Source organism: Succinatimonas hippei YIT 12066, from assembly GCF_000188195.1.
GTDB classification, from domain to species: Bacteria; Pseudomonadota; Gammaproteobacteria; order Enterobacterales; family Succinivibrionaceae; genus Succinatimonas; species Succinatimonas hippei.
Window position 1 is genome coordinate 1 of sequence record NZ_GL830963.1, and the last position, 47,348, is coordinate 47,348.

At 38.9% G+C, this 47,348-nt stretch carries 42 protein-coding genes, 1 tRNA gene and 2 pseudogenes; 17 read left to right on the forward strand and 28 right to left on the reverse strand.

What is annotated here, in order from left to right; translation table 11 throughout:
• Nucleotides 1-509 (reverse strand): annotated as a pseudogene (locus HMPREF9444_RS02380) (IS21 family transposase); the annotation flags it as partial.
• 405 nt (nucleotides 510-914) lie between these two features.
• On the opposite strand from HMPREF9444_RS02380, the gene HMPREF9444_RS02385 reads away from it, so the two are divergent.
• Both HMPREF9444_RS02385 and HMPREF9444_RS02390 read left to right on the forward strand, forming a co-directional pair.
• Entirely contained in the window at nucleotides 915-1,292 is a 378-nt protein-coding gene (locus tag HMPREF9444_RS02385; protein ID WP_009142737.1) for a hypothetical protein, read from the forward strand.
• A gap of 400 nt (nucleotides 1,293-1,692) precedes the next feature.
• Nucleotides 1,693-4,503 carry an autotransporter outer membrane beta-barrel domain-containing protein gene (locus HMPREF9444_RS02390; RefSeq protein WP_009142738.1) on the forward strand — a complete coding sequence of 937 codons (2,811 nt, stop codon included), beginning with the start codon at nucleotides 1,693-1,695 and terminating at the stop codon, nucleotides 4,501-4,503.
• A 499-nt stretch (nucleotides 4,504-5,002) separates the two neighbouring features.
• On the opposite strand, the gene HMPREF9444_RS02395 is transcribed toward HMPREF9444_RS02390, so the two are convergent.
• Complete coding sequence (locus tag HMPREF9444_RS02395; RefSeq protein ID WP_040909115.1) at nucleotides 5,003-5,299, reverse strand: hypothetical protein; 297 nt, start codon at nucleotides 5,297-5,299, stop codon at nucleotides 5,003-5,005.
• 386 nt (nucleotides 5,300-5,685) lie between these two features.
• Here HMPREF9444_RS02395 and HMPREF9444_RS02400 point away from each other — a divergent pair, with 386 nt between their 5' ends.
• Both HMPREF9444_RS02400 and HMPREF9444_RS02405 read left to right on the forward strand, forming a co-directional pair.
• Nucleotides 5,686-7,476 (forward strand): DUF6788 family protein, encoded by a 1,791-nt coding sequence (locus tag HMPREF9444_RS02400; RefSeq protein WP_040909120.1) that lies wholly within the window; start codon nucleotides 5,686-5,688, stop codon nucleotides 7,474-7,476.
• Between the two features lie 97 nt (nucleotides 7,477-7,573).
• Entirely contained in the window at nucleotides 7,574-8,965 is a 1,392-nt protein-coding gene (locus HMPREF9444_RS02405) for a Fic family protein (protein ID WP_009142741.1), read from the forward strand.
• A gap of 36 nt (nucleotides 8,966-9,001) precedes the next feature.
• Here HMPREF9444_RS02405 and HMPREF9444_RS02410 read toward each other — a convergent pair whose 3' ends face one another.
• The 5 genes from HMPREF9444_RS02410 to HMPREF9444_RS02430 all read right to left on the reverse strand — a co-directional run bounded on the left by HMPREF9444_RS02410 (nucleotide 9,002) and on the right by HMPREF9444_RS02430 (nucleotide 13,990).
• The gene (locus HMPREF9444_RS02410; RefSeq protein WP_009142742.1) at nucleotides 9,002-10,510 is read right to left on the reverse strand and encodes a xylulokinase; all 1,509 of its coding nucleotides are present in this window, start codon (nucleotides 10,508-10,510) and stop codon (nucleotides 9,002-9,004) included.
• 20 nt (nucleotides 10,511-10,530) lie between these two features.
• The gene (locus HMPREF9444_RS02415) at nucleotides 10,531-11,139 is read right to left on the reverse strand and encodes a class II aldolase/adducin family protein (RefSeq protein WP_009142743.1); all 609 of its coding nucleotides are present in this window, start codon (nucleotides 11,137-11,139) and stop codon (nucleotides 10,531-10,533) included.
• Nucleotides 11,139-12,422: a TRAP transporter large permease gene (locus HMPREF9444_RS02420; RefSeq protein WP_009142744.1), complete on the reverse strand. Its 1,284-nt coding sequence runs from the start codon at nucleotides 12,420-12,422 to the stop codon at nucleotides 11,139-11,141. The genes HMPREF9444_RS02415 and HMPREF9444_RS02420 overlap by 1 nt, the downstream gene beginning before the upstream one ends.
• Nucleotide 12,423: 1 nt before the next feature.
• A complete protein-coding gene (locus tag HMPREF9444_RS02425; protein WP_040909116.1) occupies nucleotides 12,424-12,846 on the reverse strand; it encodes a TRAP transporter small permease in 423 nt (140 codons plus the stop codon).
• Nucleotides 12,847-12,946: 100 nt separating this feature from the next.
• Complete coding sequence (locus tag HMPREF9444_RS02430; protein WP_187363638.1) at nucleotides 12,947-13,990, reverse strand: TRAP transporter substrate-binding protein; 1,044 nt, start codon at nucleotides 13,988-13,990, stop codon at nucleotides 12,947-12,949.
• 188 nt (nucleotides 13,991-14,178) lie between these two features.
• On the opposite strand from HMPREF9444_RS02430, the gene HMPREF9444_RS02435 reads away from it, so the two are divergent.
• Entirely contained in the window at nucleotides 14,179-14,949 is a 771-nt protein-coding gene (locus tag HMPREF9444_RS02435; RefSeq protein ID WP_040909117.1) for an IclR family transcriptional regulator, read from the forward strand.
• Between the two features lie 93 nt (nucleotides 14,950-15,042).
• On the opposite strand, the gene HMPREF9444_RS02440 is transcribed toward HMPREF9444_RS02435, so the two are convergent.
• From HMPREF9444_RS02440 to HMPREF9444_RS10740, 7 genes and pseudogenes are all read right to left on the reverse strand, one after another.
• Entirely contained in the window at nucleotides 15,043-16,356 is a 1,314-nt protein-coding gene (locus tag HMPREF9444_RS02440) for a TRAP transporter large permease (protein WP_009142748.1), read from the reverse strand.
• A gap of 2 nt (nucleotides 16,357-16,358) precedes the next feature.
• Nucleotides 16,359-16,868: a TRAP transporter small permease gene (locus HMPREF9444_RS02445; protein ID WP_009142749.1), complete on the reverse strand. Its 510-nt coding sequence runs from the start codon at nucleotides 16,866-16,868 to the stop codon at nucleotides 16,359-16,361.
• 66 nt (nucleotides 16,869-16,934) lie between these two features.
• Complete coding sequence (locus HMPREF9444_RS02450) at nucleotides 16,935-17,912, reverse strand: TRAP transporter substrate-binding protein (RefSeq protein WP_009142750.1); 978 nt, start codon at nucleotides 17,910-17,912, stop codon at nucleotides 16,935-16,937.
• A gap of 21 nt (nucleotides 17,913-17,933) precedes the next feature.
• Nucleotides 17,934-18,470, reverse strand: a pseudogene (locus HMPREF9444_RS10450) (sugar phosphate isomerase/epimerase family protein); the annotation flags it as partial.
• Nucleotides 18,471-18,520: 50 nt separating this feature from the next.
• Nucleotides 18,521-18,781, reverse strand: coding sequence for a hypothetical protein (locus HMPREF9444_RS10455; RefSeq protein WP_009142752.1), 261 nt, complete (start codon nucleotides 18,779-18,781; stop codon nucleotides 18,521-18,523).
• Between the two features lie 155 nt (nucleotides 18,782-18,936).
• Nucleotides 18,937-19,332, reverse strand: coding sequence for a hypothetical protein (locus HMPREF9444_RS10460; protein ID WP_009142753.1), 396 nt, complete (start codon nucleotides 19,330-19,332; stop codon nucleotides 18,937-18,939).
• Nucleotides 19,333-19,437: 105 nt separating this feature from the next.
• A complete protein-coding gene (locus HMPREF9444_RS10740) occupies nucleotides 19,438-19,569 on the reverse strand; it encodes a TetR family transcriptional regulator (RefSeq protein WP_009142754.1) in 132 nt (43 codons plus the stop codon).
• 157 nt (nucleotides 19,570-19,726) lie between these two features.
• On the opposite strand from HMPREF9444_RS10740, the gene HMPREF9444_RS02465 reads away from it, so the two are divergent.
• The 3 genes from HMPREF9444_RS02465 to HMPREF9444_RS02470 are packed head-to-tail and all read left to right on the forward strand — an operon-like array spanning nucleotide 19,727 to nucleotide 22,576.
• Complete coding sequence (locus HMPREF9444_RS02465; protein ID WP_009142755.1) at nucleotides 19,727-20,296, forward strand: SDR family NAD(P)-dependent oxidoreductase; 570 nt, start codon at nucleotides 19,727-19,729, stop codon at nucleotides 20,294-20,296.
• Nucleotides 20,297-20,330: 34 nt separating this feature from the next.
• Nucleotides 20,331-20,507, forward strand: coding sequence for an SDR family oxidoreductase (locus tag HMPREF9444_RS11310; RefSeq protein ID WP_187363639.1), 177 nt, complete (start codon nucleotides 20,331-20,333; stop codon nucleotides 20,505-20,507).
• Between the two features lie 20 nt (nucleotides 20,508-20,527).
• Nucleotides 20,528-22,576, forward strand: a complete 2,049-nt coding sequence (locus tag HMPREF9444_RS02470) for an FAD-dependent oxidoreductase (RefSeq protein ID WP_009142757.1) — start codon at nucleotides 20,528-20,530, stop codon at nucleotides 22,574-22,576.
• 66 nt (nucleotides 22,577-22,642) lie between these two features.
• Here the strand turns inward: HMPREF9444_RS02470 and HMPREF9444_RS02475 are convergent, their stop codons facing one another.
• The 6 genes from HMPREF9444_RS02475 to HMPREF9444_RS02500 form a co-directional block, all read right to left on the reverse strand.
• Nucleotides 22,643-23,398 (reverse strand): FadR/GntR family transcriptional regulator, encoded by a 756-nt coding sequence (locus HMPREF9444_RS02475; protein ID WP_009142758.1) that lies wholly within the window; start codon nucleotides 23,396-23,398, stop codon nucleotides 22,643-22,645.
• A gap of 16 nt (nucleotides 23,399-23,414) precedes the next feature.
• On the reverse strand, nucleotides 23,415-24,308 hold the full coding sequence (locus tag HMPREF9444_RS02480) for a sugar phosphate isomerase/epimerase family protein (RefSeq protein ID WP_040909118.1): 894 nt from the start codon (nucleotides 24,306-24,308) through the stop codon (nucleotides 23,415-23,417).
• A 42-nt stretch (nucleotides 24,309-24,350) separates the two neighbouring features.
• Nucleotides 24,351-25,445 carry a Gfo/Idh/MocA family protein gene (locus tag HMPREF9444_RS02485; RefSeq protein WP_009142760.1) on the reverse strand — a complete coding sequence of 365 codons (1,095 nt, stop codon included), beginning with the start codon at nucleotides 25,443-25,445 and terminating at the stop codon, nucleotides 24,351-24,353.
• A gap of 64 nt (nucleotides 25,446-25,509) precedes the next feature.
• On the reverse strand, nucleotides 25,510-26,511 hold the full coding sequence (locus HMPREF9444_RS02490) for a TRAP transporter substrate-binding protein (protein WP_009142761.1): 1,002 nt from the start codon (nucleotides 26,509-26,511) through the stop codon (nucleotides 25,510-25,512).
• 54 nt (nucleotides 26,512-26,565) lie between these two features.
• Nucleotides 26,566-27,843 (reverse strand): TRAP transporter large permease, encoded by a 1,278-nt coding sequence (locus HMPREF9444_RS02495; RefSeq protein WP_040909119.1) that lies wholly within the window; start codon nucleotides 27,841-27,843, stop codon nucleotides 26,566-26,568.
• 11 nt (nucleotides 27,844-27,854) lie between these two features.
• Entirely contained in the window at nucleotides 27,855-28,367 is a 513-nt protein-coding gene (locus HMPREF9444_RS02500) for a TRAP transporter small permease (protein WP_009142764.1), read from the reverse strand.
• Between the two features lie 319 nt (nucleotides 28,368-28,686).
• Between HMPREF9444_RS02500 and HMPREF9444_RS11195 the strand changes: the two genes are divergently transcribed.
• Nucleotides 28,687-28,842 (forward strand): PD-(D/E)XK nuclease domain-containing protein, encoded by a 156-nt coding sequence (locus HMPREF9444_RS11195; protein ID WP_009142765.1) that lies wholly within the window; start codon nucleotides 28,687-28,689, stop codon nucleotides 28,840-28,842.
• A gap of 160 nt (nucleotides 28,843-29,002) precedes the next feature.
• On the opposite strand, the gene HMPREF9444_RS10470 is transcribed toward HMPREF9444_RS11195, so the two are convergent.
• The 5 genes from HMPREF9444_RS10470 to tpiA all read right to left on the reverse strand — a co-directional run bounded on the left by HMPREF9444_RS10470 (nucleotide 29,003) and on the right by tpiA (nucleotide 36,707).
• The gene (locus tag HMPREF9444_RS10470) at nucleotides 29,003-29,818 is read right to left on the reverse strand and encodes a hypothetical protein (RefSeq protein WP_009142766.1); all 816 of its coding nucleotides are present in this window, start codon (nucleotides 29,816-29,818) and stop codon (nucleotides 29,003-29,005) included.
• 21 nt (nucleotides 29,819-29,839) lie between these two features.
• On the reverse strand, nucleotides 29,840-33,277 hold the full coding sequence (locus HMPREF9444_RS02505) for an acyl-CoA dehydratase activase-related protein (RefSeq protein ID WP_009142767.1): 3,438 nt from the start codon (nucleotides 33,275-33,277) through the stop codon (nucleotides 29,840-29,842).
• 528 nt (nucleotides 33,278-33,805) lie between these two features.
• Nucleotides 33,806-34,831, reverse strand: a complete 1,026-nt coding sequence (locus HMPREF9444_RS02510) for a galactose-1-epimerase (protein ID WP_050778977.1) — start codon at nucleotides 34,829-34,831, stop codon at nucleotides 33,806-33,808.
• A gap of 101 nt (nucleotides 34,832-34,932) precedes the next feature.
• Entirely contained in the window at nucleotides 34,933-35,898 is a 966-nt protein-coding gene (pfkA, locus tag HMPREF9444_RS02515; protein WP_009142770.1) for a 6-phosphofructokinase, read from the reverse strand.
• Nucleotides 35,899-35,942: 44 nt separating this feature from the next.
• Nucleotides 35,943-36,707, reverse strand: coding sequence for a triose-phosphate isomerase (tpiA, locus tag HMPREF9444_RS02520; RefSeq protein WP_009142771.1), 765 nt, complete (start codon nucleotides 36,705-36,707; stop codon nucleotides 35,943-35,945).
• 428 nt (nucleotides 36,708-37,135) lie between these two features.
• On the opposite strand from tpiA, the gene thrA reads away from it, so the two are divergent.
• From thrA to pgsA, 4 genes are all read left to right on the forward strand, one after another.
• Nucleotides 37,136-39,598 carry a bifunctional aspartate kinase/homoserine dehydrogenase I gene (gene thrA / locus HMPREF9444_RS02525; protein WP_009142772.1) on the forward strand — a complete coding sequence of 821 codons (2,463 nt, stop codon included), beginning with the start codon at nucleotides 37,136-37,138 and terminating at the stop codon, nucleotides 39,596-39,598.
• A 3-nt stretch (nucleotides 39,599-39,601) separates the two neighbouring features.
• Nucleotides 39,602-40,570 (forward strand): homoserine kinase, encoded by a 969-nt coding sequence (thrB, locus tag HMPREF9444_RS02530; RefSeq protein WP_009142773.1) that lies wholly within the window; start codon nucleotides 39,602-39,604, stop codon nucleotides 40,568-40,570.
• Nucleotides 40,570-41,850, forward strand: coding sequence for a threonine synthase (gene thrC / locus HMPREF9444_RS02535; protein WP_009142774.1), 1,281 nt, complete (start codon nucleotides 40,570-40,572; stop codon nucleotides 41,848-41,850). Before thrB ends, thrC begins: the two co-directional genes overlap by 1 nt.
• 128 nt (nucleotides 41,851-41,978) lie before the next feature.
• Entirely contained in the window at nucleotides 41,979-42,596 is a 618-nt protein-coding gene (pgsA, locus tag HMPREF9444_RS02540; RefSeq protein ID WP_009142775.1) for a CDP-diacylglycerol--glycerol-3-phosphate 3-phosphatidyltransferase, read from the forward strand.
• A gap of 50 nt (nucleotides 42,597-42,646) precedes the next feature.
• On the opposite strand, the gene HMPREF9444_RS02545 is transcribed toward pgsA, so the two are convergent.
• Nucleotides 42,647-42,979, reverse strand: coding sequence for a TusE/DsrC/DsvC family sulfur relay protein (locus HMPREF9444_RS02545; RefSeq protein WP_009142776.1), 333 nt, complete (start codon nucleotides 42,977-42,979; stop codon nucleotides 42,647-42,649).
• Nucleotides 42,980-43,003: 24 nt separating this feature from the next.
• Between HMPREF9444_RS02545 and HMPREF9444_RS02550 the strand changes: the two genes are divergently transcribed.
• Nucleotides 43,004-43,093, forward strand: a tRNA-Ser gene (locus tag HMPREF9444_RS02550).
• Nucleotides 43,094-43,350: 257 nt separating this feature from the next.
• Here the strand turns inward: HMPREF9444_RS02550 and ribA are convergent.
• Entirely contained in the window at nucleotides 43,351-43,950 is a 600-nt protein-coding gene (ribA, locus tag HMPREF9444_RS02555; protein WP_009142778.1) for a GTP cyclohydrolase II, read from the reverse strand.
• Between the two features lie 146 nt (nucleotides 43,951-44,096).
• Nucleotides 44,097-44,483: a hypothetical protein gene (locus HMPREF9444_RS10475; protein ID WP_050778978.1), complete on the reverse strand. Its 387-nt coding sequence runs from the start codon at nucleotides 44,481-44,483 to the stop codon at nucleotides 44,097-44,099.
• A 230-nt stretch (nucleotides 44,484-44,713) separates the two neighbouring features.
• On the opposite strand from HMPREF9444_RS10475, the gene cmk reads away from it, so the two are divergent.
• From cmk to HMPREF9444_RS11200, 3 genes are all read left to right on the forward strand, one after another.
• A complete protein-coding gene (gene cmk / locus HMPREF9444_RS02565; RefSeq protein WP_009142780.1) occupies nucleotides 44,714-45,391 on the forward strand; it encodes a (d)CMP kinase in 678 nt (225 codons plus the stop codon).
• 120 nt (nucleotides 45,392-45,511) lie between these two features.
• Complete coding sequence (gene rpsA, locus HMPREF9444_RS02570) at nucleotides 45,512-47,185, forward strand: 30S ribosomal protein S1 (protein WP_009142781.1); 1,674 nt, start codon at nucleotides 45,512-45,514, stop codon at nucleotides 47,183-47,185.
• On the forward strand, nucleotides 47,160-47,348 hold a 189-nt coding region (locus HMPREF9444_RS11200), incomplete at its 3' end, for a hypothetical protein (RefSeq protein WP_222859199.1). The genes rpsA and HMPREF9444_RS11200, both read left to right, overlap by 26 nt.

The following is a 47,348-nucleotide window of genomic DNA, read 5'->3' on the forward strand; positions in this document are numbered from 1 at the left end:
ACTCCGACGAACAAATAAACCTTATGCTCTTTACTGTGGTCGTAAAGACTCAAGGTTTTGCCCGCCCAATCGACTTCACAGCTTACTCCCGGCTTGCGAATAATATGACTTGTAAATTCATGCTCTTCAACATACTTACTGTAATCATCACAGAATTTAGAATATTTGACCGGAACCTTATCTTCCGTACGGGCTTTAGCAGTATATTCCTGCCATAACAGCTTCAGCGTAACTCCGACCCGGCGCAGCTCCGCATGGATTTCTCTGTAGTCAGGTTTGGCATAAAAGTCTTCATTGAGATATCCGTATTTATGCGGATAAATGAGCTTATACACTTCATCTTCGCTTTTAGCGATAACATCCCGATAAGCAATCCCCAAACTTTGGGCTATTTTGCATACCTCATTAACCGACCGTCGTGAAATATGTCGTGAATTAGCTATTTCGGTTCGAGATAAGCCTTTATCTCTAAGCTCGAGAATTAATTTGACATTTACTTTGCGGATCATAATCGTCTCCTGAATAAAAAACACAAGGCGGTATTACCCTGCTTTCAGGAGCGTAAAAGATCCTTTGTCATGAACGACCTGATCCCGGTCACGGATTGACGGTCTGAAAATTAAAAGATCCCGAGAAAATATCAACGGATCCTTTGTTGCGAATTGCCGGATCCTTTTCTACGTAAGATCCAGTTTTCTTTTGTTTTTATCGGTGCTAAGCGGTTTAGAAATGCGTTTGTTTGTGTGATTGGTGGTGAAGTAAAAAAATTTAGAGTTTGTGATAAATATTGGAATTAAAGTAAATGTTAAATATTAATTTATTGATTTTATTTATCATGTTCTCATTTTAAACATACAATATACTGTACTCTGATTTGAGATCTATTCATCTTTGCAAAATATGAAGGCAAAAAAATGAACAATCAATATATTCAAAAAGCCCTTCCGCCGCCGCGCTTCGGATTGGTAGAAAAGTGTGCTCAAACCTTTTCAAAGTTGTTTTTGTCTATCAAAACTATCTTTTTGATATATAAATCATTTTTTGTATTGATTGCATATTCTTCTATTTCTGTTTTTGTTAAAAAGCATACTAAAGTCTGCAAATATCGCGTTGATGTCGGATTTTGTAATTTAAGTAAGGTTAATGCAGATTGTTCTTTTGGGGAGCCAAACCGCAAATTTGTAGGCAGCCTGGTAGAAGTTTTCAATAAAAGTTTAGAGGTTAATTTTAGTAAGGAACATTGTTTAATGTTACCTCCTTACAATTGGAATAAAGCTACTGAATACAGCTAATACGGTCTGATTAGTTATAAGTACTGTCTTTGTATGGACAGTGTTAATGTCAGTGGCACGGATGGCGTTTTTGAATTGAATGCAGCGGATATTGAAAGCTAAAGCGGGATCTATTCGTTAAACATCTCATAGATTGACGACACCCAAGGCGTTGAATTTATTTCAGAAAACTAAGTTACAGCAAAAAAATATGGGTAAAACCGAATGACTGTTTATAACTTGCTTTTTTGAACTGAAAGTCGTTCCGTAAGCGGGACGTATAACGGCAAGAATCGCCTTAATTCTTTGTTTTTTTTATGAGTTTTAGGCGGTGTTTTTATTTGTTGAGGATACTGTACTTACAGCTTGGTGTGTTGATAGTGCCGTATGCCTTGTTTTTCATCTTGGATAAGGAAAGTCTATGAAAAACGCTTTGACGCAGATGACTCCGCTTGCTGCAGCAACCTCATCGGCGATACTTTATATATCGTTATCGGCAGCTGCTGAGGACACTATTGTGACTTCGCAAAATTATGCAGAAGACACAACGGTAAATGTACCAGATCGCAATACGGTAAATGTTCCAGTCGGTCAGAATATTACGATTAGTGTCGCCGGTGATAAAACTTTAACTTTAATTAACTCAATTTCCTCCGACGACCCTCGCGGATCTTTTGCGGTTGCTCAGTCGTACGTTATTGATGCAACTTCAGGTAAATCCTTAACCTTTTCCGGAGGTAAGGTGGTGCTGCAAAAGCAGGATGCTTTTGCTGATGTAGGCGCTGATTATAATGAGCAGGCTTTTATCAGATCAACGGATGCAAAAATTCATAATCCCGGTAAAGTCATTTTTGCCAACGATACAACTGTTCTTGAAGGCTCACTTCCATATGGATTTATGCTTAGGGCAGGAAATGTCGAAGTTAATAATGATTTTACTATGAATCTCGATCGGCGCTCAGTAACCGCTTCGACGGCAAAAAATGTAATAGGCACCTTGCTTCAGGAAGATGCGATGTTGTCATTACACGGAAAAAATCAAATAAACATTATCGGCAGTGCTTATGATTCTACAGTTCAGGGTATTCAATTCGGCCCTGGAGGAAATGCTTTAATTGACGGTGACTTATTATTATCAGTAGATGGAAATAATGCAGCGAAAACGTTGTACGGCTTTTATTTTTCTTCCTCAAGACTGTATGCCGAGTATGAGCAGGATATAAATATAGACGGTAATCTTGATTTTACTTTACAAAATTCTCCTGAAGGAACGGCATATGCTTTGCCTTTAGTTTCCGATAGAGATTATTCTTTTAATCAAAAAGTATCTTTTTTTGAAACAAATGTAAAGAATGCTTACGGAATATATACAGATAAGAAAGTTGCAGCAAAGACTGTTAACGTTATACAAAACAATATATTAAATCAGGCAATAGGTTTATATTTAAAAGCAGAGGCTAATGTAACGATAGAGCAGCTGCAGACAGATATTGATAAGGTACCGAAGGCATGGGCTATATATGCTGACAATAACGCTGAATTAACTGCTGATAGTGCTGTATTAAGCGTTAACGGTGCTGATGGCTATGCTATACGAACTAATAGCAATGCACATGTTGTTATAAATAACGATTTAAACGTTACTGCCGTAAATGCGATAAGTGCCGGATCTGAAAGTATTGTTGATATTAAGAAAAATTTCAGCAACAACGGTCTTTCCGTTATAGCTATGGATAACGGTAGTGTAAACATTAATAGCAGTGGTGAGGGCACGGTAAAATTTTCAGGTATAACAACGGTTTTAGGCTCCGGAAGCTTAAATATGGAGTTAGGATCGGCCGGCAAGGCAACGGATTCTTATTGGAATGTGGCAGGTTTGTCGGATTTGACCGTTTTTAATGTCGGTAAAAATGCCTCCTTGAATTTTTTCTTAACAGAAGATCTGCAAGGAATAGTTAATTCCGATGGTGCTGTTATTAAAGTTAATGGTGAAATGCCGGTTGTATTTCATACCGGAGATGATAAGTCAAAAGTTGCTATCGTTGCACAGGGACTGAAAGCTGATGTCGGTGATGAAATAAGTTTGGTGTCAAGTAAGTCAGGTTTTGCGCTTAATTCTGCTGCAAATTTGATTTATGCAGGAGCATCGCTTAATGAGCTAAAAACCGATTTGGATTTACGCACTGTTGAAAGTGTTTTGCGAGTCAGAGAAAGTGAAATTAAGGCTTCACAGTATGACTTGTTTTTAAAAACCGATGATTTGCTTATTGCTCAAATAAAGTCAGAAGATCCGATTGAGCCGCGTGAAAGCGTAAATCCGGAATCGAATGCATTGATGGAATCTTCGGCGTCAGTATATGCAACTATGTTTGCAGCAGATGATTTAATTGTCGATACGGCATTAAAATCACGTAACGGAAAACATGAAGGTCTGTTTGTAGCGGCAAAGGGCGGAGAGCTTAGGTATAACGATACGATTAATGCAGATATCTTCACAGGAATCGTCGGATATTCGGTTTCTTTCGGATCTGTTGATTTAGGCCCGTTCTTTGAGACCGGACATACAAAATACCGTACTAAAATTAAGACGGAAGAAGGTAAGAGTCGGCATGATTCCGGCAGTCACACTTTTGCAGGAGTCGGTATGTATGCCACTTGGCAGACTCCGTATTTGGTAAATATTTCTTCCTATGTAAAAGGCGGTATATTAAAAAACGAGTTTCAAACGTCTTTAAGTAAAGTTAATGCTGATTTAAGTGAAAGCTCTGCTTATTGGGGTGCGCATCTTGGTGCTTCTCTTGATGCTAAATTATCTTCCCGTTTAAGTGCGCGTCCGTATTTATCTTATTTTTATGACGGACGATCCGGGGAGGAGCATTTTGTTGCCGGAAACGCTGAAGTAGGCGGAGCCGATTTCAAATATGATGATTTGAATGCTCATCGTATTCGGATAGGCTCGGTATTGAATATTAATTTTGATGCTAATTGGCATCCGTATGTGGGCATGGCCTATGAGAGAATCATTAAAGCTAAAGCTTCCGGTACGGCAAAAGATGCTGATGGCATACTTCATCTAAACGGCACAAATATAGATGGAGGTAGCGGGATATATTCTTTGGGTATATCGTATACAAATGATGCCAAGGATATTGAATTTAGTGTCGGAGGTAACGGTTATAGCGGAGAAAGGGAAGGACTTTCCGGTCAAGTTTACATTAACTGGCACTTTTAAGTTTATATCCGTCCTGATAAAGTAAAGGGCGGATCGCTATTTGGACCGCGAATTTTCTATGTTTCATGAAATTTGCCTCACGCGGTCCTATTTGTATTATTCGTTTTCTTAATAAATATTTATTGATACTCGATTATCGTTTGCCGTTATTTTTTCTTGTTTTTTAGATATCAGATTTGTTTGTTCAGCTTGGGCTGATGTTAATTAGTAGTAAAAAGAATAAAAGAAGATTAATTGCTGGTAAATAACGCTTCAAAGAGTGTAGTGTTTTAGATTTATTTTAACTGACGGTTTTAAAGTGAGTATATAAATTATTTGTACTTTTGCTACCAATACAGTACTTTCTTGTTATATATCTTTTTCTATTATTTTTTTTATTTGTTACATTAAGTTTTGTTATTAAACCTAAAAGTAGGATCTTGTTTACCTGTTAAAATTAGTAAGCATTCCCAGATATTTTAGGAACAGACGGTCACGGGCCGTGGTCTCGGTGGTGATTTTAATTTTTTTTAGCCGGAAAGCTGTCGGGTTTTACTATTGAGATACATTCAATACAGTCAAACCAATCTAAAATCTCATGCAATGATTTATTCTGCAGCCAACGTTTAAGACTTTGATGAGTTTCTTTAGCCGCAGCGTCAAGATGCTGTTTGTTTAAGACTTCATCAACAGTGATTTTCATTTGTCTTATTTTTTCATAAAGAAATTCGTAATAGCATAAGGAAAGAAACTGCACGAACATTCTGCCGCGTAAACAATCACAGGTATGAACGCGGGGCTTGTTGCCGTCATTCATATTTTTGTCTTTATTGAAAAACGCTTCGATGCAATTGCGCTTACGGTACGGCTCTAAGGCCTCAAAGGTGTAAATATTAAATATTACGAAACAAATCCTTATGTTTCGCTGTGGATGCAAATTGAAAAGATTTTAAAAGATGTTGGAATTATTAACTCTACTTTCCGAGATAAAAATTAAGATGAAGACTTTGCCGGAAAGATTTTGAATTAAATTTCTATCACGTAAATTCAAGTGTCAACAACAATTAAAATATTCCCTTTATTGATTTTAAGACGGTAAAGAGATTTTTTTAGAAAAAAGATTATATCGGTTTTTATACTCTTTATACCCATAAAATTGACAAAAGGGTATAATATAAAAAAGTTTTATGTATGGGGGCTGATATGACTTTTAATGAAACAAACAATCGTATAGCAGAGTTTCAAGAAAAGATTGCTTCGCTGCCAATCGGCTCCATTACCAAGAAAACAGTTAACGGCAAGACATATTTTTATCATCGTTTTACAGAGAATAAAAAACGCAGAGAAAAATTTATTCCGGCACAAGATTTGGATGACTTAAAAGCAAAGATAGATTTACGTAAGAAACTTGAAAAAGAAATAAAAGATTTAAAAAAGCAATTGGATGTAGAGGATCTATCTTCTTTACAAGAATCTGGATTTATTACCAATATTCTTATGGGAGAAGATCTGCGCTTGTTTGCACGTTCTGTAAGAACATATAAAAAACGTGAGTGCTTTAATCAACTTTATGATTATATTTACGGTGATTTTAAAGATAAGGTTTTAATTCTTTACGGTTTGCGCCGCACCGGCAAGACTACAATGATAAGGCAGATTTTTGCCGATATGCAGAAAAGTGATTTAGCATGTTCAGCTTTTATTCAAATAACGGCAAAAAATACACTTGCTGAGGTTAATCACGATTTAAAAATTTTGCAAAAACAAGGAATTAAATTTGTATTTTTGGATGAAGTTACCTTAATGGAGGATTTTATTGAAGGAGCAGCTCTTTTTTCAGATATTTTTGCATCATGCGGAATGAAAGTAGTTTTGTCCGGTACCGATTCTTTAGGATTCATTTTTACCGAAGACGAACAGCTTTATGATCGCGGTATTTTGCTTCATACAACCTTTATTTCCTATCGTGAATTTGAAATGGTTCTGGGTATTCACGGTATTGATGAATATATCCGCTACGGTGGAACTATGAGCATGAGCGGTATTAACTATAATGAAAATTCTCCTTTTGCCGATAAGAAAAAAGCTGATGAATATGTAGATACGGCAATAGCCCGCAACATTCAGCATTCGCTTAGGTGTTATCAATACGAAAATCATTTTAGGAATTTAAAAGATTTATATGAAAAGGATGAATTGACAAGTGTAGTAAATCGCGTCGTAGAGGATATTAACCATCGTTTTACCATTGATGTTTTAACCAAGAATTTTAAATCCCATGATTTGGGTATTTCAGCCAATAATTTACGTAAAGATAGAGAAAATCCGAATGATATTTTGGATCGCATAAATACATCTAAGGTTACTGATAGTATTAAAAAGCTTCTGAATATTTTAAATAAAGAAGAACAAAAGATTGATATAAAGCATATTCATGCATTAGAAGTTAAAGAGTATTTAGATTTACTTGATTTGACATGTGATATTGATGTTTTGTTTTTACCCGATGTCAGTACAAAAACAACACGTACACTAATCTCGCAGCCGGGACTGCGTTATGCGCAGTCTGGTGCCTTAATTAACAGTTTGCTTATTGATAAAGAATTTAGTTCATTGTCTTTTGCAGAGCGAAAGACAGTGCAAGAGCGCATTTTAAGTGAAATTCGCGGAAGGATGCTTGAAGATATTGTTTTGCTTGAAACCAAAATATCAAATCCTAAGCAACAGGTTTTTGTTTTGCAATTTCCTGTTGGTGAGTTTGATATGGTGATATTTGATCCTGACGCGGGAAACTGCAAAATTTTTGAGATAAAACATAGTGATAAAGTAGTATCCACCCAATATCGGCATTTGGTTGATATAAAAAAATGTGCTGATACTGAGCATAGATTCGGAACTATTTTAGGAAAATATGTTTTATATCGAGGTGAAAATAAGATAATAGACGGTATTCAATACTTGAATGTTGAAGAATATTTGCGCAATTTAGCATAAATAAGTTTGTGAATATTTAGAATGCAATAGATGCGTCTTTATTAAAATTGTTAGAAGGTAATTTTAGCTGAATTGATTAAAAATACAGGGAAAAATTATGACGGAGTTAGAACAATTATTTAGTCAGTGGCAGGATTTGCAGCCTATTAATGAAGTTTATGGTAAAAGGCTGAAGAGAAAATTCATGCTTGAATTTAACTATAATTCAAATCATATTGAAGGAAATACATTAACTTATGGGCAGACAGAGTTTTTACTTTTATTCGGTAGGGTTATAAATGAAGCAAACATGCAGGATTTAGAGGAGATGAAAGCGCATAATGTCTGTCTTAAAATGATTGAAGAACAGGCAAAAAGTAATAATCCCGAAGAGCAAAAACTTACCGAATCATTTATACGGCTTCTTCATCATACGCTGCTGCGCGAAGATTATGAGGTGTATAGACAATTACCGGGTGGTCCAATATCATTATATACAGTACATGCAGGTAAATATAAAACAAGGCCTAATTCAGTTTTAACTGCAACTGGAGAAACTTTTGAATACGCCCTTCCTGAGGAAATACCTGCTTTAATGAAAGATCTTGTTTGTTGGTATAACGATGAAGAAGAAAAACAAAAACTGTCGCCAGTTGAGCTTGCTTCAATATTTCATTATCGCTACATACGAATACATCCGTTTGAAGACGGTAATGGCAGAATAGCAAGATTGCTTGTAAATTATATTCTGGCAAGACACGGATATCCGATGATAGTGATAAAAAGTGATGATAAAGATGCTTATTTAGATGCCCTTTATGAGTGTGATTTAGCAGTAGGTGCTTTACCCTCGGATGGCGCTCATGCCGTAAAAGAAAAATTATTGCCATTTATTCAATATATGACGTCTTGTCTTATTCGTGCCTTAAAGTTATGCATTAAGGCGGCTAAAGGTGAGAATATAGAAGAAGATGATGATTTTGCAAAAGAACTTGCAATTATTAAAAGAAACTATAAAAAAGTAATTTCAGCAAAACAAAGATCAGCAAGTCTTAAAGACAAAATTGAAATATATAATTCATTGTTAATACCTTTGGCTCAAAAAATATTAGACGGTACTAAATCAGCTGTAGAATTGTTTCACAAACAAGAAATTGTAATCACAATTTACGGTAAAAAAGATTTATTAAATATTGGAAATAAAGAATTACTAGTGTTTAGAAATCTTGACGGCCTGAATTTAAATGAATTAACTGAACAGGATAAGTTAATTATAGAAAAAGCAAATAATTATTCTTTTTTGTATATGCTTTCAAATATTAATCGAAATTATAGTATGCGGGATATAAGAATACATATTAGCGAAAATATATCTTTTGAAGATATGTTTTATGTATTTAATAAAAAGGAGTATTTTTACAGGAATTTTCCTTTGCAATCTGATATAAACAGTAGAATTCAAGAAATAAAACAAGATGTTTTGCATAAAATTAAAAATGCGATGGTATAGAAATTATAGGGGCTAAATTTTACAGCCCCTATAAATTTAAAATAAGTGCTTAATTGATAAATATAATTCTTTATATTTATTGAACATATCGTTATATTTATCGGTAAGCTGGTGATTAGGTTTTTTAATTTTTCCTTTTAAAGCTAAAATTTTTCCAAAATCAGACTTTATTTCATCAATTTTTAAAGCTTGTGCAGCGATGATGATATCACCTAAAGTTTCGGTTTCCTCCGTTGCAAGTTGAACAATAGGACGGTTTAAGATATCAGCAAAAATTTGGCACCAGATGTCGCTTTTAGCAATGCCTCCGCCAATCGGAATAGGGGAGTCATTTTCATTTGTATTAATCATTTCCATACAGTGCCGTATCGAAAACGCAACTCCTTCCATTACTGCTCGAATAAAATCACTATATGTAGTATCAAGGTTAATATTAAAAAAAGTTCCTCTGGCATTAGGATCCCATATCGGGCTTTTTTCTCCTGAAAGGTAAGGAAGATATATAAGTCCTTTTGCCCCGGGTTGCGATTGTACGCATAAACGATTCATTTGATCGTAAACACTGATGCCTGCTGATAGGGCATCCGGTAAAACCATTTTACCGAAGGTGTCTCTGAACCATTTAAGTGAAATTCCGGCATTGTCAGTTGTTTGAACTGCAGTAAACAGATTGGGAAAAGCACTTGCGGTTGACAGAATATGCGGCTTAAATACCGGATCTTTACTGATTTGACATATTCTCCCGCTGCTTCCGATGGTAATGGCACAGTCACCGGGATTTACCGCTCCTGCTCCGATAGTAGCTGAAATTGTATCAATGGCTCCGGCAGCAACAGGCGTTCCTGCTTTAAGACCGGTAGATTGTGCTGCTTGTTTTGTTACATGTCCTACAATTTCACATGAATTAAAAATTGGAGGTAATATCTTTTCCGGAATTTGAGCCTTTTTTACTATTTCAGAAGACCAGGTCCCTGTTTTAAGATTGTTTAATAAAGTTAAGCCGCTGCGCGGTTTATCGATGGAATATTTATCGGTCAGTTTTTTAATAATAAAACCGTTGGGAATTAGAAATTTCTCTGTTTCATCAATAAGATCGGGGCGGTTGTCTATAAACCAGCGCAAAGTCGGTAAAGCAAAAGATCCTTTAACTATATTATTGCCTGTTATATTAAAGACAGTTTCTTCTCCGACGTTCTCTTTTAGCCAAGCAACTTGGGGATCCGCTCTTTGATCGTGTAAGCCGATGCCGTTATAAATGATTTTGTTGTTTTTACCAAGAAGCATAACAGCATTGGTGCTGCTGACACCGATACCGACAACGCATGCGGTGTCAATATCATCACTATCAATGCAAAGCTGAATATTTTCTTTTACCGCTTGCCACCACTTGTTAGGATCTTGCTCTGTCCAGTTTTCTTGCGGATGAATCATGCGGTATTCTTGATATCCGGAGGAAACCGGGGTGCCATGTAAATCGTAAAAAGTACATTTTGCTCCGGTTGTCCCGATATCTATGCCGAGTAAAAGATCTTGTTTTTTATTCATTTTTAAATTTTCTTATCATGTTACAGATTATCCGGATCCAATGCCTTATTACCGTTAATGCCGATCTGCAAGGCAATAAGACTGTTTTCTTCGATTTCCTCAAGCCTGTAGTATGCTTTGGTTAAAGTATCGGAGATTGTAATAAGTCCGTGATGAGCTAAAAGAACGGCATTATGATCTTTAAGTTTTTCTACGGCTTTTACAGCAAGCTCATGAGAGCCTGCTTTATAGTAGCCTATCATCGGTAGTTCTTTGGTAAAAAGCGCAAATGCAAGCGTATAAGCCGGTGTAATGTTATCAGGATTGGTGTCAGGCAAGCAGCCTACAGCCACACTATTGGGGCTGTGGGCGTGAACTATACCGCTGATATCAGAGCGCTCTCTGTAGGCAAAGAGATGCATTGCATATTCTTTTGACGGATTGCCGTCAGAAATAACTTTGCCGCTTTTAATATCCATGGTTACGAGATCTTCAGGTTGTACTGTCTCCAGATCACAACCTGTCGGAGTTATCAGCATTTTTTCGTCGAAACGGGCACTAATATTGCCATGTGTAGCATTGACAAGATTCTTTTTCCTAAGCTGTCTGCAGACGAAAATTATTTCATCGCGTATTTGTGCTTCATTCATTATTTCAAGACCTCAACAAGATACATGGAAAGATCCGGGAAGATGAAAGTTACGGCTGCTACTATAGTAATGATTCCGATAATGTACAAAACATCAGGGAAAGTATCTTCTACTTTGCAGTTTAATATACGGCAAGCGGTAAATAATCCTACTGATAGGGGCGGTGTGATACCTCCTACGGCAAGGTTTGCCATCATTGCAACGCCGAAATGGATCGGATCCATGCCCATTGATACAACTATAGGGAATAGAATCGGGGTAACTAAAATAATGATACAGATGGTTTCCATGAAGCATCCTAGTACCCACAATAGGCAGAAGAATACAAGTAGGATCATGTAGGGATTCGTTGTAAGACTTAAAAGCGCTTGGGTGAACATCTGCGGAACATTTTGGGTGGCCATTAACCAACCGAACGGAGTGGCTGAGGAAATGATAAATAGAATAATGGCAGAGGTAATGACGCTTTCAGATGTTGCATCTAAAAAGTCTTTAAAGGTCATTTCTTTATAGACAAAAACTGCAAGAAGCAAGGCATAGGCAGCCGCAATAACAGAGGCTTCTGTAGGAGTTAATATTCCGCTTAAAACTCCTCCAATAATAATTACCGGCATAAAAAGAGGCAGTAATGCGTCTGCTACAATTTTGATTTTTTCAGCTGTAGTATAGACAGCAACTTCACCACTGCCGATTCCGCGTCTTTTTGCTATAACACAGTTCATTAAAATTAAAAGTAAAATGATGAAGATGCCCGGTCCTACTCCGGCAATAAACATATCGCCTACTGATACGCCTGTGCATCCTGCATAAATAACCATGACAAGAGAAGGCGGAATCAAAGTTGCCATTACGCCTCCTCCTGCTAAAATGCCGGCAGTGATTCCCATGCTGTATTTTTGTTTAAGCATTTCCTTGCCGACGATGCCGCCGATCGCGGCAGTCGATGCAACTCCGGAACCGGATACAGCACCAAAAAATCCGCAAGTTACGAGAGTTGCGGCACCAAGTCCTCCCGGAACCCTGCTTACGAGCATGTTTGCCAGTTTCATAAGACGAGGTGTACTGCCGTATGCCATTAAGGCACCAGCAAAAATGAACATCGGCAGTGCCATCATGGTATAAGATTTGGCTCCGTCAACCATTCTTTGCACCATTACCATCGGTGACGGATAGCCTTGATATAAAAGGAATGAAATAGCGCTAAGACCGATACAGAAAGCAACCGGAATGCCGAGAATAAGACATAGAGCTAGAACGACAAAAATAATAACTACGGGATCCATATTATTTGTTCTCCTTATCAACAGCCATCATTTCGGCAAAATCAGCTTTGGCGCGTATTAAATAAAAGATGCAGATTAAAATTGTGGCAATGCAGAAAACTATATAGTTGAACGATAATGAGATTTTCATGGCTGGAGACATCGTATGAATATTGGCTACTATAAGTGGATAGCTATAGCAGCTTAAAGCCAAGGAAAATCCGGCGCAGACGATGTCGCCTAAGGCATAAACCAATTTAGACAAGCGCTTTGGCAACAAATTGACAAAAAGCTCGATTCTAGTGTGTGCATTTAATGTTGTAGCCAGTGCTGCTCCTAAGAAGGTTATCCAAATCATGCACATTCCCGAGAGCTCCTCAACCCATTTAAAGGAACTGCCGAAAATATTGCGGTTGATAACTTGCAGCAGAACAATAGTACTCATTAATGCTATTGCAAATGAGCAAATAAACCTAACTAAGGTTTGTATTTTTTTCATTAAGTCCATAGCGCTTGTCTACCTATATTTATTTTTATTACTTGATTTATTCCTGAGATTTCAAAGCAAGTTCGATCCATTCAGGACCGTGTTCTTTGTTGAAGTGATCCCAAATAGGCTGGACACGTTTAATAAATGCATCTTTATCAACTTCATTAACCTGCATGCCTTTGGCTTTAAGCTCTTCGATCTGCTTATTTTCATCGTTTAAGTCCAATTCAAGAAGTCTTGCTGAGGCGGCTTCTTCTTTCATGATGGTTTGGATGTCCTGCGGCAGAGCGTCAAACCATTTTTTGTTGACTCCGAAAACACAGTTGTCATACATGTGGCCGGTAAGTGACATATATTGTTGAACTTCGTAAAGTGAAGAAGCCAGAATGTTGGCGGCGGGATTTTCCTGTCCCGAAACTGTTCCTTGCTGTAAGGCAGTGAAGAGTTCGCCAAAAGGCAGCATAATGACGCTGGCGTCCATAGCTTTGAACATCTGTACCTTCATATCATTTTCATTAGTACGGAATTTGATGCCTTTCATATCTTCCGGTTTAACAATAGGATGTTCGTTGCAAGTTAAATGGCGGTAGCCTGATTCCCAGTAAGAAAGAACGTAGGCTCCGTTCGGCTCAATGATGTCTTTAGCAAATTTTGCACCGAATTCACCGTTCCACGCTTTTCTGGCACCTTCTAATGATTTAAAAAGGAAAGGAATTAAAGCAACATTGGCCGCAGTGTCATATCTTTCCCAAATGGATCCTGTCATAATTACTGATGATTCAAGGGTTCCCAAGTTCATCTGTTCCATCATTTCAAGTTCGCCGCCTAACGAGCCGCTATCATAAACATTTACGGCAACTTTACCTTGTGTACGCTCTTCTACTTTTTGTTTGAATTGTTTTAAAGCGATATTGACAGGGTGTTCTCCGCCGCCTACGTGTCCGATATTCATTACATATTCTGCATTGGCGTTATTTGTAACTTGAGGCTTGGCTTGAATGGTAGGAGCCTGTAGCGCAAATGCATTTGATGTGCAGAATAATGCTGCTGCAGCTATTGATGAGACAACAGTTGCTTTAAAAGGTTTTACAAGATTCATATTAACTCCCGAGAATAGCATCGTTCCATTGAGTGGAACACTAATAGAATAAGTCAAATAATGGTAAATATACATTTTTATTGTGATTTGCGTGATCGCGATCAATTATATTTTGATATCTGTTTTATAGGTTGGAACATAATATAAAAATATATAAAGATGTTAAAATAACCTCTGCGAGGATAAAAATGGCAGATGTTTCGAATATTAACTTAATAAACAAAACGCTTGACGTTGTTGAGCTTTTAGCCTCCGAACCTAGAGAAATGGGGGTAAGTGAAATAAGCCGGCGTCTTAAGATGGTTAAAAGCGGTACATATCGTATTTTGAATTCTTTAAAAGAGAGAGAATACGTATATCAGAACCCTATTAATAAGCTTTATGGTTTAGGATTAAAATTTTATTTTATCGGTTCATCAGTGCAGGTAAGATTGCCTTTAGGCAGAGCAGGTAAAGAAGTTTTAGATCCTTTAAGCACGGAGTATAACGAGTGCTTCCAATTGGCGATACCTTATTATGTGGCAGGAAAAGAACCTACTCATATTTTGGTGTACGTAAGCGCAGCAACGGAAAGAGTTTTATCAATAAGTTTATCTGCAGGGTTAATCGCGCCTTCTCATACTTCTGCTGTCGGTCTGTGTATTTTGTCTCAAATGTCTGACTCTGAACTTGAAACTCATAAAGAATCTAAATTAAGTCGCTTTACGGATAAAACTATTATTTCATGGAGTGCATTAGAAGAGGAGTTAAATAAAATAAGAGATCTTGGGTATGCTGTTTGTGATGGCGCTTACGAGTTAGGATTAATGGATATTGCGGTTCCGGTTTTTGATTCGATGCATTGTTCTATAGGTGCAATTGCGGTATGCGGACCGACAGAACGTTTAAGTAAGATTGAGTTAAAGGGATTAGTCAGAAAAATGAAGAGGGCTAGTGCGAAGATAGCAGCAAAACTTTAATTAATTTTGTGGTGTTTAAATTGATTTTGCCTCTTAAATAATAAAGGTACCGTAAAATTAGTTCGGTACCTTTATGTAGTTTATTTTATTCGGCTACTGCAAAAGTCCTGTTAACCTCGGCAAATAAAGACTTAATTCAGGAACATAAGTTACAACCATTAAGATTGCGATTTCAGCAAAGATAAGCGGTAATAGTGGCTTGATTACTTGTTCAATCTTTAGGTTGCTTACACTGCATCCTACAAACAAGGCTGTTCCTACAGGAGGAGTTACGATTCCTATGCAGAGGTTGAAGGTAATTATGATACCGAAATGCACAGGATCTATGCCTAATGCTGTAGTAACCGGCAGGAAGATCGGAGTAAAGATTAATATTGCAGGAGTCATGTCCATGAACATGCCTACAATCAATAAGGTTAAATTGATAATCAGTAAAATTACAATTTTGTTATCAGAAATACTAAGTAAAGCTTCACTGATCATTTGAGGCAAATGGGCGTAGGCCATAATGTAAGACATTACGGTTGAAGCTCCGATCAAAAACAGTACCATTGCACTGATGTGAATTGTGTCTTTACTGATAGATTTCAAAGTTTCAAGATTAATTGCCTTGTATATCCAAGAAAAAAGCAAAGAATAGAGGACGGCCATACATGCTGCTTCCGTAGCAGTACAAATACCCCCGATAATGCTTCCTATGACTACGATAATGAGACCGAGACTCGGTAAAGCCTGCCAAGTTATTTTTAGTTTTTCGGACAGTGTATAAGAGACTCTGGTTTGATTTCCTGCAAGTTCAGGTTTTAGCTTAAAGTAGATAAATCCTACGATCATGCATCCAAGTCCCATTAAAATGCCGGGAACATATCCAGCTAAGAATAAAGCACCGATAGATGTACCTCCGCTTACAACGGAGTAAACGATTAAGCCGTTAGAGGGAGGGATCAGCATGCCTGTAGGGCAGGATGCAATATTAATTGCGGATGCAACAGGCAAATTAAGCCCGGTACTTTTAATTTGCGGAAGCAGTGTTTTTCCAACGGCAGCAGCTGCTGCAACGGCAGAACCGGATACTGAACCAAACATCATGTTGGATAAAACATTTACATGAGATAAAGAACCGGGTATTTTTCCGACAAAAAGGAAGGCAAAATTAACAAGTCGTTTTGCAATTCCTCCTTGGTTCATGATATTTCCAGCAAGAACGAAGAAAGGAACCGCAAGTAAGCTGAAACTGTCCATTCCTGTTGCAAGTTTTTGTCCGGCTGTAATTGCAACTACTTTCATCGGCATTACGGAAAGCATTATGCATATGGAAGAACATGCAATAGCTATGGCAATAGGGAAACCGCAGGCGATTAATATGCCGAATATTACTAATAGATAAATTCCGATTGTTGCGTCCATTTCTATTCTCCTGCTTTATCTTCTTGAGGAGTGATGCTTCTACCTTTTAAAATATCTACAATATTTAAAAATATGTAGATAAGAATAATAAAACCTCCTATTGGAATGATTGAGTATACGTATCCCATTGGGATGTTTATTGCCGGAGAAGGTTGCAGCATAGTACGGATGCAAAGGTTATATCCGCCGTAAATCATGGCAAATATTGCAAATATGGCAATTACAATGTAAATAATAATGTTCAAAGTTTTTTGGCTGGCTTGATTTAGCTTATCCGTCACGAAAGTAACGGCAAGATGTCCGTTTCTGCCAAAAAGCAGGGCGCCACCTAATACTCCAAGCCACACCATTAAAAATCTGGCACCTTCATCAGTAAATGAAGCCGGATTGTTAAGTATATATCTTGAGGTTACCTGCCATGTTACATCAAGCACCATTAATATTAGAATTACGCTGCAGATTCGATAAATAAGCAGATCAAGAAATTTTCTTGTCTTAAGGAACGGATCCATCTTTATGCCCTCTATGAGAATTCAGGAGATAAAAAAATATCTCCTGAATTTATTGTCTAAATGAGTTTAGAGTTTTTGAATTGCTTCAATAATTTCTTTATATCCTTCCTTTTGCATTTCCTCATCTAAGATAAATTTAGTCTTATCACGGAAAGGCTGTTTGTCAGGATAGGATAAATGGATTCCCATGTCTTTTGCTTTTTGCAGGTTCTTTGCATCATTTTCATCCCAAGCTGTTATACTGGTTTGAGTGCCGACTTTGGCGGCTTTTTTAATGATGTCTTGTTCTTCAGGACTTAAAGTTTCCCAAGTTAAATCTGAAATTAATACTACATCAGGTGTCATGGTATGTTCGTCAAAAGAGTAGTATTTGTTGACTTCGCAATGCCTTTGCTCAACGAATGAAGAAATTGAGTTTTCTGCACCATCAACAATTTTTTGCTGGAGGGCGGAATAAATTTCAGACCAAGGAACAGGTGTCGGCTGACCTCCCATTGCTCTTACCATACGCATGGACATATCAGATTCCGGAACGCGCATTTTAAGGCCTGATAAATCTTCAGGCTTGTCAATTGCTTTGTTGGCATAGAAACTTCTTGAACCTGCTGCAATCAACATTAAACCGATTACGCCACGATCTTTTGACGAGTGGAAGAAATATTTTTCAGGAAGATCGCTTAACATGAAAGCTTTTGCCTGTTCATAATCACGGAACATAAATGGGATACTCATAATTCCGTATTTTGGCTCAAATGTTTCAGCAAGAGATCCGTTAATTTTGCACATGTCAAGAGCTCCTGTAACAGTTTGCTCTGCAGTTTCTCTTTCCCCTCCCAATTGTCCGTTAGGATAAATGGTAACAGTTAATTCTCCGTTAGAAAGTTTGGCAACCTCGTCAGCAAAGGCCTGAAGACCGATATGTTGTGCATTATCAACTGTCATGCCGTGCGCCAGACGCAGTTCTCTGGCTTGTGCTGTTGTCAGACTCATGGCAAGAATTGCCGATCCGATGGTTAAACCTAAAAGTGTTTTTTGCAATTTCATAAGTGATATCTCCTTATGTTGTTAACAACTTGATGAAACTTTTTGTAATAAAAAAGGTAAATAGTTTTTTATTTCCCTTGGGGAAACTATTTTCTTATTTAATACTTCAAGTTCTATATAACCTTGAAAACCGGTATCTTCTACTGCAGCTCTGATTTTCGGAATATCAATAACACCGTCGCCGGGGAGCACTCTTCCGTAAACTGTATCAACAGTATTAAAGTCCCAATCGGAAACATGAAAACCAAGAATTCTGTTTTTTGCTCTTGTTATTTGAGAGAAAAGTTCCGGATCCCACCAAGTGTGATAAACATCTACAATAATTCCGAAGCCGTATTCTAAATTAGGATCAAGCTCCTCACACCAATCTATAGATTCCTTGATGGAACAAAGGACTGATCTGTTGGCACATGTCATTGGGTGTAATGCTTCTAGGCCTAAAGAAACGTTAAGTTCTTTTGCCTTTTGTAAAAGAGTACTGATGTTTTCTTTAATGATACTTTTTGTATAGTTAAGATCTTTGTTAGGTAAGCATAAACCACCAACTACAAGACCAAAACACGGAGCTCCTAGTTTTGCAGCAAGATCGAGATATCTAAAATTATTTTCTAGATTTTTTTTTTACTTTCATTACCTTCTGCTGACATATAACCGCTGCGACTTAGGCAGGAAATTTTTAATCCGGTATTATTTAACGCTTTTACAGTATCTCTAATTGATTTTTCATCTGGAAACTCATGAACCCAAGGCCCGATAGCACCTATATGAAATTTACTGCATTCTTCAATTAGGCATGATGGTTTGACGCAGTGGTTTATTGTTGCACTGTTAATACTGATTAATTGTGGGGAGGAAATTAAGTCTCTCATGCCGTATCTCCATTTATTTTTAATTTATTCCAAAACTTAATGCAGGTATGTGAAGAACATCTCATAATTAACCAGATAGTTAAAAATGTGCAAATTATTCTTTTCCTTGTTTTTGTTTTGTTATGGCAAAAAGCTCTTTTATATTAAATGGTTATTTATAGATTTTCGTTTGTTATCCATGAGCCGATAGTATCCATTATGGATTGAAGTCTATTTGTTTTTTCTTCTTCAGATGTAAGATCTGTCTGGTAAAGTAATGAAAGTGTTGAACTGTTTGTAATGTAGAAAATTACCAGTGCGGCAATAGATATGTTTATTTGCATTGGATCTAAATCTTCACGAATAGTTTTGTCTTTCTTGCCTTTTTCAATGATTTCTTTGGTTAGGACTTCCCAATTTTTATTTATGTCTAAAAAAGTTGTTAAATGATCTTTGACATGACGGGCACGCATTAGATTTTCGCTTGACAATAAAAAAATTAACTCGGGATGCTTAATGTAATAATTCCAATTTACAGATACTAAGTTAAGCATTGCGTCATAAGCAGTCATATTATCAATATTAATTTTTTCTTCTTCAGTGCGTAATTGACGATAAGACTCTTTTAGAACTTCTGTAAATAATAAATCTTTACTTTTAAAATAGTAATAAATAAGCTACTTGTTAACTTTGGCTTTGTCCGCAATGCGATCCATGCGAGCTCCGTCAAATCCGTATTTGACGAACTCTTTTTTGGCAGCTAAGAGAATTTTGTGTTGCGATAATATCGGGTCTTTTTTTCGTTTCATTTCTTATATTTTTAAAGTTATTTCTTGTATTTAATATAAAAGGAAATTTATTTTTTCTATAAAAATTTTGTAATTAATTGTGATATCGATCAATCAAGTGTTGTTATTTTTATTATTTAATTAACTATATAGTTAATTTGCTTTTTATGAGGTGAGCATGCGCAAGCCCGTAGCTTTAATAACAGGTTCTTCAAGAGGTATTGGTTTTGCATGTGCTTGTCAGCTGGCAAAATCAGGGTTTGATATTGTGATTAATAGTAGAAATTCGCAATCGGATAATCATGATTTATTGCTTGCAAAAGAGGAAATTCATAAGCTAGGTGCAAAATGTGTAATTGCACAAGGGGATATTTCGGTAATTGCCGAGCATGAAAATATTATACAAACTGTCTTAAAAAATTTCGAAACAATTGACTGTTTGATAAATAATGCCGGAACAGGGGCAAAAAGGCGCGGTGATTTATTGCATCTTACAGAGGACTCTTGGGATCATTGTCTAAATTTAAATGCTAAGGGACTTTTCTTTTTATCACAAAAAGTTGCATCACTAATGCTTGATGATGATTTAAGTACTGGTATAAATAAAACTATTATAAATATAACATCTTGTTCTGCAAAGATTTTATCTCCAGATAGAGCAGAGTATTGTGTTTCCAAAGTTGCTGCCTCTATGGCAACACAATTGCTTGCTTTGCGCCTTGCAGATACAAAAGTTAAAGTTATTTGAAATAAGACCAGGAATTATCAAGACGGATATGACTTTGCCTGTTAAAGATAAATATGACGCTTTTATTGCCGATGGTTTAGTTCCTGAGGGACGTTGGGGCGAACCTGATGATGTTGCTCAAGTTGCTTCAATGTTGGCACTTAATCCTATGCCTTATACAGTAGGTCAAATCTTTGATGTAGATGGTGGTCTGCATTTTCATAGCTTTTAATCTAGTTGAGGGAAAAGAAGATGTTGTCATCAAATATCCTGGATAAACTGACTAATGTTAATCTTGAGAATAAATTTAATGAACCATCTGTTACAAGTTTTATTGATTGTGACAATAGTTCTTTTCCTTTATATACAGTTAATTCTGTGATTGTAGGGAGCGGAGCTGCCGGGTTAAGAGCTGCAGTAGAATTAAAGCGTAGAAATGTTGATGTTATTGTAGTGACATCAATGCTGTACGCAGGTACGTCTGCTTGCTCAGGATCAGATAAACAAACGTTATTTACTGCGTCAACAGGTAAGAATGGAGATAATGTTTACGCGGTAGCAAAAGCAATCGCGGCTGGTGGTGCAATGGATGGAGATCTTGCCTATGTAGAAGCGGCAGGGTCTTTTCTTGCTATGGACGGGTTAAGATTATATGGTTTACCTCTTCCTGAAGATAAATTTGGGGCAGTTTTGCGCTATAAAACGGATCATGATGAGGCGGGGCGTGCTACAAGTTGTGGACCTAGAACTTCTAGATTAATGGTAAAGGCATTATCTAACGAAGCGATGCGTCTTGGAATCAATCTTTTAGATGATTGTACGATTATAAAAATTCTTAAAAAAAGTTATGAAGAACGTGTAGATGGACTCATTGGTATATCTAAAAAATTTATAAATGATAACAATAAGTTAGGCATTGTAATTTTTAAATGCTGTAATGTTATTTTAGCCGGAGGAGGAGCAGGGGAACTTTATAAGCATAGTGCTTATCCCTACGGGTGCGTTGGTACTGTAGGTTTGGCCCTAGAGGCAGGTATTTCTGTTAATAATATTCAAGAGCAACAATTTGGTATCAGCACTGATAAAAGTACCTTTGCCTGGAATTTGTCAGGAACCTATATGCAAGCGATGCCGCGAATTTTTTCACAGGACAGAGATGGTAATGTTTATAATTTTTTGAAAAATTATTATCGTTCTACAAAAGAAATTGCTTCAAATATTTTTAGAAAAGGCTATCAATGGCCTGTGCACGCCCAAAAAATGCTAAATTTCGGATCAAGTCTTATCGATTTGGCAATTTTCCGTGAAATACAAAAGGGAAGGGAGGTGTTCTTAGATTTTTTACATAATCCTGATATAGGTAATGATGGCAAACCATTTTCTTTAAATGAGCTGGACGAAGATGTATATGCATACTTAAAGAATGCTGAAGCGTTATTAGATTTGCCGATTGACCGATTAAATAAAATGAATCCTTTATCTGTTGAATTATATAGAGTAAACGGGATCTATTTAGCAAAGAATCCTTTAAAAGTAGGAGTAAATCATCAACATTTTAATGGAGGCATTAGAGTTAATATTTGGGGAGAAAGCGAGCTTAAAGGATGTTTTGCAATAGGTGAAAGTGCAGGAACTCATGGGGTTACAAGACCGGGAGGCTCTGCACTTAATTCCGGTCAGGTATTTGCGATACGAAGCGCTCAGTTTATAGAGAATCAAAATTCACACGTCGATGAAGATTCGATTGATTTGAAGAAAATTAAGGAAATTTTAGATTTTGCCGGTAAAAGTTTTAATAATAAAGGTATATCTTTACAAGACTTAAGACAAAAAGTCCAAACAATAATGAGTGAAAAAGTAGCTTTTATATGTAACATAAAAGGCTTGCAAGAAGCATTAAAGACTATAGATCAGTTAATTGAGTCTGTTTATAAAGACGGAATTACCGTTAAACACAATTCACAGTTGTTTTCTATTTTTGAATGGAAAAATTTATTAATTGAAGCAAAAGCGATTATTGAATCACTTATTTTTTATATAAGCAATGGAGGAGGAAGCCGTGGTGCAAGAGTGATATGCTCAGAAAGTGCATCTTCTATTCCACAGGCTTCTAATGAAGATCTGTCAGATTTTAGAATTGTTCCTGAAAATATTGTTAAACGTAATGAAATTATTGTTGTTAAATATGATGGCAGTAATACCTTGATCAGAGAAAGAAAAGTAAAAGACTTTCCGAATTTGGATGATATCTTCTTTGAGAAAAATTGGCCTGATTTTTTAAATGGAGATATTTTTAATTAAAATACCTTATACAAATGCTGCAGCCAAAAAACTGCAACATTTGTAAGAAATTTTTAATACTGTAGCTTACTTATTTGTTTTTATACGATTAATTACATCATCTTTTATTTGATTAATATGCAGCTCCATTGCTTTACTGGCAGCTTCTCCGTCTTTATTTAAGATAGCGTCCACTACCATTTGATGCGTCTGGATTGCTTCTTCAAGAAGAGTACGATTATTTAAATTAATTATATAATTAATTGCTGCATAAATAATATCCATTAAATTTGGCATAATGGCGTTTGTAGAACAATTTGCGATACTTGAATGAAAAGCAACGTCTGCAGCTTCATGATTTATGCCGGCATGGATTAGAGATTTAATTTTTTCATGGGCAGCGCAAATAATTTGAATTTGCTCAGGTGTGGCGTGTTCTGCAGCATTTCGTGCTAAGCTTGGTTCTATAAGCAGACGTATTTCACATAAATCAAGGCCTAGCTTTAATTTGTCTTTATAAAATCTAAAGCCGAAAGGATCAGGTAAAACACCGGGATTCTTAGCTACAAAAGTCCCAAGTCCCCTTTTTATTTCAAGAATATTTTGACTTACCAGCTGTTTTACAGCTTCTCTTACAGTACTTCTTCCTACGCCGAGTAATTTTGCCAACTCCATCTCAGAAGGTAATATTGTTTCTTTTTTAAAGGATCCGTTTTGAATTAATTTTATGATAGTTTCTGAAGCTAATTCTGCCTTTGATTTTAAGTTATAAGAACGCAACGAATCAGGTAAGGTATTCGTAAGCTGTAATGATAAATTTTCAGAAGAAAAGGTATCTGTCATATGATTAAATTACAAATCAAAAAAACGAATAGTGATTAATTTTATCATAATTAATTAAAGTGCTTGAGAGCTCTTCAAAAGCACGGTTTATGATTTGCTTCTGTGTAAAGATTTTTGGATATTTTGGATTAAATACTTCAGTTGAAATCATCCCTTTATAATTAATTGTTTTTAGTGCATTTAAAAAGTTAAACAGATTGATGGCATCTCCGTCCGTACAAAATGTACGGTATCTTTGGTCAGTAATTTTTTCAGTGTTTGATACTTTTTTACCGTTCATTAAATGAATAGCAAAAATTTGTTTGGCATTGATTTTTTCAAATGAGTAACAATCAGATCTTTCTTTTAAATAAAGGTTATATGAATCAAGAACTAAGCCTACATTACCGTTATTTACTTCATTGATTATTTCACAGGCAAAGTCTGCGTCTTGCACCAGACTTCTTGACAGTCCTACAGGCTCAAAAATCCATTTAATATAAGGCATTGTTTGGGCTAAATATTTTAAGATGCGAACACAGTTTGATTTGATTTTCTCATGATCATAAATTTTGCATTGGCTGTCGTCATCAAGAAGAGGTGCAACTACAATACATTTGTTAATATTTACAGTATGATAGAGATCGTCAATTAGATTTAATATTCTTATATTAGTATCTCGTTTTTCTTTAATATCTTTTTGACTTAAAAATTCCGGATAAATGTACAGTGCATTTAATGCACTGGGTTTTATTTTTGTGTCGTCAAGTAAGCTCTTAAGATCTGATATTGAATGATTTTCAAGATATTTATTAATACAGTCAAAGCGCAACTCAATAAGGTCAAATCCGGCATGTTTGGCTAATGTAACATCCTTTTCTAAATCAAGAAAATCTTTGGTGCATGCTTCGTTATAACAATACATAGACATAATTTCCACCTTTTATTTGACCTTATTAGCTTGGATACATTTTTAGTATGAAATATGCTCTTTACTGTGCCACACTAAGTCAGGATTTTTTGTTATGGTATAAACCGCTTCGCATACCTCTACTGTGGCGCGTCCTGCTTGACCGTCTGCGCATAAAGGTTCGATCCCTAAAATAGCATTGACGAAATTTTCAATATGACGTTGATGGAAGTAGGTCATACTGTCAACGCTGTTGAAAAAATCACTATCCTCTTTAACAAGATCTTCAAGTTTTCTGTTGTCTCCTGCAATTTGCCAAGTATCAGTAACAGGAGGCTCTTCAATTTCAGATACACCGGCAATAAACATTTGACCGCCGTCAGTTTGTACGCCGATAGCAGAACCGTTACTGCCGAATACATGTACTTTACCGTACAGTGCAGGATTTTGGCTGTTGCTTGCAAGTAAAGTGGCAAGACCGCCATTTTTATACTTGATGACTGCAACTGCACTGTCTTCAACTTCAATATACGGATGGTTGAAATTAGCGCTTAAACCGTATATTGATTCTATTTCTCCCATATACCAATTTAATAAATCAATTTGATGTGAGGCTTGGGTTACAAGAACTCCTCCTCCTTCTCCCTTCCATGTTCCACGCCATGGGTCACTTTTATAATAATCTTCAGAGCGCCAGCCTAGCATTGTTACTTGGGCAAGAATCGGTTTGCCTATTTTTCCGGCATTTATGATTTCTTTAATACGCAGACATGGTAAGTAATTACGTCTTTGGACTAAAGTTCCTAGGAGCACATTATTATCTTTTGCTGCTTTTATCATTGCGTCACATTCTGCGACACTGGTTGCAAGAGGTTTTTCTACTAACACATGGCAATGAAGATTGGCACATTTTACGGCAATTTCTGCATGGCTCGGATGAGGTGTACAAATAGTAACGGCGTCTAGGCGTTCTTTTTCTATCATTTCTTCAGGAGTTAAATAGCCGTTAATTTGGTAATCATTGCAAAATTTTTCCAGTTTTGGTTTTGAGTGATTACTTGCGGCAACTAACTTGCAGTTAGTGAGATTATTGATTGCTTTAGCATGAAAGTGTGCAACTTTGCCGCATCCTATAATACCGATTCTGATTGTTTTCATAAGTAAAACCCTAACTGCTAGATGTTAATTTTGGTCGGAACGTATCATGTTCCGACCATATTTTTTAGTATTTACGTTGTAGAACAGTGTCCAAAATTTCTGGATTGTCCATTTTTTCTTTTACTAAATCGTATACTTTTCCGTCAATGGCTTGTTGTCTCCATACAGCCTTTTCATCAGGAGTAAGTTCAATAACTTCATTGCCTAAATTACGGAACTTAGTGATAAGTTCATTATCGATTTCAACTGCACGGCTACGCTGGAGTTTTGTGGCCTCAACTATAGCTTCAAGCAGTGCCTTTTGATGATCTTCAGATAAACTGTCAAATTTTTCTTGATTTATCATCACAAAATGAGGACCGTAAACGTGACCTGTTAGTGAAATATATTTTTGAGCCTCATAAAAATGATTAGAGTCAATCAACGCTAAAGGATTTTCCTGAGCGTCAATTGTTCCTTGCTGCAGTGCTGATAAAACTTCGGTAAACGCCATTGGTGTGGGGTTTGCTCCCCAGTTTTTCCACATGGCAAGCTGTATCTCATTTTCCATGGTTCTGAGTTTTTGATTGGCAATATCTTTAGGAAGTTTTACCGCTACTTTATTGTTGGTGTAATGACGGAAACCGTTTTGCCATACCGCTAAAAGTTTAAGTCCTTTTGTTTGTACTACGCTGTTAACTTTCTGTCCGGTTTCACTATCAAACCATTTGAAAGCCTGATCTGAATCATCAAAAAGAAATGGTGCATCATATAGATATAAATTAGGCATCATATTGGCAATCGGAGATGTCGGAGTGTTGACCATATCAATTTCGCCTAAGATAACCGATTCAGTTGCTACACGATCGTCACCGTAAGAGTTGTCGTTGTATAAGTTAATATCCAAAGTGCCGCCGGTTTTTTCAACTACAAGCTTTTTAAGTAAAGCTCCGGCTTCTTTACCTGATTGATTGGCAACGTTTGCAAATTGAAGCACTACTTTATCTTCGGCATTTGCCGGAGCTGAGCACCATAAGGTTACTGATGCAATAGCTGCGCATAAGACTGTAAGATTAAATTTTTTCATAATTAACTCCTAATGTTTAATTAAAAAATCGTGTTGCAAATTTAATGTTCTACCTTACAGATTCGGCAAGAACATCACGACTTGCGGTATAAAGGAAATTATCAGCAAGTTAATAATCATGATGATTAAGAAAGGAACTATACCTTTTAAAATTACCTCCATAGGTGAATTTGATATTCTTGAAGCAACGAATAAATTGATGCCAAGCGGCGGGGTTGTAAAGCCTATAGCTAAGTTAACAACCATGATTAGACCGAAATGAACAGGGTCAAGACCAATAGTTTTAGCAATAGGCATAAGTATCGGGGCTAATACTAAAATTGCCGGGGTTGTGTCCATAAAGCAGCCGACAATGAGAAGCAATATGTTGATTAATATTAGAAGGACGACGCCGTTTGAAGTTAAGCTTAAGAATCCGTTGGTGATAAGAGCCGGGATCTGCTCTACCATGATGATTTTTGTAAAAGCTGAAGCGCAGCCTAAGATTACCATTGTGGTTGCGGTCGTAGAGCAAGAGGTGGCAACTGCTTTTAAGAATTTAATTATGCTTAATTCTCTATGGAAGAAAAATCCGCATACAAAAGCATAAATTGCGGCAACGGATGCAGCTTCTGTCGGAGTAAAAATACCTGCATAAATACCGCCTAAGATAATGATTGGGTTAATAAGAGCCCATTTGGCGTCATAAATAGCATGTAGAGCCTGTTTTTTAGTTGGTTTTTCTCCATTGCCGCCGATGTTGCGTTTTTTGCAATGATAATAGCAATAGGCAATAAGAGTTAAACCAATCATAATGCCGGGAATAAATCCGCCCATAAATAATTGGGTAACAGAAGTTTCTGTTGCAACGCCGAAAATTACCATTGGAATGGATGGTGGAATAATTACTCCGATGGAGCCGGCTGTTGCTACCAGCGCTAATACGAATTGTTTGCTATAACCTTGACGTAACATGGTTGGAATTACCATAGTACCTACAGCAGCAACTGTAGCAGGCCCCGAACCTGAAACTGCAGCAAAGAACATGCAAACGAGTACGGTTACGATGGCAAGTCCGCCGGTGACTCTTCCGAAGAATACATTACAAACATTTAAAATTCTTGAGGATACACCGCCAGCGCTCATTAAATCGCCAGCAAGGATGAACATTGGTATAGCAAGTATAGGGAAAGAGTCACAGGATGTAACTAGTGATTGAATAAGTGAAATTAAAGTTAAAGAGGTACTGCTTGCTATAATTGCCATCATAGCTGAAAAGCCTAAAGCAATACCTACAGGAACGTTTAAAATCAGCAGTAACGCCAATGAGGCAAACAATATTGTTACGGTCATGATGTCGCTCCTTAAATATTAAGCTCTTCAGAAGGATCGTAATTTTTGTTATCTTTTATTTGTTTTATTCTAAAAATGATGGTTTGAATTTCTCTGAATGCAGTTAATGCAAATCCAACACCAGGAGCGGCATAAACAATCCACATCGGCATGCCGATAGCTGGTGATGTTTGATCAAGTAATAATTGGCGTTGCACTAAAGTAATTGAATAGTAAATGACAATAATGCAAAAAATTAAGAATAAACAATCACCTATGATTACAACTTTAGCTCGCCATGCTTTAGGAAACATATATAAACTGGCGTCAATTTTTATATGTCGCATGATTTTGGCGCCATATGAAATACCTACATAGATAAGCCAAATAAACATATATCTTGATAATTCTTCTGACCAAGATAATGAATCCTGCATTACATAACGCATAAACACTTGAAGTCCCAGAATTACTGCAATAGCAATCATCAAAACTACGCAGATCGACATTTCAAGATATTCATCGATAAGTTTAAGAATTTTCATATTCAATCCTCGACAGCTGACGTCTGACGTCATATGTGTAAGTATGGTGTAAGATTTTATTTTCAACTGTGAGGTATTTCACGATTTAATATTTTCGCCTTTAGGCAAAGAAAGAAGTTGAAAATGTATTAATTCTAGATATAAATGTAATCTATTGATTTTACGTGTGTTTTAATATAAATAAGCTTTGCGCTATTAGAGGCAAAGAGAATTAAAAACGGGTAGAATAATTTAAAGCATTGAATTAATTTAAGAAGAAAGATTAAATATTAAGATCTTTCATAGGGTAAATCATGGTTGATTTGACTAAATTACTTATATGGAATATCAAACGGCATTAGGTCGCAGTGATCTATGTTTTGAAGATGATAAAAATCTTTATATCTGTGAGTTTAAAGTTATAAGAAAGGTAAATAAAGTTCAAAGTAAAATTGATGAAGCTAAAGCTCAAATAAGGAAAAAAAGTATTCTTTAATGATTTTCGATAAAAAAGTGGCGGCTCCTGTAGTGATCATCATTAATGAAAATAAGAGTAAAACAAACACTGCGTTTAGAGAGGTTGCTGCAGTAGAAGCAGTTTAATCGGTGAAAAAACTACCTTGCCGAAGATTATTTCGGCAAGGCATTAAAGAGAATTAAACGTTTTTAAAATTAATGGTTTCTTTATTTACCGCTTCTATCTCTTTTGCTTGAGTTAAGAAAAGTTTTAAGCGGTTAGAAACGTTTGACTGGGCGGTTCCGGCCTCAAAGTCGATACTGCAAAGATTGGCAGTAGCGTATTTATCACGCACAGCGCGCATTACGCCTTTGCCGGTTACGTGGTTGGGCAGACAGGCAAAAGGCTGTACGCAGAGAACGTTATTGATGCCGTGTTCAATAAAGTCAACCATTTCTGCAGTTAAAAGCCATCCTTCACCGGCTTGCTGACCGATGCTGACAAGACCTTCTATAGCCTGCTTATATTCATTAAATGGCGTTAGGTTCTCAAAATGAGAGTCACTTAGTGCTTTCATAATGATATTGCGCATACGATTAAAGCGCGAGGAGATGATCCAGGAGCCCAGGGCCTTAACGCGCGACCCCTTAAGATGGCGGGCCTGGTAGATGCTGTCGTTAAAGCAATAAAGTACGAAGCTTGAGATATCTCCTAATACCGGCTCGGCACCTTCATCGATAATTTTCTGCATTAAATCAAGGTTTGCCTTGGGGTGGTATTTAAGCAGAATTTCACCGACAATACCGACTCGCGGACGCTTTTCATCGCGCAGTTTAATTGAAGTAAAGCGTTTGATAATAGCACGTACCGTCTTGGTGAAGACGTGCTTTTTCTTGCTCTTTATGGCCAAAAGACAGTCTTGAGTGCAGCTCTTTAGCGCGGCATCACTGTCGCCTTTATTGATCTCATAGGTTTTGCAGTAGAAGTACAGTTTTTGGATAAGATCTCCGTACAATACGGCACGCAGCAGTTTGCTTTATCCTTTAAGACCGAGCTTTAAGCGTAAGGCGTCAGAATCTATATTGGAGCTTGATAGCGTGACGATTGGAACGTTGTTGTAGCCCAGATCGTCAAGAGCCCATTTAAGCAACGCTGGATAATTGGTGGCACGGCACGGTCCGCAGGTTTGTGACAATAAGAAAGCAGTACTTCTGCTGTCGAGTTTTCCCGAGACTAAAGATTCAATTAATTGGCCGATAACGACGATAGCCGGATAACAGGCATCATTGTTAACGTACTTAAGACCCAGCTCAATCGCTTTATCCGAAACTTCAGGCAAAAGCTTGACGCGATAGCCTAAAGAAGCCAGAGCTTCAGTTAATATCGGGAAATGAATAGGGGCCATTTGCGGAACATAGAGAGTTCTCGGGAACGGCAGATTATTATTCATGAAATTGAAGTTTTGTAGTGACGGCTCGTTGTCTTCTTCAATTTCCGGCTCTTCAGGAGCATTACCTACGGCACACAAAAGAGATTTAAGGCGGATCTTGGCGGCGCCTAAAGTATCGCCTTCATCAATTTTAAGCATCGTGTAGATGCGATCATTCTTTTCCAGCTGTTTTTTGATTTGCTCTGAAGTAATAGCGTCAATACCGCAGCCGAAACTTACAAGCTGTACAAGCTCTGCATGCGGATTTTCAATTACTACTTGAGCCGCACGATAAAGTCTTGAGTGGAAAGCCCACTGATTGATGACGTCAAGTTTTACTTTATGCGCTGCCAAATGGCAGATTGCATCTTCAGTAACGATGGCAGCTCCCATGGAATCAATTAAAGCGGGAATGCCGTGGTTGATATGCGGATCGATATGATAAGGACGACCGGCAAGAACAATCAGGGTTTGCCCTTTTTCTTTAGCCGTATAAAATATTTTTTCACCTTCTTTACGCAGTTCGTTGCGATATTCATCAAGTGTTTCTCGCGCTTTTCTTATTGCCAGCTTGATTTCATGACGCGGGATATCGGGGAAGCATTCTAAAACAGCTTTTAATACCGTACTGTCTTTAGTGAGATTTAAAAACGGCGTGAATATTTTAAGCCCGGGATATTGCTTGATGACGTTAAGACGCAAAGCTTCAGGATAGCCTGCAACTACCGGGCAGGCATATGTGTCGACGCTTTCTTCAAATACTTTACCTTCACGCGGGATGCAGGGCAGGAAGATGTTTTTAATGCCCAAAGAGGCAAGGTAAACGACATGACCGTGGGTAAGCTTTGCCGGATAACATAAGCTTTGTGATGGAATCGTGAGATTGCCAAGTTCAGCTATCTGTTTGCTGCTTGCCGGGGATATCTCTACTTTGAATTTAAGCTCGGTAAATAAGCGGTGCCAGTACGGATAATGCTCATAGATGTTAAGAACGCGCGGAATTCCGATAACGCCGCGGACAGCTTTATCATCGGAGAGAATCTCGCGAGAGAATAGTTTTTTAAGCTTCCAATCGATAAAGGCACTTTCTTTAACTTTATTGCCGCCGCGTTTTGCAAAGTCGCAGCGGTTGCCTTGAATCAGCTTTTGACCTGATTTAAAAGTATTCATGGTCAAGAGGCAATGATTATTGCACCCCTTGCAGCGGAATTGTCTGGTGGTTACTCCGTCAAGACTTAAAACTTCATCGGTAAGATTAAGTTCTTTGGTGTCGGCGGTAGTACGGTCTTTTGCCAAGAGCGCAGCGCCGAATGCACCCATGAGTCCTGCGATATTGGGGCGAATGACATTCTTGCCGACGAGCATTTCAAAAGCGCGCAGGATAGCGTCATTTAAGAAAGTACCGCCTTGTACTACAACATGATCGCCAAGCTCTGAAGGATCGTGAATACGTAAAACCTTATATAAAGCGTTGCGAACAATGGAAAGGCACAAGCCTGATGCGATATCTTCAATTTTAACGTTGTCACGCTGAGCTTGTTTTACTTTTGAATTCATGAACACGGTGCAGCGCGTTCCCAAATCACAAGGGGATTTTGAAGATATTGCTTTGTTTACGAAGTCTTCAAGTTTTAAATTAAGCTGGTTGGCAAATGTTTCGATAAAAGATCCGCAGCCGGATGAGCATGCTTCGTTAAGCTGCATGCCTTTGATAACGCCGTTTTTGACTTTGATGCATTTCATGTCCTGACCTCCGATGTCGATGACATAAGAGGTTTCAGGATCGAAAGCATAAGCGGCTTTCTGATGAGATAGAGTTTCTACTTCGCTAAATTGGGCATTTAAAGCAGCCTTTGCCAAATCGGCACCGTAGCCTGTCGTGCAGATAGAGCGGATATGGGCTCCCTGCGGTAATTTTTTTAACAGATCTTTAATCTTGGGCAGCAGACGCTTTAACGGTTCGCCTTGGTTGTTGGCGTAAAAGCTGTCAACCATACGGCAGTTTGCATCGATTAATACTGACTTAATGGTAGTTGAACCTAAATCAATACCTAAAAAGAGATCGCCTGAAGCTTCGCTTAATGGCAGTTCTTCAATCCTTTCTTTATTGTGCCTTTCTTTAAAGGCTTTAATCTCGTCTTCATTGTTAAAAAGTGCAGGGAAAGGAACGGTTTGAGTCTTAAAATCAGCCGTATCCAACGCTTTAATGATGTCTGCAAGATTAACGCCCTGCGATTTTTCTTTTAAAAGAGGATCGTTTATTTCATTGATTAATGCTAAAGCCGATCCTTTGGCTATGGCGTATTGAGAATCTTCAACTTCAAGAAATTTGGTGTTTTTGTCATTAAGCTTGTCTTTAAAAGATTCTTTAAGCTCGCTTAAGAATGTAAGCGGTCCGCCTAAAAAACAAACATTGCCGCTGATGGCACGACCGCAGGCAAGTCCGCCGATTGCCTGTTCACATACGGCATCAAATACGGATTTGGCTATATCTTCACGGCTTACGCCTTGATTTAGTAAGGCTACGAGATCGGTTTTGGCAAAAACACCGCAGCGCGAGGCAATCGGGTAAATTTTTTGGGCTTTTTTGGCAAGTTCATTAACTCCTGCAGCATCGGTGTTAAGCAGGGTTGCCATTTGATCGATAAAAGCTCCGGTACCGCCTGCACAGGCTTCGTTCATGCGCAGTTCAACTCCGTTTGTCAGGAAGATGATTTTTCCGTCCTCTCCGCCTAATTCAACGGCTGTATCGGCAGGCTCCGGTAATGATTTTAAAAAGGCTGTAGCGGCGATAACTTCCTGAATGAAGGCTACTTTTAGGTGTTGAGCAAGGTAGAGGGCAGAAGAGCCCGTCAGATTGATGTAAACATCGGTTAAATTGAATTTGTCATTTAAAGATTTAAGACAATTCTGTAATACCGGAATAACAGCGCTTTGATGTCTGAGATAGTCTTTAGCGAGGACTTTTTTACTGTTATCTAATAGAACATATTTAACAGTTGTCGAACCAAGATCAATTCCTAAAAAGTAAGAGCTCTGTGCCATAGTTTTATTTTTATAAACCGAATTATTGTTATTGGTTAATTTTTAAAAGATTTTTCGAAAGAATAATGTAACTTAATTCTTTAATTTTTTCTTGTTTGCTTGTTAAAAAATTGTCACAAATCACAAAGAAGAAATTAAGTAAAAGTTTACGAGTATGTTTTGGGGAAAACAAAGATAATTTTTTTCAAAAATCATGAAATTATAATTAATAATTTGAATTTTTGTAGAAAAAATCAAAAATTATGTAAAAAATGGCATTCATGAAATATTTGCGCATTGTCACAATTTTTATGTAAAGATTTTTGTTTGTTTGTGATTTTTTGAAAAAACTTGTTGTCTGATACAGAACCTGTCGTTAACGGCACGGCATAGACGAGAACGTTTTAAAAAGCATTTTTCGAGAGGATAGCGGTTAAATTAACGCACTTTTTCAAGTGACTGTTAAGTTGGATAATCAATGATAGATTTATATATATATTTACGGAATGTAAAAAGCCGGGATGCTAGCGGCATCCCGGAGATGTCGAATTAGTTGGTTGTAAATTTATAGCAGATGGTGCGAGAAAGAGGCGCATCCGGTCCTACTAAAGGATTTTTAGCTGCAAATTGCGGCAGATGCGGTGCATCCGGATAATATTCAGGCTCCAAGCATAAACCTGCCTGATTGGGATACTCTTTGCCGTCGTCGCGGGCGATGATCGGATCGCCTGCGTGGACATAGTTTCCGGTGTAGAACTGGGTGGCCGGATAGTCGCTGGATACGCTTAAGGTTAATTTACCGTCATCTGATGTTACCTTGGCAAAAGGAGTAGAAAGATCGCCGTCGATAAGATACGGGTGATCATAGCCGCGGCTTGGTATCATCTGTGCGTCATTCATAAAATCAAGGCCGACTTGCTTTGCTGTATTGAAGTCGAAAGCAGAGCCTTTGATATCGCGGACTTCTCCTGTAGGAATTGAGTCTTCATCAAGAACCAGGATTTTATCAGACTTGATTTCAACGGTGTGGTTTAAAATTGAACTGTTGTAACCGTTTAGGTTGAAATAAGCGTGATTGGTAATACAGGACGGGCATTGGGCGTCACATTTGCCTAAATAATGAACGCTAAGGGAGTTGTCATCATTTAAGGTATAGGTGACGGTCAAATCATAGTTGCCGGGGAATCCCATATCTCCGTCAGGGGAATGAAGCTGCAGGGTAAGAGAGTTTTCTCCGACGTCAATAAAGGTGAAGCGGCGTTTGTCAAAGCCGTCGATGCCGCCGTGCAGGCAATGTTTGTTATTGGAGCTTAAAACATAATGTTTGCCGTTAACGTCAAAAGAAGAGTGAGCGATACGGTTTGCGTAACGGCCGATAGTGGCATTGAAATAGCAGCTTTGAGTAGACCATTTTTCAGGATCTTTAACCCCCAGCAATACTTCGCGCGGCTCTTTTTCACCGGGAACGGGGATTTTGATGGATAAAAGGGTGGCACCCCAGTCCATTACGGTGACTTTCATACCTGCAGGATTTGAAATTGTATGAATGATGGGATTTAAAGAATATTGAGACATGTCGAATTCCTTATGAATGAATTGCAGAAGAATAAGGATTTACCGGTTTAAGCATTATCTTAAACAAAAGGCACCGCAAGGTGCCTTCTTTAAGTTTGCTATTATCTTAAAGCGTATGCCAAATCGTACATTTCGCTTCTGAACTGATGCTTCATGGTATTGAGGCATTCAATAATATCATAGTGAACTAGAGCTCCGCGCATAATACCGATGCAGCGGCCTGATTGTCCCTGATGCAGAAGTTGTACGGCATAAGCCCCCATACGGCTTGCCAGTACTCGGTCAGCAGCAGACGGGGTACCGCCGCGCTGAATATGACCTAATACGGTAGCACGGGTTTCAAGACCGGTTCTGGCTTCAAGTTCACTTGCCATTTGATGTACGTCGGTCTGATTTTCACAGACGACGATGATGGCGTGACGCTTGCCTCCGGCAATACCTTCTTCGATTTGGTGGTAAACAGTTTCTTTATCCCACGGTTTTTCAGGTACCAAGACGGCTTCAACACCGCAGGCAATAGCTGCTGACATGGCAAGGTCACCGCAGTGACGGCCCATAACTTCAACAACAGCAATACGCTTATGTGAAGAGCAGGTATCACGCAGACGGTCGATGCAGTTTACTGCGGTATCAAGCGCGGTATCAAAACCGATGGTGGTATAGGTGCCGGCGATATCATTATCGATAGTGCCCGGAAGTCCGATGCACGGATAGCCCATCTCGGACAAGAGTTTAGCTCCCATGTAAGAACCGTCACCACCGATAACTACCAAAGCATCAATACCGTGATCTTTCATCACTTCGATGCATTCGGCGCGTACGCTTTCGATTTTGAATGCAGGAAAACGTGCGGTACCTAGGAAAGTGCCGCCGCGATTTAAGATATCAGATACGGAGGTACGATTGAGCTCAATGATATTTCCTTCATGCAAGCCTAAATAACCGTCTCTTACGCCGCATACCTGATAGCCTAAATCAAGTCCGGTACGAACGACGGCTCGAATTGCCGCATTCATTCCCGGCGAGTCGCCGCCGGAAGTCAAAACACCGATCTTTTTTATTGCCATTTAATGTGTCCTTTAATTATTTAATCTTAATGCTATTAAGCAAATTAAGCATTAGCTTCAGCAGCTTCGATGATAGCGGTAAAATCCGGAGCTTTAAGTGAAGCGCCGCCGACTAAGCCGCCGTCGATATCAGGCTGCTTGAAGAGATCGGGAGCGGTTTTGGCATTGCATGAACCGCCGTAAAGAATACGAACGCCGGCTGCTACATCGGCATCAAATGATGCAAGATAGGCACGGATGTCAGCGTGAACTTTTTCAGCAATTTCCGGGGTAGCGGTTTTGCCGGTACCGATTGCCCAAATCGGCTCGTAAGCAATAACTGCGTTCTTGAATGATTCGATGCCGCATAAATCGATAACTGCTTTAAGTTCGGCACGGACAATGTCCATAGTGCGGCCGGCATCAAATTCAGCTTCTGATTCGCCGACGCAAAGCACCGGAATAAGAACGTTTTCCTGAGCTGCCTTATATTTTGCAGCAACGCATTCGTTTGACTCTTTATGATATTCACGACGCTCGGAGTGTCCTACGATTGCATAGGTGCAACCGAATTCACGAAGCATGGTCGGGGAGTTTTCACCGGTGAAGGCACCTTTGGTGTGGACGTCGCAATCCTCTGAACCCCACTGTAATTTTGATCCGGAAGCAAGATCTTCAACCATTCCGATGAATACGGCCGGAGCGCAAACGGCAACATCTACTTTGGCTGCGGCTTTATCGGCCGGGGCTTTGAGAGCATTTACCAATGCGGTGACAGATTCTTTAGTTCCGTTGAGTTTCCAGTTGCCCATTACAAGAGGTTTTCTCATGATTGATCGTCCTCATTAAAAATGATTAAAAACTAAGGTTATGCAGATATTAGCTCATCTCAATAAGCTTAATCAAGTTTGCAAGATGTGAGAATATTCCGCATTCATCCTAACTTAACTTAGGTTTATTTTACATCTTTTAAAAGGATATATGTAAACGTTTTCACAAATTAATCTCATATTTATGAGCTTTAAGTATGAGTGTTAAATTTATGAAAAGAACTAATTGGCTGAAATAGTAGATTAAAGTGGCAAATTTTACCGGGAAAACAAAAAAGCATAATTAAAGAATACGGAAAAATATTTCTTTCTTTTTAAAAATAGGTGTCTTTTTTGGTGCAATCCGTTTGACAAAGGGGCTTGCTACAGTAAAAATGGTGTATTTACATAACATAATAGTGATTGATGTTTAAATAACAGGAGCATTTATGCGCGTTCTTAAGTTCGGCGGTACTTCAGTAGCGAATGCCGAGCGCTTTTTAAATGTTGCGGACATTGCAGCAAATACGGCAAAACAGACTGAAACAGCTTTAGTATTGTCAGCTCCTGCCAAAATTACTAACCTTTTGGTCTCTTTGGTCAAAAGTGCTGTAAGCGGCAAGGACGGACAGGAAGAGTTTACCGCGATCCGTAATATTATTGAGCCTCTTATCGCATCCTTAAAGAAAGAATACCCTGAGTTAAATCAAGATTTCTTATTAAATGAGTTCAATACTACATTAGATCTTATAAATAGAAGAGTTCACGGTATTGCATTATTAGGGCAATGTCCCGAGCTTGTCGAAGCCTTTATCGAAAGCCGCGGCGAGAGTTTTTCTATAGCGATTATGGGCGAACTTTTGCGCGTGCGCGGGCATAAGGTCAGAATTATCGATCCTGTTGCCGTGCTTGTAACCGAAGGCGGGATCATGGAGTCTTCGGTAAATATTGACTTGTCGCGTCAAAGATATCAGATGCTGCCGAAGATTGAAGGGGCCATTACTTTAATGGCGGGATTTTGCGGCGGCAATCAGAAGGGCGAGCTCGTTCTTTTAGGCAGAAACGGCTCTGATTATTCAGCGGCTTGTCTTGCTGCAATATCAAATGCCGAATGCTGTGAGATTTGGACTGATGTCGACGGAGTATACAGCTGTGATCCGCGTGCGGTTCCTGATGCGGTATTGTTAAGAAGAATGTCTTATAAAGAGGCGATGGAACTTTCTTATTTCGGTGCTAAAGTGCTGCATCCCCGCACTATTTCTCCGATAGCAAGATTCCATATCCCGTGCCTTATCAAAAATACCATGAATCCTCAGGGTGAAGGTACTTTAATTGCGGAAGAAACCGATCGTTCCATGCCGATAAAAGGCATTTCCGACTTAAAGAACGTTTCTTTGGTCAACGTGTCGGGCCCGGGAATGAAAGGAATGGTGGGCATGGCCGGAAGATTGTTCACTGCAGTATCCCAGGCTCAGGTATCTTTGGTGCTTATTACCCAGTCATCTTCAGAATACTCGATTTCTTTTTGTATTCATACTCAGGACGTGATGCGCACAAGACGCGCAATTGAAGATGAATTTGCTCTTGAGCTTCATGAAGGTCTTCTTGATCCGGTAGAGATTGTCGACAAATGTGCGGTAATTTCCGTAGTCGGTGACGGCATGAAGACTTTAAGGGGTATTTCAGGTAAGTTTTTCAGGGCATTAGCTCAGGCAAATATCAATGTAAGAGCTATAGCGCAAGGTTCATCCGAGCGTTCAATTTCAGCAGTAATCGGTGAAGCAAAAGCCGCCGAGGCCGTTGCCGTTTGCCATATGAACTTCTTTAATTCCCGCCAGATTTTGGATTTGGTGGTTGTAGGAGTAGGCGGAGTTGGCGGAGCTTTGCTTTCGCAGGTTAAAAAACAGCGTCAGGAGCTTTTGGATGCTCACGGTATTGAAATAAGAGTTGTCGGCATTGCTAATTCAAAGCATTTTATTACTAACGCAAGCGGAATTAACCTGGATAACTATCTTGAAGAACTGACATCCTCAAACAGCAGGCCTTTTTCAATTGCTGATGCAAAATCGCTTATTGAGGATTCGCACCTTGTTAATCCTGTTTTCGTCGATTGTACCTCAGATGAAAGAATTGCCTTATCTTATATAGAGTTGATGCAGATAGGTTATCACGTCGTGACTCCGAATAAGAAGGCTAATACCGGTACTTATGATTATTATGAAGGCCTGCGGCATACGGCTCGTCTTTGCCATCGCAAATTCTTATATGAGGCTAATGTCGGCGCCGGTCTTCCCGTGATCGGAACACTGCAGAACCTGCTTGCAGCAGGCGACAGCCTGATTGAGTTTTCCGGCATTATGTCAGGAACCTTATCTTATATTTTCGGACTGGTCGAAGACGGCATGACCTTATCTGAAGCTACTAAGGATGCTTATGAAAAAGGATTCAGCGAGCCCAACCCCCGTGACGATCTTGAAGGTATGGACGTCGGTAGAAAACTGCTTATTTTGGCCCGCGAGTGCGGCTGCAATCTAGAGCTTTCCGATGTCGAAATAGAAAGTGTCGTACCGCAAAACTTTTTGCAGGGATCAAATGCAAAAGAGGTTCTTGAAAGTTTGAAAGGAGCGGACGATATTTTTGAAAAGCGCGTCAAAGAAGCCAAGCGTGACGGTAAAGTTCTGCGCTATGTTGCAACCATTAAAAACGGAAAATGCACTTGCAAAGTTGAGGCTGTAGGATCACAGAATCCTTTATTTAAAGTTCGCGGCGGCGAAAACGCTTTAGCCTTTACCTCTGCTTATTATCAGCCGATTCCGCTGGTTATTCGCGGATACGGAGCCGGTACGGCAGTAACAGCGGCAGGTGTGTTCTCGGATATTCTGCGTTTGCAGAACTGGACTCGTGAGGGTTGATTTATGACTAAGGCATATAGAGCTTATGCTCCCGCGTCAGCGGCTAATTTATCCGTAGGCTTTGATTTGCTCGGCGCTGCTTTAAGACCGATTTCAGGTCAGCCTTTAGGTGATTTTGTTACCGTAAATGAAAATCCGGGATGTAACGGCTGCCAGGTAACGACCAAGGGCAGATTTGTTCATAAATTGCCAACCGACCCCAGAAAGAATATCGTTTTTGATGCGTATAACGCATACAAAAAAGCTCTTGAGTCACAGGGGAAAAAAGCGCTGAATTTATCCATTGTGCTTGAAAAAAATCTTCCCGTATGTTCGGGATTGGGGTCAAGCGCAGCATCCGTCGTGGCTGCCGTTGTAGCCCTTGACGCCATTCACGGCAATGCCCTCGGGGAAGAGGGAAAGATTAAATTAATGGGTGAGCTTGAAGGAAAAATTTCAGGTTCTATTCATTATGATAACGTTGCTCCCTGCTATTACGGCGGATTGCAGTTAATAATCGGAGAACACGGTGTTATAAGTCAAAGTCTTGAGCCGTTTAAAGATTGGTATTGGGTGTCATGTTTCCCCGGCATAAAAGTTTCCACTGCGGCGGCCCGTTCTATATTGCCGGCGCAATATCGCAGACAAGATGTAATAACTTATGGCAGACGTTTGGCGACTTTCGTTCATGCCTGTCATACGCGTAATGAGAAATTAGCTGCTGCCTGCCTTATTGATGTTATTGCCGAGCCGTATCGTGCGCAATTGATTCCGGGATTTGATCTGGCAAGAAGCTACGGAGCGGCTTTGGGTGCTTTGGCGACAGGGATCTCAGGTTCCGGATCTTCGATTTTTTCAATTTTTACCGATAAAGATGATGCTTTTGAAATGAAAGAATGGCTTGAGCGTAATTTTATTGCCAATGAGGACGGTTTTGCTCATGTCTGCTTTATTGATGAAAAAGGATCAACAGTGGAAGAGGTTGAGATTTAATGGAATTATTTAATTTAAAAGATAAAAGTGAGCAGGTTAATTTTGCGACTGCAGTAAAACGCGGGATCGGATCTAATCAAGGGTTGTTTTTCCCTGATGAAATAAAACCGCTTGACAATATCGATAATCTGCTTGAAATGCCGCTTGTAGAACGTTCTCAGGTTATTTTAAGACATTTAATCGGAGATGAAGTTCCTGAGCTTGAAAGTATTATCGCAGACGCCTTTACTTTTAAAGCTCCGCTTGTTAAAGCAGATGATCGTATTTATGCTCTTGAACTCTTTCACGGTCCGACGTTGGCTTTTAAAGATTTCGGAGCGCGCTTTATGGCTCGAGTATTGTCAGCCGTGCGCGGTAATAAGCATTTGACTATTTTGACCGCAACATCCGGTGATACCGGAGCTGCTGTTGCCGATGCGTTTTTTAAGCAGTCGGGAATTGATGTAGTGGTTTTGTATCCTAAGGGAAAAATTTCAGAGCTGCAGGAAAAATTAATTGCCACTTTAGGCGGAAATATTCGTGCCGTGCAGATTAACGGAACGTTTGATGAATGTCAGGATTTGGTGAAAAAAGCTTTTGATGATGCCGATTTTAAAGAGAAGGTAGGTCTAAATTCTGCAAACTCCATTAATATCAGCAGATTGCTGGCTCAAGTTTGCTATTATTTTGAAGCAGCTTCTCAGTTGTCTAAAGCGGAGCGTGACAAGCTTGTGTTTTCGGTTCCGTGCGGTAATTTCGGCAATATTACTGCAGGTCTTATAGCTAAAGCTTTAGGTCTTAAGTGTCGTTTTGTAATTTCCTGTAATGCAAATGATACTGTACCTCGCTATCTTAAAAGCGGTAAATGGGATCCTCATGCCACTATTCCGACGCTGTCAAATGCAATGGATATATCAAGACCTAATAACTGGCCGCGTGTCGAAGCTTTATGCAGGATGGAGCACTGGGATCTTGATGCATTTGGTTACGGCTCATTAAATGATGATGAAACCATGGCAGCCATGCGTGAGCTGCATAATAAGACGGGGTACGTGTTAGAGCCGCATGCCGCAATCGCCTGGAAAGTTCTGTCATCACATTTAAAAGAAGATGAAGTGGGTATTTTCTTAGGAACTGCGCATCCTGCTAAGTTTAAAGCAGATGTTGATAAGGTTTTAAGTATTGATGTAGCTTTGCCTGAGGCTCTTGAAAGACGTAAGAATTTAGACAGTAAATCAGTTACTTTAGATCCTGATTACACGAAGCTTAAAGATTACATTTTAAAAGAGCTTAATATTTAATTAGACATAAATACAAAAGGTAAGCTATTGCTTACCTTTTGTGATCAATCGGTCAAGATTATGGTTAACAGCTATGTCTATTAGCTGGAAAAAAGTATAATATTAGGATAAAGAGAAAAAGGTTATATATGTTAAATCTTCCTAATATACTTACACTATTGCGTGTGGTCATGATCCCTGTGTTCGTGGCCTTATTTTATTATCCGACCCCAAGATCTAATATGATTGCGGCATTTGTGTTCGTGCTCGCGGCTTTAACCGATCTTCTTGACGGATACTTAGCAAGAAAACTCAAACAGACCACGAAATTCGGCGCTTTTTTAGATCCTGTTGCCGATAAAATCATGGTGTGCACTGCGTTAGTGTTAATCGTTGAATATTACTCAGTTCACGGACGTGATTTTATAACTGATTTTAGTTTCAATCTTTTGATCTCGATTCCGGCGATAGTCATTATTTCACGCGAAATTTTAGTGTCAGCTTTGCGCGAGTGGATGGCGGAAATAGGTAAGAGAGCCGTAGTTGCGGTAAGCAAAATCGGTAAGTGGAAGACTACAATTCAAATGATAGCAATTGCAGGTCTTATATGGCGCCATAATAATATTATGATTTATTTGGCAACTGTTTTATTAATTGTTGCTACGATTTTAACTATTTGGTCGATGATTGTTTATTTAAAAGCCGGTATCAGTAATATGATGGAGCCGGTGGATCCTGCCAAATCTGCTATTGTCAGCAATAAATAAATATAGTGCTCTTTAAGAATTTAAAGAGCACATTTTTCATTTCCTCTTGTTTAGATGCATTTTACGGGTTTGGGCAATCCTGCAAGTTTAGCTGCGGTTTTTGCAGCTCCGTCGGGAAATAGCCTGGCAAGTGTTACTGATGACGCCAAATCCGTATGTCCTTTCTTTTTTAAGGTTGTGATTAACACTCGCATGGCAGGAGTTGTCGCGTACTCTTTATAATAAGCTCTTACTTCATAAATAACGATTTTATGCTGCTCAGTAAGGGTCAATCCTAGGTTTTGCGCCATAAAAAGCATCAAATTTTCGGACCATTCATCCTTATTTAATAAAAAACCTTCACTATCTGTTAAAAAAACTCTTCCATTATAAGAAAAACTCATATATAATGCTCTCCGTTTTCAGACGGACAGATGGCAGAGCGGTTGAATGCAACGGTCTTGAAAACCGTCGAGGGTTTACGCCCTCCGTGAGTTCGAATCTCACTCTGTCCGCCATTCATCTAAAAATCCTTCCTTTTTAAATCTAGCTGTTAAAGCACAATTCAAAAGTTTATAAAAAAAATATATAAATTTTAATATATTGTATATTTTATATTTATATTTTGCCGATTCTGCTGTTTTTACCGTATTCTTTGTTTAGCCTAATAAAAGAGTTTACAAAGCAAAAACAAATAATTTCAGAATCAGACAAACAAAAAGTCCGCTCTATTGTCGGACTCTTATATAGCGGGCAAACTGCAGAAAAACAGAAATTAGTCCTGATGATGCAGTAAATGACCCATTTTTGATTCTTTAGTGTTTAAATAATTCTCATTATAGGGGTTGCGACCGTATTCAAGGGCTTCTCGCGCAATGACCTCAATGCCATGGCGCTTTAAATCGTCAATTTTAGCCGGGTTATTGGTCATAAGAATCACTTTGGTAAAGCCGCATTGGCGCATGATGTCAGCACAAATATCATAATGCCTGCCGTCTGAAGGAAAACCCAATCGCAGATTGGCTTCGACGGTATCAAGCCCTTCGTCTTGAAGGCGATAGGCTCTTATTTTATTGAACAAGCCGATGCCGCGGCCTTCTTGGCGCATATATAATAAAGCTCCGCGTCCTACTTTAGCGATTTTTGCTAATGCAGCGTCGAGCTGAAAACCGCAGTCACAGCGTAAGCTGCCTAATGCGTCGCCGGTCAGACATTCGGAGTGGATTCGGCATAAAACAGGTTCGCCGTCCTTTAAATCTCCCATGGAAAGAACTGCGTGGTCGAGCAAGTTCTTGTCTCTGAAAATCGTAATGTCGAAAACGCCGTGTTTGGTCGGCAGTTTAGCAATAGGTCCTTGTTGTAATATATCTGACATTAGTAGCCTGTTTGGTTTAACCAGTTGTTTTTAAAAATTAAAGAATATTTAAAATATTCATTTTAACATATTCGATATGCATGATGATGTAAAATCGGCTCTTAATAATACATGAAAGCGGACTGTACTAATGTAGGATAATCGGACTAATCATCATCCCATGGTTCATCGTCTTCAAGATCATCGCTTAAATCGTCGCTGTCGCCGTATCTGCCACGATATCGTTGGTTGTCGTCCCAATCATCGTCCTCTTCCCAATCGTCATCATCCCAGTCATCATCGTCATCATCCCAATCGTCGTCATAATCGTGATGATTTCGTTCATGCTTGTATCGTCTGTTATGCTCATTCCAATCATCGTCAATTTGCCGAAAAGAAACGGAAGCATCGGGAATAAACAGTGCTTGCCGAGTAAAATCGCGGATTTCGTTATTGTCGGCTGCGTATGCATTGACGGATACAAGTAAAGATCCGGAACAAATAAGCGCAGTTGCGACAGCAAGAGAAAGGCAAGGCCGAACAGGATGGGGCATAGAAATCTCCTTAAAATCGTTTAGTGTCATACGGTTTAGTATATAAGGTGACTTAAAACTTTTAAGTTAAATAGTTTTAAGCGTTTCATGTTTTTACAAAAAGTTTTTAATATAGAAATTTTTTAAGGACGGTTTTTTCATGAAATACGGAAAAATAAGCTGCAAAATTATTTAGAATCTTATTTTTAAACCTGATATAATAGCCAAATTTAGATTTTAAGGATTTTTAAATGTCAAAACCGATTGTTATTGCTGTAGACGGTCCGGGCGGTGCGGGCAAAGGCGAGCTGACGAAGCGTCTTGCTCGTTCTTTAGGATATGAACTGCTTGATTCCGGTGCTATCTATCGTGTTTTGGCATATGCTGCACGTAAAGCTGGTCTTGCTTTGTTTGATGAGGATTCATTAGTTCAGGAAGCTTTAGTGGTTAATTTGGCTTTTGAACCTCAAGATGACGGCGTTCACGTTATTTTAAACGGTGAAGACGTTTCTTTAGCAATTCGTACTGAAGAAGCCGGAGCTAATGCCAGTAAGGTAGCCGTTTTACCGAGAGTCCGCCAGGCGCTGCTTGCAAGACAGCGCGATTTTCGTCAGGAGCCAGGTTTGGTCGCCGACGGACGCGATATGGGAACCGTAGTGTTTCCTGATGCACAAGTTAAAATCTTTCTGGATGCTTCATGTGAAGTACGGGCAAAACGCCGTGTGCTGCAGCTTGAAAGTTCCGGAAAAACAGCTGATTATGCAGCTATTTTGCAGGAAATAACCGAGCGCGACGAACGCGATCGTAATCGTAGTGTTGCTCCGTTAAAGCCTGCAGACGATGCAGTCATCATTGACTCATCAGATATGACGGTTGAAGAAGTTTTCAACAAAGCTATGGAAATCGTCAAAGAAAAACTTGATAAATAAAGATTTCAAATCATAAGCATAAGTTTATGATTGAACCTTGCCGTCACGGATGACGGTGTTTTTTAATAACCCCTCGAAGGCACGGAAGCTTAGAGGCGCAACTGGAAATTTGTTACCTTAATGGAATCATTTGCACAACTCTTTGAAGAGTCTTTAAAAGAAATTGAAACCCGTCCGGGTTCTATGGTCAAAGGCAAGATCGTCGCTATCGATAACGACTATGTAATCGTTGATGCCGGTCTCAAATCAGAGTCCACCATTCCTGCAGAGCAGTTTAAGAATGCTCAGGGCGAGATTGAAGTTAAAGTCGGCGATGTTGTTGACGTAGCTTTAGAGTCTGTAGAGTCAGGTGACGGTGAAACTGTATTGTCCCGTGAAAAAGCTAAGCGCAACGAAGCTTGGGCTAAACTTGAAGAAGCCTTTAAGAACAATGAAGCCGTTGTCGGCGTCATTGACGGCAAGGTCAAGGGCGGCTTTACCGTTCAGTTGGGCGGTATCCGCGCTTTCCTCCCGGGTTCATTGGTTGATGTTCGTCCGGTACGCGAGACTACTCATCTTGAGGGCAAAGAGCTCCAGTTCAAGGTGATTAAACTTGACCAGAAGCGCAACAACGTAGTTGTTTCTCGTCGTGCCATTATTGAGTCTGAAAACTCAACCGAGCGTGAGTCAGTACTTGCCAACCTTCAGGAAGGTCAGGAAGTTAAGGGTATCGTTAAGAACCTTACCGATTACGGCGCATTCGTTGATTTGGGCGGTGTTGACGGCTTGCTCCACATTACCGATATGGCTTGGAAGCGTGTTAAGCACCCGAGCGAAATCGTTAATGTCGGCGATGAGATTACCGTTAAAGTTCTCAAGTTTGACCGTGAGCGTCAGCGCGTTTCCTTAGGCTTGAAGCAGTTAGGTGCTGATCCTTGGGCTGATATTGCAGCTCGTTTCCCGATCGGTTCCAACATCGAGGGCAAGGTTACTAATCTTACCGATTACGGCTGCTTCGTTGAAATTCAGGAAGGCGTTGAAGGCTTGGTTCACGTTTCCGAGATGGATTGGACCAATAAGAACATTCACCCGTCTAAAGTCGTTTCAGTAGGTGACGTCGTTACTGTTAAAGTTCTCGAAATTGACGAGGAGCGTCGTCGTATTTCCTTGGGTCTTAAGCAGTGCAAGCCTAATCCGTGGCTGCAGTTTGCCGAGTCCCACTCTAAGGGAGATCGCGTAACCGGCAAGATTAAGAGCATCACCGATTTCGGTATCTTTATCGGTCTTGAGGGCGGTATTGACGGTTTGGTTCACTTGTCCGACATTTCTTGGCAGCAGTCAGGTGAAGAAGCTGTTCGCGAGTTCAAGAAGGGTGACGAGATTACTGCTGTAGTTCTTCAGGTAGATCCTGAGCGCGAGCGTATTTCTTTAGGCTTAAAGCAGATCGAAGAAGATCCGTTTGCAGATTATCTCTCAACTCACCACAAGGGTTCAATCGTATCCGGTACTGTTGAGTCTGTTGATGCACGCGGCGCAAATGTTAAACTTGCCGAAGGCGTTGTCGGTTATATCCGTGCCTCCGATTGCTCTCGTGATCGTGTTGAAGATGCTACCACCGTATTGAAAGAAGGTGACAGCGTAGAGGCTAAGCTTGTCAACGTAGATCGCAAGACCCGTCAGTTGACTCTTTCTATTCGCGCTAAAGATGAAGCCGAAGAGAAAGAAGCTTTAGAAAACCTCAACAAAAAGCAGAATAAAGAAGCAGCTCCTACTGCTATGGCCGCAGCTTTTGCCGCCGCAGGTAAGACTGAATAATTATTCTTATGAAAAACCTGCAGTAAAAATCCTGCAGGTTTTAATTGCAGCCTCGAATTTTATGATTCGGGGCTTTGTTTTTTTATGTAGCTTAAAAATTTTTGCATCAATAATGGAGAACAAAGATAGTTTTGTTTATCAAAAAAGATCAGCGGCTAAAACC

Excerpts from the sequence above, each read along its gene's own strand:
- HMPREF9444_RS02485 (WP_009142760.1), bottom strand. The coding sequence starts at position 25,445 with ATGAAAACAATCAGAATCGGTATTATAGGATGCGGCAAAGTTGCACAC.
- thrC (WP_009142774.1), top strand. The coding sequence starts at position 40,570 with ATGGAATTATTTAATTTAAAAGATAAAAGTGAGCAGGTTAATTTTGCG.
- tpiA (WP_009142771.1), bottom strand. The coding sequence starts at position 36,707 with ATGAGAAAACCTCTTGTAATGGGCAACTGGAAACTCAACGGAACTAAA.
- HMPREF9444_RS02385 (WP_009142737.1), top strand. The coding sequence starts at position 915 with ATGAACAATCAATATATTCAAAAAGCCCTTCCGCCGCCGCGCTTCGGA.
- cmk (WP_009142780.1), top strand. The coding sequence starts at position 44,714 with ATGTCAAAACCGATTGTTATTGCTGTAGACGGTCCGGGCGGTGCGGGC.
- HMPREF9444_RS02500 (WP_009142764.1), bottom strand. The coding sequence starts at position 28,367 with ATGAAAATTCTTAAACTTATCGATGAATATCTTGAAATGTCGATCTGC.
- HMPREF9444_RS10455 (WP_009142752.1), bottom strand. The coding sequence starts at position 18,781 with ATGAGAGACTTAATTTCCTCCCCACAATTAATCAGTATTAACAGTGCA.
- HMPREF9444_RS02430 (WP_187363638.1), bottom strand. The coding sequence starts at position 13,990 with ATGAATCTTGTAAAACCTTTTAAAGCAACTGTTGTCTCATCAATAGCT.
- HMPREF9444_RS02480 (WP_040909118.1), bottom strand. The coding sequence starts at position 24,308 with ATGTCTATGTATTGTTATAACGAAGCATGCACCAAAGATTTTCTTGAT.
- pfkA (WP_009142770.1), bottom strand. The coding sequence starts at position 35,898 with ATGGCAATAAAAAAGATCGGTGTTTTGACTTCCGGCGGCGACTCGCCG.
- HMPREF9444_RS10475 (WP_050778978.1), bottom strand. The coding sequence starts at position 44,483 with ATGCCCCATCCTGTTCGGCCTTGCCTTTCTCTTGCTGTCGCAACTGCG.
- HMPREF9444_RS02510 (WP_050778977.1), bottom strand. The coding sequence starts at position 34,831 with ATGTCTCAATATTCTTTAAATCCCATCATTCATACAATTTCAAATCCT.
- HMPREF9444_RS02410 (WP_009142742.1), bottom strand. The coding sequence starts at position 10,510 with ATGAATAAAAAACAAGATCTTTTACTCGGCATAGATATCGGGACAACC.
- HMPREF9444_RS02415 (WP_009142743.1), bottom strand. The coding sequence starts at position 11,139 with ATGAATGAAGCACAAATACGCGATGAAATAATTTTCGTCTGCAGACAG.
- HMPREF9444_RS02395 (WP_040909115.1), bottom strand. The coding sequence starts at position 5,299 with ATGAATGACGGCAACAAGCCCCGCGTTCATACCTGTGATTGTTTACGC.
- HMPREF9444_RS02420 (WP_009142744.1), bottom strand. The coding sequence starts at position 12,422 with ATGGATCCCGTAGTTATTATTTTTGTCGTTCTAGCTCTATGTCTTATT.
- HMPREF9444_RS02475 (WP_009142758.1), bottom strand. The coding sequence starts at position 23,398 with ATGACAGATACCTTTTCTTCTGAAAATTTATCATTACAGCTTACGAAT.
- HMPREF9444_RS02390 (WP_009142738.1), top strand. The coding sequence starts at position 1,693 with ATGAAAAACGCTTTGACGCAGATGACTCCGCTTGCTGCAGCAACCTCA.
- HMPREF9444_RS02465 (WP_009142755.1), top strand. The coding sequence starts at position 19,727 with ATGCGCAAGCCCGTAGCTTTAATAACAGGTTCTTCAAGAGGTATTGGT.
- HMPREF9444_RS02470 (WP_009142757.1), top strand. The coding sequence starts at position 20,528 with ATGTTGTCATCAAATATCCTGGATAAACTGACTAATGTTAATCTTGAG.
- HMPREF9444_RS02400 (WP_040909120.1), top strand. The coding sequence starts at position 5,686 with ATGACTTTTAATGAAACAAACAATCGTATAGCAGAGTTTCAAGAAAAG.
- HMPREF9444_RS02545 (WP_009142776.1), bottom strand. The coding sequence starts at position 42,979 with ATGAGTTTTTCTTATAATGGAAGAGTTTTTTTAACAGATAGTGAAGGT.
- HMPREF9444_RS02495 (WP_040909119.1), bottom strand. The coding sequence starts at position 27,843 with ATGACCGTAACAATATTGTTTGCCTCATTGGCGTTACTGCTGATTTTA.
- HMPREF9444_RS11195 (WP_009142765.1), top strand. The coding sequence starts at position 28,687 with ATGGAATATCAAACGGCATTAGGTCGCAGTGATCTATGTTTTGAAGAT.
- HMPREF9444_RS10460 (WP_009142753.1), bottom strand. The coding sequence starts at position 19,332 with ATGACTGCTTATGACGCAATGCTTAACTTAGTATCTGTAAATTGGAAT.
- HMPREF9444_RS02490 (WP_009142761.1), bottom strand. The coding sequence starts at position 26,511 with ATGAAAAAATTTAATCTTACAGTCTTATGCGCAGCTATTGCATCAGTA.
- thrB (WP_009142773.1), top strand. The coding sequence starts at position 39,602 with ATGACTAAGGCATATAGAGCTTATGCTCCCGCGTCAGCGGCTAATTTA.
- HMPREF9444_RS02425 (WP_040909116.1), bottom strand. The coding sequence starts at position 12,846 with ATGAGTACTATTGTTCTGCTGCAAGTTATCAACCGCAATATTTTCGGC.
- HMPREF9444_RS02440 (WP_009142748.1), bottom strand. The coding sequence starts at position 16,356 with ATGGACGCAACAATCGGAATTTATCTATTAGTAATATTCGGCATATTA.
- HMPREF9444_RS10740 (WP_009142754.1), bottom strand. The coding sequence starts at position 19,569 with ATGAAACGAAAAAAAGACCCGATATTATCGCAACACAAAATTCTCTTA.
- HMPREF9444_RS02505 (WP_009142767.1), bottom strand. The coding sequence starts at position 33,277 with ATGGCACAGAGCTCTTACTTTTTAGGAATTGATCTTGGTTCGACAACT.
- thrA (WP_009142772.1), top strand. The coding sequence starts at position 37,136 with ATGCGCGTTCTTAAGTTCGGCGGTACTTCAGTAGCGAATGCCGAGCGC.
- HMPREF9444_RS02405 (WP_009142741.1), top strand. The coding sequence starts at position 7,574 with ATGACGGAGTTAGAACAATTATTTAGTCAGTGGCAGGATTTGCAGCCT.
- HMPREF9444_RS02435 (WP_040909117.1), top strand. The coding sequence starts at position 14,179 with ATGGCAGATGTTTCGAATATTAACTTAATAAACAAAACGCTTGACGTT.
- rpsA (WP_009142781.1), top strand. The coding sequence starts at position 45,512 with ATGGAATCATTTGCACAACTCTTTGAAGAGTCTTTAAAAGAAATTGAA.
- ribA (WP_009142778.1), bottom strand. The coding sequence starts at position 43,950 with ATGTCAGATATATTACAACAAGGACCTATTGCTAAACTGCCGACCAAA.
- pgsA (WP_009142775.1), top strand. The coding sequence starts at position 41,979 with ATGTTAAATCTTCCTAATATACTTACACTATTGCGTGTGGTCATGATC.
- HMPREF9444_RS02445 (WP_009142749.1), bottom strand. The coding sequence starts at position 16,868 with ATGGATCCGTTCCTTAAGACAAGAAAATTTCTTGATCTGCTTATTTAT.
- HMPREF9444_RS02450 (WP_009142750.1), bottom strand. The coding sequence starts at position 17,912 with ATGAAATTGCAAAAAACACTTTTAGGTTTAACCATCGGATCGGCAATT.